Consider the following 56892-nt stretch of genomic DNA (forward strand, 5'->3'; position numbering starts at 1 on the left):
AAAAGTGCAGTATTTGTAGAAAATGATAAAAAGGCTTATGATTGTGTAGAGAAGAATCTTGCGAAAGCACGACTTACTGATTCTTCTACTGTTTTGAAAATTGATTTTACGTCTGCTTTAAATAGGCTGGATAACCATGAAGCTTTCGATATAGTTTTTATGGATCCACCATATAACAAGCTTATCGAAAAAAAGGTTTTAGAGCAGCTCACAAATAAGCACTATATTACAGCTGATACTTTGATTATTGTTGAGGCCAGCCTTGATACTGAATTTGATTATGTATCAGAGCTAGGTTTTTCAATCGTCAAAGAAAAGCTATACAAGACTAATAAACATATATTTTTAAAGAAGGCGTAAAATGAAACGAGCAATTTATCCCGGAAGCTTTGATCCAATCACTTTTGGGCATCTAGATATTATTACCAGAGCCAGCAAGCTTTGTGATGAGTTGATTGTCGGTGTCTTAAATAACAAGCAAAAAAATCCGTTGTTTTCCATCGATGAACGTGTTAGTATGATAAAGGAATTGACTGACAATTTAGATAATGTTCATGTTGAATGTTTTGAAGGATTGTTGGTTGATTTTGCAAAAAAGAAAAATGCACAGGTTATTATCAGAGGTCTTAGAGCTGTTACTGATTTTGAAAATGAAATTCAGTTGGCGCAATCTAATAAAGTTCAATATCCAGACCTCGAAACCTTGTTTATGACTACATCTTTACAGTATTCATATTTGAGTTCTACAGTTGCAAAGGAATTTGCATCTTATGGAGGAGATATCAGCCTTTTTGTTCCACCACAGGTTATACCTCTCATAGAAGCCAAAATTAAAAATAAGGAGAAGTAAACACCATGGCAAGCGCAAGTAAAATTGAAGATATCATTGATGAGATTGAAGCTTATATTGATGATTGCAAACCATCAGCTTTTTCAACAAACAAAATAATTGTTAACAAGGATGAGCTTGAATCTTTACTTCAGGAGCTTCGTACAAAGACTCCAGATGAAATTAGAAAGTATCAGAGAATGATTGCTAATCGTGAGCAGATTCTTGCTGATGCAAAGGCTAAGGCAGACGAAATCATTAGCCGTGCTCAAGTTCAGACTAATGAGCTTGTTTCAGAGCATCAGATTATGCAGCAAGCATATGCTCAGGCAAATGAGGTTATTTTAATTGCTCAGAAAAATGCTCAGGAAAAGATTGATAGAGCTACTGAGGATGCTAATAATATTCGTATGGGAGCTATCGCATATACGGATGAGCTTCTTGCTAATATCCAGACAATCCTTAGCAACTCTATTGAGACAACCAGAGCTCGTGATGAGGCATTTTTAAATACAATGCAGGTATATCTTGATACTGTTGATGCTAACAGAGCATCATTAGTACCAGATTCTTTAAATGATGGTGACGATGATCCAGCATCAAGCCTTGAGGCTACTGGTGATAGTGCTATGCCTGAAATTAAGGAAGAGCCAAAGCGTGAAGCTGCTTCTGCATCATCAAATCAAGATGATGATGTTCCAGCACTTGACATTCCAGAACAGTTTTTTAATAAGGATTAATAACCAATTTGTTTAATTGGTTTTTGTAGATTTAAAGTATGCAAAGATTTTTACCAGTAAGTAAAAAAGATATGGAAGATCGAGGCATTACACAGCTTGACTTTGTTTATGTTTGTGGTGATGCATATGTAGATCATCCTTCATTTGGGGCGGCAATTATTTGCCGCCTTCTTGAATTAAATGGATATTCTGTCGGAATTATCCCACAGCCAGATTGGAAGAATGATGATTCCATAAATGCACTGGGAGAGCCACGACTAGGCTTTCTTGTTAGTGCTGGTAATATGGATTCTATGGTAAATCATTATAGTGTTTCAAAACATAGACGTGATTACGATAATTATTCTCCGGGCGGTAAAATCGGTCTTAGACCAGATTACGCCACAATCGTTTATTGTAATTTGATAAGGCACACATATAAAAAGAAGCCTATTATTATTGGAGGAATCGAGGCCTCTCTTAGACGTCTCGCTCATTATGACTATTGGTCAAATAAAGTTAGACGTTCAATACTTTTAGATTCTGGTGCTGACATTATCTCATATGGTATGGGTGAGCGTTCAATTATCGAAATTGCCGATTGCCTTGCATCTGGAATGGATGTAAAAGACATCACATACATCGATGGAACTGTATTTAAGACAAGAGACGCTTCTTTTACTGAGGATGGCCTTATTTTACCTTCCTATGAGGAAATAAAAGCAGATAAGGCTACTTATGCGAAAAGCTTTTACACTCAATACGTAAATACGGATGCGTTCACAGCAAAGAAGCTGGTTGAAACCTATGATGGAGCTATGTTCGTTATTCAGAATCCGCCTCAGAAGCCTCTTACAAGGCAGGAGATGGATGATGTTTATGCGATCGAATACATGCGCACCTATCATCCTATGTACGAGAAGGATGGAGGTATTCCAGCTATCAAAGAAGTTAAGTTTTCTTTGATTAGTAACAGAGGTTGTTTTGGAGGTTGTAATTTCTGTGCCCTTACTTTTCATCAGGGCCGAATTATTCAGTCTAGAAGCCATGAGTCTATCATAGATGAAGCAAAGCTTATCACTGAAGATCCTGATTTTAAGGGATATATACATGATGTTGGTGGCCCTACTGCCAACTTTAGAAATCCTTCATGTAAGAAGCAGCTTACAAAGGGAGTGTGCACTAATAGACAGTGCCTAGTGCCAGAAAAATGTCCAAATCTAGAAGTTGATCATAAGGATTATGTAGCCCTTCTGACAAAGCTTAGAAAGCTTCCTAAGGTAAAGAAAGTTTTCGTGCGCTCCGGAGTTCGTTTTGATTATGTAATGTACGATAAGGATGATACATTCCTTAGGGATTTATGCAAGTATCATATCAGTGGCCAATTAAAAGTTGCCCCTGAGCACATTTCTAATAATGTACTGGGGTACCTTGGAAAGCCGGATATATCTGTATATAATTCCTTCTGCGACAAATATGCAAAGATTAATAAAGAGCTTGGATTAAAACAGTATTTGGTACCATATTTAATGAGTTCACATCCAGGTTCGACTCTTGATGATGCTATTGCACTTGCAGAGTATTTACGTGATCATCATTTATCGCCAGAGCAGGTACAGGATTTTTACCCTACACCAAGCACAATCTCAACTACAATGTATTACACAGAGATTGACCCAAGGGATATGAAACCTGTCTACATTTGTAAGAATCCTCACGAAAAGGCTATGCAGCGTGCTCTTATTCAGTATAAGCGACCAGAAAACTATGATCTTGTAAAAGAGGCTTTGCTGAAGGCTGGCCGTGAAGATTTAATTGGATTCGGTGAAGAATGCTTGATTCCACCAAGAAAGATAAAAGGCAAAGATTTCAAAAAGACTGATGGTTTTAAGGGAAATACTAATCATAAAAATTCAAGCCATGAGAACTCTAAGAAATCTGAGCATGTAAATAAAAATAAATCAGCTAGAAATAAGAATTCTGGCAAGCAAAGTAGACCAAATGAAAGAACTAAGAATAGAAAAAAGCGATAGCAATCAGCGTTTTGATAAGTATTTAAAGCGTGTTCTTCCCAATGCAAGTACAAGCTTTATTTACAAGATGCTTCGCAAAAAGAATATTACACTTAATGATAAAAAAGCTGATGGTTCAGAAAAGCTTAATACAGGTGATGATGTAAAGATATGGTTTTCTGATGAGACATTTGAAAAAATGGCAGGTACATCAGATAAGGATCTGCTTTATTATTCAATCAAAGAAATTGATAACGACATAGATATTGTCTTTGAAGATGATGATATGATAATTATCAATAAGCCTGCTGGTGTTAAATCCCAAAAGGATGCACCATCTGATGTTTCTATCAATGAGATGGCAATATCTTATTTGATTGCATCTGACCAGCTTTCAGAGGAAAGCTTTAAGCATTTTCATCCGAGCGTATGCAATAGGCTTGATAGAAATACATCTGGCATTGTGCTGTTTGCAAAGAATCTTCATGCAGCACAACAGCTTGGCGCAGCTCTTAAAGAAAGAAGCTGCAAAAAGCTATATCGAGCGGTGGTACTAGGCAGGATTGATGATAATCAGCAGATAGAAGGCTTTCTATCTAAGGATGAAGCTACAAATAAAGTTTCTATCAGTGAGAAAGAAACAAAGGATTCTAAGCCTATAAAGACAGCTTATAGACCTATTTCACATGTTGGAGATGATTTCACATTACTTGAGATTCATCTTATTACTGGCCGCACTCATCAGATTAGAGCCCATTTGGCGTCCATAGGACATCCAATTTTAGGTGATAATAAATACGGAAATACGATAATTAATAAAGAACGCAAAGTTAGAGGACAACTTCTTCATGCATATTCAATTGAGTTTGAAGATGGAAGAAAGTTTGTCTGCGATTTGCCAAGGGAGTTTAATGGCTACTTATAAATCAAGGGGCTTAAGAGGCTCCACCTTTGAAGAATTTATAAATAAAACAAATGAGGTCTACGCTGAGAATGGCTTAGCTCTTATTCAAAAAATCCCTACGCCGATTACGCCTATTGATATGGATACAAAGGGGCATATTACTCTTGCATATTTTGATCAGAAATCTACTGTCGATTACGTAGGTGCTATTCAGGGAATCCCTGTATGTTTCGATGCCAAAGAGTGTAATAAGGATACGTTTCCTTTGCAAAATATTCATCAGCACCAGGTGGATTTTATGGGCAAGTGGGAATCCCAGGATGGACTCGCATTTATTCTTATTTTCTTTAGTGAGAGGGATGTTTATTACTATCTTACATATGAAAAACTAAAGGAATTCTGGGATAGAATGTTAGAGGGCGGAAGGAAGAGCTTTCGAATTGAAGAATTAGATGAAAAATACTTCTTTGTCACTAAGCCTAATTTGCTTGTTCCGTATCTAGATATGATTAATGTAGATTTGAGCTCTAGAAATTAGTGTAGAATTGTTACAATTCAGTGCAAGACAGATTGTCACTTGTTGTGTTGTTATATTATAAAAAATAATTGATATAGCAAAAGGCGGAGACGAAATGGAATTAAAAATAGCAATATGCGACGATGATAAAGCTGATAGAGATAGAATTGCTAACCTTGTAGATGATTATTTGAAAGATAATAATATTTCAGCAGATGTTAAAGTGTTTAATCATCCCGATTCTTTGATAGAAGAATGTGAGGAATTTAGACCTCATATATATGTGCTTGATATTGTTATGCCTATGGTAACTGGCATAGAAGCAGCAAGGGAGCTTAGATGGAATCAGCCTGAGGCTCAGATTATTTTTGCTACATCAGAAAGCTCATTTGCACTGGAGTCCTTTGATGTTAACCCTATAAATTATATTCTTAAGCCAGTGCAAAAGGATAAGTTATATAGCACTTTGGATATGGCTATATCTCGTGTCGATTTAGAGAATGATAAGAGCATTGTTATAAAGGTAAAGGGCGGGTATCAGACACTTCGTATAGACGATATACTTTTCATAGAATATCGTAATCATGTTGTGTCGTATCATCTGCATTCAGGAGAAGTTGTTTCAACACCTACTCTAAGAATTGGGTTTTCTGAATACCTGGAAGAAAATCATAAAGGTCAGTTGTTTGTCAGATGCCATGAATCTATTGCTGTAAATATTTCATCCATTGACAAGCTTACAAAGACAGATATCACCCTCAGAAACAAAGAAGTAATTCCTGTATCGAAAAGTAGATATTCTCAGGTAATGGAAGCTTACATGGATTATAGATTTTAAATTAAGTGTAAAACAGAGTTGAATCAGTGCGATTCAGCTCTGTTTTTTTATATGCTTTAAAATACAAACAAATATTAATAAATGAGGAAACGTTATGACAAGAGAAAATCAAGTGTACGACATTCCAAAAAGAGACGGTAGTGTTTGGCCGAATGACATTTGCCCAGCATATACACCAAGAGAGGACTCTATTGACTGTATAAAAGGATGCTGGTACTGCAAATATGCAGATTTTCATCTTCAGGAAGAAACTGCTTTAGAGGTGGGGATTTGTAATTGGCCAAAGAAGATAAAAATAAATTAAGTTAGGAGAGGGAATATGATTCTATTAATAGATACTACAAAAGATAGTCAAGGAAATGTTTTGGCGAAGCGAGCCAGGCTGAACGTGGAGTTGCTTTTCTTGAAAGCCTTCCAAAGTACCTGGGTGTTAGATGTGGTGGTATATTAACTGGTGGAAATAATTTCAACGTAAGATTTTTTGAAGAGGAAGAAAAAAGAGTAACTGAATTATATCAAGAAATAGTCGAATTTTATGTAAAGGATAATGGATTTAGTAGAGAAGTTGCAAAGAAATTTGCAGGGCCTGATTATTATCCGCTTCCTTTAAGAATTTTACTTGGTATCATGTTTAAAACTACTTTTGTAAAAAAGATGGAAGGAGTTGCTTCAAGCTTAGGCTGCACTAAGCCGCTTAACTATAGACCCTGGAGTTAATACTATTTGAATGAATTATAGATAGTGTTATCATAGTTATGAAAATATGACGGGAGATAATCAATGAAACAGATTCTTTTAGGGGCTATTTTTCTCAGTATATTAGCCATGTTTTTTGAAGGCTATATTGTATTTAAAAATCTAAAAAATAAGCTACATGCATATCTGTTTTTGAACTGTGTTGTGATGATAGTTAATAATATAGGCTATCTGCTGCAACTGGTATCTAAAACAGAGGATGCATATATTGCAGCGCTTAAGTTTTCATATGCGGGAAGAGTTTGGATTCTGTTCTCACTGTTTATGTTTTCTGCGGAGCTTTGTCATGTGGCTTTACCCAAATTTCTTATAAATGGCTTTATCATATTTGATATTGCCGTTTATTTTGTTGTGTTCACATTTCAACAACACAGTCTGTACTATTCAATGACTTATTTTGATAAGAGAAAACTGTTTCCAGTACTGTTGCATAGAAATGGAATTATTCACAACATCTTTATGATGTATCAGGTTGTGATAATAGTAATAGTCTTTTACTGGCTAATAAAATCATTTATAAACTGCACAGGTAAGACAGCAAGAAAACGAATATTGATTATTATTGCAGGCTTTCTGATTGAAACAATCCTATATCTTATTCAGATATTACACTTGCTCTTTATTACATATTTCTTTGATATTTCAGTTTTGGGAAACGTAGTCCTTACTATATTCATATTCATCGCAATCTTTAGATACAATCTGTTGGGTATCATAGATTTAGCAAAAGAATATATCATAGATAGGCTTTCTGAAGGAGTGATAGCAGTAGATTCAGAGGGGAACCTTCAGTACTATAACGAGCATGTTAAAGAATTATTTCCTGATATCAATGTAAGCCCTGATGAAGTAATTAATAAGCTGCAGCAAGTTATATCCACCGGAGGGTCTCTAACTTTTGGGGATAGATTTTATACTCCAGAGAGGAAGGAGCTTTTTGTTGATGATGAGATTATTGGAGAGCTTTATGCGCTAATTGATACTACTGTTCTTAAGCAAAATGAATATAAGCTGAAATCAGAAGCAGCCATACTGGAAATGGCAGCAAGTAAAATGCGAGAGCGTTTACTTACGACAGAGGAATTAATTAAACAAGATAGAGCAATGCGTCATGATAGAAGACATTTTGAGGCTCTGTTATTATCCCTACTTCAAGAGGGAAATATAGATAAAGCGAAACAATGCCTTGAGGAACGTATGGCAATTGAGCCAAGGTCCGCAAAGCGTTACTGCGATAATGCTACTGTAAATGCGGCTCTAACTCACTATGTAAACATTGCTGAGAATAATGGTATTAAAACTATCGTATATACGAATATTCCTTTTGAGCTTTCAATTGATGAAATGAAGCTTGCTATTGTTATTAGTAATTTATTAGAGAATGCTATTCATGCTTGCGAAGCTCTTCCTGAAGGTAAGCGATTTATTGAAGTAACTGCCAAGTATAAAAGCCAGCTTTTGATTGAAGTTGTAAATTCTTGTGAAGGAATGGTTTCGCTTGATGACAAGGGGCATCCTTATAGCTTAGAAGCTAACCATGGAGTTGGCACAAAAAGTGTGCTTGCTTTCATAGAAGAAGTAGATGGTGACATTAGATATATCGCTGAAGATGAGGTGTTTAAAGTTAGATTAATTCTATGATATGATTGGAGATATGTATTAGATGTTAAAGCTTGGTGAAGAATGGAAATGTAGAGAATTAGAGTTCCAGACAGATTATTGAGTTTAATATTTTTGTATAAAAGAGGTTAGTTTTTATGAAATTTAGTGATAGTTGCGCCGCTTGCATGTACAATCGTCAATGCGCTAAAACAGACAATGCAGATTATCTTAAAAAGATAAAAGATATATTGGATAATAGGCCAGCTGATATTACAAGCTCAGAGCTAGTTATGCAATTCAACGAACTACATGAAAAGTATATAGGGCCATTGGATGATTTGTCTGCTGAAAAAAAGGAATATAATGATTTAGTTCTTTCTATGGAAGACGATATCAGAAAAGACATAGAAGCAAGTGTAGATCCTCTTGCAACATCGATTATCATGGCTAGAATTGGAAATTATATTGATTTTGCAGCTCTTGATTCAGTTGATAAAGAAACATTTATTGGTTTATTTGATAATACGAAAATGAGTGAGGCTGAAATGGAAGTTTATGATTCTTTTTGTAGACAGTGCTCTAAAGCCAAGAGTTTTCTGCTTTTAACTGACAACTGCGGGGAAATAGTTTTAGATAAACTTATGTTGGAACAATTAAAAAAGAGATTCCCTAATTTGGAAATCACTGTTATGGTTAGAGGTGCTGATATATATAATGATGCTACCTTAGAAGATGCAAGATATGTGGGACTTGATACTCTAGGTACTATAATTACCAACGGCAGAAGAATGGCAGGCACAGTCTACAAAATGCTTCCTGATAAGGCAAAATCTGTAATTGATAATTCAGATATAATATTTGCGAAAGGCCAGGCTAATTATGAATCTTTTGCTGGCGAAGGACATCATGCATTCTATACATTCTTATGTAAATGCGACTTGTTTATAAATCGATTTAATGTACCAAAACTGACAGGGATATTTGTAGAGGAATGATTATTAAAAATATGAAACGACTTTTAAATTCCAATCATCTTAAACTAATCGCAATAATCGCAATGACCATAGATCATGGGGCTGATTTGCTGTATCCAGGATTCCCTTTAGAGGCTGGGGCATTTGTATTGCATTTTATTGGACGTATTACAGCACCAATCATGTGGTTCTTTATCTGCGAGGGATATCATTACACGAAAGATGCAAAGAAATATATGATGCGTCTTGGCATATTTGCCTTGATTTCTCACTTTGCATATTGTTTTTGCTTTGGAATCAGTTTAAATCCTTTTACTGGAAGCATATTTAATAGAACAAGCGTAATGTATCCGCTGTTTATTGCAGTGGTTGTTCTTTATTTAGAGGATAATTGGAAGGCTGATATTTGGCTGCTTAAGCGATGTGTTATTACCATCCTCATATTAAGTACGTTCCCTGCTGATTGGAGCTGTATAGCAGTGCTTGCTATTTTATGGATGTACGATAAAAGAGGTAATTTAGAAAAGCAAATGATAGGAATGCTTGGGTGGGTTGCTGTTTATGGCATCGTCTCCTTTTTATTTGTCAGCAAAGTATACGCAGTTGAATTAGTTGGGGTATTAACTGTATATCCGATTTTGAAGCTATATAATGGAACACGCGGTAATGCAAGATTCATGAAATGGGTTTTCTATATTTATTATCCTTTACATTTATTTATTATTGGACTAATTCGTATATACGTATATGGAAATATTAATATTTGTATTTAGCATAAGTGTAAAACAGGCATAAAACAGTGTGGTCTATGCCTGTTTTTTTATTGATGTTATTATATTTATAGATAAAATAATGGATAACAGGTAACGGAGGAGTTTAATTATGGATAACAAATTTATTGCGTATTGTGGTTTGGATTGTGAGAGTTGTGAGGCTCGGTTAGCGACAATTAATGATGACAATGAACTTAGAAAAAAGGTTGCAAAAGAATGGTCAGAAATGAACAAGGCTGATATTAGGCCAGAAATGATTAATTGTGTAGGCTGTAGAATGGAAGGAATCAAGTTTGCATATTGTGAATCTATGTGTCCTGTAAGACAGTGCGCAATGGCAAAAGAAATGGATACATGTGGTACTTGTAAAGAAATTAACTCTTGCCCTAAAGTAGGCGCTATTATAAATAATAGTCTAGAGGCAAAAGAACGTCTGCTAGGAAAATAGGAACATCTGATAAGTATGAAACTATTATGGAGGGAGGAGAGCACTGGTTCCATACGGATGAGCAAATGCGATTTTGAATAATTGGATGCAAATGTGCAGAGGAAAGTAAATGGAGAAACGTGTTAAAAGATATATCATATCAACATATTTAGTATTTTGGTTTATGGTTCTTGGAATTTGTGGGACAGCTAGCATGGTTTTTCACTGTCCTCCTGTTGTGATGAGAGTGCTTTCAAATGTTTGTGCCTGGGCGCCTACTATAGTTCTGTTAGCTGGGTTTAGATATTTTTGTCCGAATCAATCTATAGGTGGTTTTTATAAGAGGGCCTTTAGCGGCAAGATATCTCTTTTAAAGCTAATAATGGCTGGCGGTATTACATTAACGGCAACTCTTATTACAGTATTTTTATTATCTATCGTACAGGGGAAGTCCTTTCAGTCATACTGGGAGCTGGGAGCATATCCATTGTGGGCATCGTTTTTATTTTCGATAACTACTGGTCCGACTGGAGAAGAATCTGGATGGAGAGGATACTTGAGGCCATATCTTAACTCAAAATATAGCTTCTTTTATGCAAGCATGCTCCAGGGAATTATCTGGGCTTTCTGGCATACAGTTTTGTGGTTTGTAGATTCAGATTTTCAAGGTCTAGATATGCTTCCATACATTGTCTCAAATATAATTGTAATGAGTGGTCTTTGCTTTATTATGAATTATTTTATGGAAGGCAATGATAATCTTATTTATGGAATCGTGGTTCATTTTTGCTTTAACTTTTTGTATTGCTTTTTGAATGTAGGGATTCTATTTTATGCAATACTTTCTTTAGTCTATATTTTGCTTATTGGAATAATATATTTTTTAGTAAAGAGGCGATAGCGATATGCTATACGATCGCATGGGATACATTCGCAAGGTTTATTCTTAGTATTTTGCAATCATTTTATTAATTTAAGCTAGATACATGCAATAATAGGAGCTTTATTAAAGAGAATTGCATGTAAATATTGAAATTATAGTTGGTTACATGCAAAATGAAGTTGGTATCTAAAGTGATTTGCAAGTATTTAAAGAAAAGTGTTTCAGATACATGCAAATGGATTTTATACAACCTTAATTACAGCATGTATATAATTGATATTGCTTAGATACATGCAATTTAGATTAATGGAAGCAAAAGTAGTTTAGGAGATAAGACCTATGAAACTAAGAAATGTATTAATTGTAGTAAAAGACATACAAAAATCTAAGAAGTATTATCATGATTTATTCGGTCTTGATATGATTTTAGATAATGATGGTAATATGATTTTGACAGAGGGGTTAGTACTTCAGGAAGAAAAGTACTGGAAGGAATTTCTTGGAAAGGACACTGTTTGGAAGGGAAACTGTAGTGAGCTTTACTTTGAGGAATCAAATATTGAGGAATTCTTAGAAAAGCTTTTAAAACTATATCCAGATACTGAATTCGTAAATACGTTAATGACTCATTCCTGGGGACAGAAAGTGATTCGCTTCTATGATCTCGATGGAAATCTTATAGAGGTAGGAACGCCAGCGTAAAGGATTCTTTAATAAGGCAAGGCCGCAAAATTTGATGGTCTTGCCTTATTTGCATTATAATAAAGGTACATTGTTGACTTAGAGTGTATTATAATGTATAATCACTTTAGTTCTTTATCAGACTAAAGTGCGAGGTGGGAAAATGAAAAATCTAACTTTACACACTCCAGAGGGAGTAAGAGACATCTATAACAGTGAATATGAGCAGCGTTTAGATGTTCTTTACAATTTAAGAAAGTGTTTTAAGGGCTCAGGTTACATGCCTATTTCCACACCTACTTTTGAATATTTCGATACTTTTTCAAAAGAGGTGGGTTCTTGCAAATCAAATGAAATGTTCAAGTTTTTTGACAGAGATGGAAATACTTTAGTCTTGAGACCTGACATTACACCTTCAGTTGCTAGAGCTGCAGCAATGTACTTTTCAGACACAGATGAAGCAGTAAAGCTTTCTTATGAGGGCAATGTATTTATTAATTATCATAGCCTTCAGGGACGCCTTAAAGAAAGCACCCAGGCAGGTTGTGAGTTTATAGGTGACAGCTCAGCTACAGCTGATGCAGAGATTCTTACAATCGTTGTTAATGCATTAAAAAATGTTGGACTAAAAGAATTTGAAATCGGTGTAGGTCATATAGATGTTGTAAGAGGATTGATTGATGCTGCAAATCTATCAGAGGCCAAAGAGGAGAATCTGATTAATCTTATATCAAATAAAAATTTCTTCGGTGCAAAGGAGCTTCTTGAACAGGAAGAAGTAAGTAAGGGCCTGATTGATTTATTTGATATTACAGGCAAAATTATGAACTCACCTAAAGAGTGGGCGCCATATATGGAAAAAGCTAAAAAATACAAAAAAGTATATGATGCTTTGGAATACCTTACTAAGCTATACGAATTACTTAATAAAAACGGAGTTATGGAATATATATCATTTGAGCTTGGTATGATTTCAGAGTACAAGTATTATACAGGAATCATCTTTACAGGATATTCTTATGGTGTTGGCGAACCGCTTGTAAAGGGAGGCAGATATGATTCGCTACTTTCACACTTTGGAAAGGATTCACCAGCTATTGGATTTGCTATAACAGTTGACCAGTTAATGTTAGCACTTAGGAGAAGGTAATGAGTGAAGATAGATATTTAACATTTGCCCTTGGAAAAGGGCGATTAGCTAAAAAAACACTTGAGCTTTTCGAGAGTATTGGAATCACTTGCGAAGAAATGAAGGATCCTGATACCAGAAAGCTGATTTTTACAAACGAGGAATTAAAGCTTAGATTCTTCCTTGCCAAGGGGCCAGATGTTCCAACATACGTTGAATATGGTGCTGCGGATATAGGTGTTGTTGGAGAGGATACAATTCTTGAGGAAAACAGAAACATCTATGAGGTTTTAGATCTTGGCTTTGGAAAATGCCGTATGTGTGTGTGCGGACCTGCTGAAGCAGCAGAGCTTTTGAAACATCATGAGCTCATCAGGGTTGCCAGCAAGTACCCTCGAATAGCCAAGAATTATTTCTATAACCAAAAGAATCAGACAGTTGAAATCATTAAGCTTAATGGCTCTATTGAGCTTGCGCCTATTGTAGGTTTATCTGAGGTTATAGTTGATATTGTTGAGACCGGTTCTACACTTAGAGAAAACGGCCTTGTTGTTTTAGAGGAAGTATGTCCTTTATCTGCAAGAATGGTTGTTAATCAGGTTTCAATGAAGATGGAAAATGAAAGAATTACAGACCTTATTGAAAGGTTGAAGGGAGCTCTTGAAAATGAAAAAGCTTAAGCTTACAAAAGATACAATTGATAATATTTTAGAGTCACTTCTTAAGCGAAGCCCAAGCCAATATACTGAGTATGAAAGTACCGTAAACGATATCGTAAATACGGTAAGAGAAAAAGGCGACGAGGCAGTATTCGCATATACGAAGAAATTCGATGGAGCAGATATAAATGCTTCTAATATAGTCGTTACTAAAGAAGAGATAGAAGAGGCTTACACTAAGGTGCCTTCTGAGTTGATAGAGGTCATTAGAAAGGCACTCGTTAATATCGAACGCTATCATGCAAAGCAAAAGCAAAATAGCTGGTTTACATCTGAAGAAGGAATTATTCTTGGACAGAAGGTGACACCTCTTGCTAAGGTTGGCGTGTATGTTCCAGGTGGCAAGGCAGTGTATCCTTCCTCTGTACTTATGAATGTAATGCCGGCAAAGGTTGCCGGGGTTCCAGAAATCTACATGACAACCCCATGCGACAAAGAGGGTAAAGTTAACCCTGGCACACTTGTAGCTGCAAATGAGGCAGGCGTTGATGTTATTTATAAATGCGGTGGTGCACAGGCCATAGCAGCTCTTGCTTTTGGTACAGAAAGTATTGCTAAGGTTGATAAGATCGTAGGCCCAGGAAATATTTTTGTAGCCCTTGCAAAGAAGGCTGTATTTGGATATGTTTCTATTGATTCTATTGCAGGACCATCTGAGATACTTGTTCTTGCAGATGAGACAGCAAATCCAACATATGTTGCTGCAGATTTATTATCACAGGCAGAACATGATGAGCTTGCATCTGCAATTCTTGTCACTACATCAGCAAAGCTTGCAGATGAAGTTGAAAGTGAGATTGAAAGATTCGTAAAGATTCTTTCAAGAAAGGATATTATTCAAAAGTCCCTTGATAATTTTGGATATTTGCTTATCGCAGATGACAAAAAGGACGCTATCGATTGCGTAAACGCTATAGCATCTGAGCATCTTGAAGTGGTTACAGCAAATCCATTTGAGGACATGACATATATCAAAAACGCTGGTGCAATTTTCTTGGGGCAGTATTCTTCCGAGCCTCTTGGAGATTATTTTGCTGGTCCAAATCATGTCCTTCCTACAAACGGTACAGCTAGATTTTTCTCAGCTCTTTCAGTGGATGATTTCATCAAAAAATCTAGCATTATTTCTTACTCGAAAGAAGCGCTAAAAGCTGTTTATCCAGACATTGTAAAATTTGCAAATAACGAGCAACTTACAGCTCATGCAAATTCAATTAAAGTGAGATTTGAAGATATATAATCTGCTTTAAATATTACTTTATTTTGGGTATAATAGTTTTGGTTGAAATATTAAAAATTTGGGGTGAATTATGTCTGATGAACGCAGAGCTCGTATAGCTAGAAAAACAAAAGAAACAGATATTACAATTGACTTTTCATTAGATGGGGTAGGTAATTGTAATGTAAATTCTGGTATAGGTTTTTTTGATCACATGTTAGATGCTTTTACGCGTCACGGACTGTTTGATATGACAGCTGAAATCAAGGGGGATTTACAGGTAGATTGTCATCATACCATCGAAGACACAGGCATTGTGCTTGGTAATGCTATTAAAAAGGCATGCGGCAGCAAGCGTGGAATCAAGCGATATGGTAGTTGCATTCTTCCTATGGACGAGACATTGGTTATGGTTGCTATCGATCTTTCAGGTAGGCCATATTTTTCCTTTGAAGCAGATTTTCCAACCGAGAAAATCGGTTACATGGATACAGAAATGGTAAAGGAATTTTTCTATGCAATTTCTTATTCTGCAGCGATGAATTTACATATTAAGGTACTCACTCCTGGTAATTCTCATCATATGGCAGAGGCTATGTTTAAAGCTTTTGCAAAGGCATTAGATGAGGCTACCGTCATAGACCCTCGCATAAAGGATGCCATGACCACGAAGGGTACTATCTAGATATTTAAGGAGCATAATTATGGAACACAAGAATATGGTTGCCACTATCTATATTAAGGATGGTATGGCAGTTAAGAGTCCTACAGAACTTGATAAAAAGAAGGACGTTTTAGAACTTGCATCAGTTTATGATGATAGTGGAATTGATAAAATCATTTGCTATGATTTATCAACTGATGATGATGAGCACGAAAAGAATATTTTAGCCATTCGCGAAATCAATAGAAATGTTCAGGTTAAAACAGCAGGTGGCGGAAATATCAAGCGATTAGAAGATGTTAAAAAGCTTCTTTACGCAGGATGCGTTGAAGTTATTTTAAATGGTTCAAAACCAGAGACAATCGATCTTATCAAAGAGGCATCAGCTCGTTTTGGTGCTAATAAAATGCTTGTCAGTCTTGCGACAGTTGATTTCCTTTTTAAGACAAAGGATTTCTTACAAGATAATGTTCACGAGCTTCTCATTATGAACACAACACTTTTAGAGGGTCTCGAGAACATCACCAACATCCCTTACATTGTTCAAGTGGATGATTATGATTTTGATTATGTTTTAAAGCTTCTCAAATCAGATCAGATTCGTGGTATTTCTGGTACTTTTATCAATGACACCAAATCTGATGTTATGCAGATTAAGAGCGAATTATCTGATGCCGGAATAAAGATGGACAACTTCGAACCAAAGCTTACATGGGCGGATTTAAAGCCTAATTCAGATGGATTAGTTCCTGCTGTTGTTCAGGATTTCCAGACAGGCGAAGTCCTTATGGTTGCCTATATGAATGAGGATTCTCTCAACGCCACAATCCGCACAGGCAAGATGACTTACTTCTCACGCTCAAGACAGTCACTTTGGGTCAAGGGCGAGACAAGTGGACACTATCAGTACGTTAAGTCATTGACGGCTGACTGTGATTTTGATACTATTTTGGCGAAAGTTTCTCAAGTTGGAGTTGCATGTCACACTGGCGCACCTAGCTGCTTCTTCAACGAGATTGTTAAAAAGGAGTATGTTGAGCGTAATCCGCTTAAAGTCTTTGAGGATGTTTATGCTGTCATCATGGACAGAAAGGAACATCCAAAGGAAGGTTCTTACACCAATTATTTGTTTGATAAGGGCCTTGATAAAATTCTCAAGAAGGTTGGCGAAGAGGCTACTGAAATTGTCATCGCGGCCAAGAATCCTGATGCTGAGGAGACCAAATACGAAATCTCTGATTTCTTATATCACTTAATGGTTCTTATGGCTGAAAAGGGAGTTACTTGGGAAGATATCACTTCGGAGTTAGCTCAGAGATAATTTATATGAAAAGACTTGCTTTACCTGACGATATTTTGATGCAGATTGATAAGCCTGCTCGCTATATCGGCAACGAATTTAATAGCGTGAAAAAGAATCCAGCTGACGTAGACATCAGATTTGCTATGTGCTTTCCTGATGTTTACGAAGTTGGTATGTCACACCTTGGAATAGCTATTCTTTACGATATGCTAAACCGTAGGGAAGACACATATTGTGAAAGGGTATATTCGCCTTGGCCAGATTTACATAATCTGATGAAGGAAAGGAATATACCTCTTTTTGCGTTGGAATCTCAAGATCCAATTAAGGGATTTGATTTCATTGGTATGACACTTCAGTACGAGATGTGCTATACAAATATTTTACAGATTCTTGATTTGGCTGGCGTTGCTCTTTTATCTAGAGATAGAGAAAATGATGATCCAATCGTTATCGTAGGTGGCCCTTGTGCTACCAATCCAGAGCCAATAGCAGATTTTATTGATTTAGCTTATGTTGGCGAGGGTGAGACTAGCTACGGTGCACTTCTTGATTTATACAAAGAGTGTAAGGCCGCTGGCTTTAATAGAGCTGAGTTTTTACACAAAGCTAGTCACATTCCAGGAATATACGTACCTAGTCTATATCAGGTTACATATAAAGAATCTGACGGTACCATCGAAAGCTTTAAGCCTATTTATGATGATGTGCCTTCAACTGTTGTAAGACAGGTAGTAAAGGATTTGGATTCATCACCTTATCCTACCAAAATGCTTATACCTTTTGTCCGTGCAATTCAGGATAGAGTTGTTTTGGAAATTCAGCGCGGATGTATCCGTGGATGTAGATTCTGTCAGGCTGGCATGATTTATAGACCAAATAGAGAAAAGTCTGTAGAGGTACTAAAAGCTCAAGCGAAAGAGCTTTTAGCTTCAACAGGTCACGAGGAAATCAGTCTTAGTTCCCTTTCATCAAGTGATTACCATGCACTTGGCGAGCTTATGGATTTCCTTATTGATGATTGTTTATCAGAAGGTGTTAATGTATCATTACCGTCTTTACGAATTGATGCTTTCTCACTTGATGTTATGAGCAAGGTGCAGGATGTTAGAAAATCAAGTGTTACCTTTGCTCCAGAAGCAGGCTCTCAGAGAATGCGTAACGTCATTAATAAAGGTCTTACTGTTGAAGATATCATTGGCGGTGCAACAATGGCATTCAAAGGTGGATGGAATAAAGTTAAGTTCTATTTCATGCTTGGCTTGCCATCTGAGACTGACGAAGATATGAAGGCTATTCCACGCCTTGCAAATGACGTAGCGGCTGCATATTACGAGACTGTTCCAAAGGAGCAGCGTCAGGGTAGATGTCAGATTACCATTTCTACATCATTCTTCGTGCCAAAGCCATTTACACCATTCCAGTGGGCTCCAATGTACGAAGCAGGAGAATATTTGCGCCGAGCCAAGGTTGTTAATGACGAGATGAAAGCTCAGCTCAATCAAAAGTCTCTTAAATACAATTGGCATCATTCAGATGTAACTGTACTTGAAGGTGTTTTTGCTCGTGGTGACAGACGTCTTTGCCCAGCGATTTTAGATGCATATAATAGCGGATGTTTCTTTGATGCCTGGGGTGAGTACTTTGATTTTGATAAGTGGCTTGCTGCATTTGAAAAGAACAATATCTCTATTGATTTTTATGCTTACAGACAGCGTGACTTGGATGAAATTTTCCCATGGGATTTCATTGATTGTCATGTAACAAAAGATTTCTTAAAACGTGAATGGAATAACGCTATGAACGCAAAGGTTACTCCTAACTGTAAAATGGGCTGCAGTGGTTGTGGCTCTGCAAGAATCGGATCGGGGGTATGTCACAATGCGCGTTAGAGTTAGATTTGAAAAAACAGGAATAATGAGATATGTTGGCCATTTGGATTTAATGCGTTTCTTCCAAAAGGCTGTAAAAAGAGCTGGTCTTCCTATCAGATATTCTGAAGGCTTTAATCCACATCAGATTATGTCTTTTGCTGCGCCACTTGGCGTAGGTCTTACATCTTCTGGAGAGTACATGGACATTGATATAAAAGAAGAGGTGGCTTCTGCATCAGGAATTGAAGCATTAAATGTAAATATGGTTGAAGGGCTTGCTATTACAAGCTTCAAATACCTGCCAGATACGGCGGAAAAATGTATGAGTGCTGTTACAGCAGCCAGCTATACAGTGACATATAAGGACTCTAAGGATGATGTCTGCTATATTGAAAATATTAAAGACCTCAAGGAAAAATTCTTTGACGAGGCAGCAAGCATCAATATTGTCAAGAAGACAAAAAAAGGTGAAAGAGAGCTTGATTTAAAGCCTTTGATTTACAGGTTTAACTTGGAGGTAAAGGAAGGCGTTCCTGTTTATGATTTACTTTTATCATCAGGAAGTACCGACAATATCAAACCAGAGCTTGTGATAAAGGCTTTTCATGAATTCTTAGGATTGCCAGAGTTTGATGAGCTTTCACTTGATATCCACAGAACAGATATGTATACAGGAGAACCTGATAACTTTGTTTCTTTGGGAGACATAGGAGATGAGCGTTAAAAAGATATTTTGAATCCGTTATGGTTGTTTTTTGATGTAAAAGTAATTAAAATTTAATTAGAAGTAATTAATAATTCAAAGGAGACAAAATATATGATGTATCCTTATATTACAATGGCTGATGGAACAGAAATTGTTCATTCGCAAATAATACATGAAGACAATATTGAAAAAGTGATTGTTCATTTTGAAAGACCAACTAATGATGGGTTCAATACTGCGAGATGTGAATTGCCTACATATAAGTGGCTAATAAAAGAAGGATATTCCGAAGAAGAAATTGAGTTTTTTGAGCAATTTTTAAAGTCCAATGCTCATCTTTTATATAAATATGCCGCAAATGGAGGTATTCATATTGCCTAGTATTTTTACAGTTAGTGGATATAAAGTTTATTTTTGGTCAAATGAAAATAATGAACCTATCCATGTACATGTTTCTAAGGGACAACCCTCTATTAATGGTACTAAAATATGGTTAACTAGTAAGGGTGGATGTATCCTTGCAAGTAATGGAAGTAATATTCCTAAAAAAGAATTAAATGAATTAATGGAAATTATTTCTGTGCAGTTTTTTATTATATGTGATGCATGGAAAAAGCATTTTGTAACTGATGAAATTAAATTCTTTTGCTGATATGAAAATACAAAAAATAATAATTACAAAAGGTGAATATTTAGATAAGGAGCTTCGGCTCCTTGTTTCTTTTGATGAGAAAGATAACGTTGTAGATATTGTTAATCTGGATGTTTCAAAAGTTGGTGAGATTCATGAAGCTACTGTAGAAAAAGTTCTAAACGATATAGAAGCATGCATTGTAAAGCTGGATTCAGGGGATAAAGGATTTATTGAAAATAGAAAGCTTAAGCCGGATTGTTTTTTAGTAAGACATTCTGAAAAAAAGCTAGTATGTCAGGCTGATAAGTTTTATGTTCAGATATCTCAGGATAGAAAAGGTGTGAAGCCATATTCCTGCAACTTTATTTGCTCTTTAGATGATTGCCCCAATAATTATGGTTTCGTTAATTACTATTTGGAGCATATCGTTAACGGTGAATGTGAAATAATTTCAGATTTGTCTGAGATTTTTAAGAAGAACTTAAATGTTCGATTTTATGAAGATGAAGAGATAACTTTATGGAACCTGTATGGCCTAAATGCAATATTAGATAAAGCGTTATCTAAAGTAGTTCACTTGAAATCAGGAGCCAATATAGTCATCGAACCTACAGAAGCACTTACTGTAATAGATGTTAATACATCTAAAAGCTATGGCAAGTCAAATGCTATGAATACTAATATTGAGGCTTTATCTGAAATCTCAAAGCAAGTGAGACTTCGTTCTATTTCAGGTATAATAATTATTGATTTATTAAAGGTGTCTAAGAAAGAAGAGGCTGAGCTTATGGAATTAGCTAAGCATATATTTTCTTATGATTATTCACAAATAACCATTCATGGTTTTACAAATCTAGGTTTGTTAGAAATCACAAGAAGCAGAGTTTTTGCACCTTTGCTTCAGGGTATAAAGGGAGCTTAATGATGAAAAGTAATATAAAGCAAAGAATCGTAATCATTATTTTTGCGATTATGGTTGGTGTAGGCGTACCTGAGCTGATGACTAATTATTTTGGTGAGGGTGTCAAGGCAGATGATAAGGGGCTAGCCCAAGAGGAGAGCAATTTGGAAGCTGTTAAATTTATCAGAACTGTAGATGGCGATACAATTATTGTTGAGGATGCCTCAGGCAATCAGCAGCGTGTTCGCATGATCGGCATTGATACTCCTGAGTCTGTTGCCAAAGAAGAAGAGCGCAATAACGAGTATGGTGTGATGGCATCAGACTATACTAAGCAATTATTTTCTGAAACAGACACAGTCTACCTGGAGTATGATATTGATGATGATGACCAGTATGATAGAACTTTGGCATATATCTGGCTTCAGGATGTGGAAGATACATTTGACGAGACTAATATAGAAAAATATATGGTAAATGCCATAATAGTAAAAGATGGTTACGGTGTTGCTAAAAGATACGAGCCAACTGTAGCCCATGATGACACGCTTCAAAAGCTTATGAATGAAGCTAGAGATGATAATACAGGGCTATGGCAGTATCAAGGCTTTAAGGATCTTTGGTAAGCACAATTTAAACATAATAGCGTGATATAATGTAGCATGATTTTGGTATCTAATGTTTCATTTTCAGAAAGGAAAAATCCTACAAGGGATAGGCTTAGATTATGGAATTAAACGATATTATACATGTTGTTGAAGAAAAGGCTAAGTTGATAGCTGATGAGGAAATTGTCAAATATAACAAATCTTTTCCAGAAGTAAATCTTACTGATGAAGCAAGAGAAGCAGTCAGAGTAAGGGCATTATCACAGCTTACGTTGCAGCTTAGTAAGTTCCACTTCAGAGAAGGGACAGAGCTTTCGGAGCAGTTCAATACCTGGTTTGCTGAAAATGAAGAAGAGGATTTGCGAAGGACTTGCAAACACTGTCTTGATGATGAAGTAAAAAAGATACGAGACGCAACAGGTAAGAATCTTAGCTCTCTTGATGCTTATCTAAAGAAGCATTTAGGGGATGCTCATACTATAGAATAATTTTAAGAATTTTCTTTTTATTTTGCATTGACGTAGTGAAAAACCTATGTTAATATACTTGAGTATGCCGCTCAGTGTGGTTTTTTAAGTGTGTTTCATTCCGAAACACCACCGAAACTGGCGAGTAATGATAAAAAGGAGGAGCAACCATGTACGCAATTATTGCAACAGGTGGTAAGCAGTACAAAGTTTCTGAAGGCGATATCATTACCATTGAAAAGCTTGGTGTAGAAGCTGGTGAGAAGGTTACTTTTGATCAGGTTCTTGCTGTTAGCGACAAGGATCTCAAGGTTGGCGACCCAACAGTTAAGGGTGCTACAGTAGAGGCTTCTGTTGTTAAAGAAGGCAGAGGTAAGAAGGTAATCGTTTACAAGTACAAGAGAAAAACAGGTTACCACAAGAAGAATGGCCACAGACAGGCTTTCACTCAGGTTAAGATTGAGAAGATTAACGGCTAATTATGGTTTCCGTTATTATTACTAAGCAGGGAACAGAGTACAAGCAGATTTCATTAGATGGTCATGCTGGTGATGTTGAGGCTGGACAAAATATTGTCTGCGCCGCAGTTTCAGTTTTAGCTATCAACACTTTTAATAGCATTGAACGATTTACCAATGATGCTTTTACAGTTGATGCTGCTGAAGATGGAGGTCATTTACTCATGGCTTTTCCAGAACAGCTTTCTGATAAATCTAAGCTTTTATTAGATTCTTTGTTACTCGGTTTAGACGAAATTCAAAAACAATACGGTGATGAATACATTTCATTACAATACAAGGAGGTGTAAGACATGTTACAGATGAACCTTCAGTTCTTCGCTCATAAAAAGGGTGTAGGCTCTACAAAGAACGGTAGAGATTCAGAGTCTAAGAGATTAGGCGCAAAAAGAGCAGACGGTCAGTTCGTTAAGGCTGGCAATATTCTTTACAGACAGCGTGGTACAAAGATTCTTCCAGGCAACAATGTAGGTCTCGGTGGAGACGATACACTTTTTGCTTTAGTTGATGGAGTACTTCGTTTCGAAAGAAAAGGTAGAGACAAGAAGCAGGCTTCTGTCTATCCAGTAGAACAGTAATTGATTGACCCGACTACGCGTATTACGTAAGTCGGGTCGTTTTTTTAGTAACAACGTAGTTAATCATAATAGCTGATTTTAGCTGTTTGAGAGGAGTTCTGTAGCTAACAATCTCTAATTGTTTTCAAGCGAAGTTTTCTATACTGAGCGGAAAACTATTAGGATTGTGAGTGTAACAGAACGGTCTTTTTAATAGCGCGGATAAATCGGCGGATTAGGAGTTTTTATGTCATTTGCTGATAGAGCAAAAATTATTATTAAGTCAGGTAAAGGTGGCGATGGCCACGTTAGTTTCAGACGCGAAAAATATGTTCCAAATGGTGGCCCAAATGGTGGCGACGGCGGAAAAGGCGGAGATGTAATCTTTGAGGTAGATCCAGGTCTTAACACATTGACAGATTACCGTCATAGACGTAAGTTTGCTGCAGAAAACGGTCAGGAAGGTGGAAAGGATAATTGCCATGGTAAGAATGGTGAGGATCTCATCCTTAAAGTACCAGAAGGCACAGTTATAAAGGATGCCGAAAGCGGAAAAGTTATTGCTGATATGTCAGGCGATAATAAACGTCAGGTGGTACTTCCAGGAGGTAAAGGCGGCCTTGGTAATCAGCATTTTGCTACATCTACCATGCAGGCACCTAAGTATGCAAAGCCAGGTGTAGATGCAATCGAACTTGAGGTTCTTTTGGAGCTTAAGGTTATTGCTGATGTAGGTCTTGTTGGATATCCAAATGTAGGAAAATCTACATTCCTTTCACGTGTAACTAATGCGTCTCCTAAAATTGGAAATTATCATTTTACAACACTTAGCCCAAATCTTGGTGTTGTTGATGTTGATGATATAAATGGATTTGTTATAGCAGATATCCCAGGTCTTATTGAAGGCGCTTCAGAGGGAATCGGCTTAGGACACGAGTTTTTAAGACATATCGAGCGTACAAAGGTCATCATTCACATGGTTGATGGCGCTTCAGTAGAAGGTCGTGATCCTATTGCGGATATTAAGACTATTTCTGCAGAGCTTGCTGCATACGATGAGAAGCTTCTTGATAAGCCTCAGGTTATCGCAGCAAACAAGATGGATGTTATTGGACAGGAAGGCAATGAGGTTTTAGATGCCCTTAAAGCAGAGTTTGAGCCAAAGGGAATCAAAGTATTTGCAATTTCTGCAGTAAGTGGACAGGGAATCAAAGAACTTCTTTATGAAGTAGTCCGTTTGCTTGATACTTGCGATGATGCTCCAATTGTCTACGAGCAGGAGTTTGATCCTACAATCAGAGCATTTGATGATGAGCCATACACTGTTGAAATCAACGATGAAGGTGATTTCGTTGTTGAAGGTCCTCGTATCGAAAAGATGCTTGGCTACACTAATCTTGAATCTGAAAAAGGATTTATGTTCTTCCAGAATTTCCTTAAAGTTCAGGGTATTCTTAAAGCTCTTGAAGAAAAGGGAATTCAAGAAGGTGATACTGTTAGAATGTACGGTTTAGTATTTGATTATTACAAGTAAGAGGTAGAAAAATGACTAATAAACAAAGAGCTTATTTATCATCTCTAGCAGCCGATATTACCCCTATTTTACAGATCGGTAAGGCAAGTCTTACACCAGAGCATACACAGGCTGTAGATGAGGCGCTTGAGGCTAGAGAGCTTATTAAAATAAATGTACTTAAGAATTGCTTTGACGATCCTCGCGAGATGGCTCAGATTCTTGCAGAGCGTACTCATTCAGAGGTTGTTAGAGTTATCGGAAAGAAGATTATTCTTTACAGAGCTTCAAAGAAGCCTGTTATTAAATTACCTAATTAATAGGAGCTTGAAATGGCTAGAATTGGTGTTTACGGCGGCACCTTCAATCCCATCCACAATACTCACATTGAGATTGCTAAGGCAGCCCTTGTTCAGTTTGATTTAGATATTGTGTATTTTCTTGTGGCAGGCGCTCCACCACATAAGGACACTGCGGACAAAATCTCTGATATTAATCGACTCGAGATGGTTCGCCTTGCCCTTAAGGGGGAAGATTGCCTTGCTTTAGATGATCGCGAAATTTATCGCGCAGGCAAAAGCTATTCATATATTACTTTTACTGAGTATAATAAGGAGCATCCTGATGATGAAATTTTCTTTATCATGGGTAGCGATAGCCTAATCAATTTCAAAAATTGGGTTAAACCCGATATTATTTCTGAATTCGCGACTGTTTTAGTGGCACCACGTTTGGGTGACGATTTCGAAAGTCTTGAGAAAGCCATTCACGAATGTAAGAATATGTTTGTTGGAGATTTTATGCTCATTGATTATAAAGCAAATGGCTTGTCATCATCAGAAATCAGAAAGTCCTTTTACAAGGATTTAAGCATAAAGGGATACGTAAAACCAAATGTAGCTGAATATATTATAGAGCATAATTTATACAGCGATTATTCCTATACAAATGCCGATATTGTGCGTTTGGATAATGAAATGAAAAAGGAGCTTAAGCCTAGCAGATACGTACACACTCTTGGTGTTGCATCCACAGCTTATGATCTTGCAATCAAATGGAATTATCCTGCTGTTACTGCACAGGTTGCCGGAATGCTTCATGATTGTGCTAAATGTATATCAGATGAAAAGCGAATCAGCGTCTGCGAAAAGAACAATATTACGATTACAGACATTGAGCGAAAATATCCTCATTTGCTTCATGGAAAGGTTGGCGCTCATTATTGTAAAAGCAAATATGATGTTTTTGACGAGCAGATTGCTCATGCGATTGCTGTTCACACCACTGGTTGTCCTAACATGAATCTTTTAGATAAGATTATATTTGTTGCGGATTATATTGAACCTGGCCGTGATAAGCAGCCTCGTTTAGATGTTATTAGATATACAGCATTTAATGATTTAGATTTATGCGTTTATCTGATTTTAGAGGATTCGGTTAATTATTTAAATTCAAATCCTGATATGGTTGATCCAACAACAATAGAAACGTTCGAATATTATAAAAAGTATATGGAAGAGAGGTAGAACATGGAATCTAGAGAGATGGCAAAGTTAGTTTGCAAAGCCCTTGATGATAAAAAGGCTATAGATGTAAAGGCTATAGATATTTCAGAGGTTAGCGTTATGGCTGATTTCTTTATTGTAGCTTCAGCTTCAAACCAGAGCCAGATGAATGCTATGCAGGATGAGGTAGATAGAGTACTTTATGAGCAGGGTATTCATGCAAAATCAATCGAAGGAAATAGAGCAAGCACATGGGTGCTTATGGACTATGAAGATGTTATCGTTCACTTATTCTCAGAGGAAGATAGATTATTCTATGATCTTGAGAGAATCTGGAAAGATGGAATCATTATAGATGCGAAAGATCTTTAAAAAAACGACCCCAATTTTGGGGTCGTTTTTCGTTAGAAGAAACGGAACACACCGAATACTTTACCAAGGATTACACAATTCTCAACAATGATTGGATCCATAGTGTCGTTTTCAGGCTGAAGACGAATGTGACCATCTTCTTTATAGAATGTCTTAACTGTAGCGCTATCATCCACAAGTGCTACAACCATATCACCATTTTTGGCTGTATCCTGCTGCTGAACTATAATAGTGTCACCATCAAGAATACCTGCATTAATCATAGATTCACCCTTTACTCTGAGCATGAATGTCTGCTGATTAGGCATATGCTCGGCAGGGATAGGGAAGTATTCATCAATGTTTTGAACGGCAAGAAGAGGCTGGCCAGCTGCTACTTTACCAACAACAGGAACATTAACAACTTCTCTACGAACTAAATTGAAATTATCATCGACGATTTCGATGGCACGTGGCTTAGAAGGGTCACGCTTTATATAACCATTTTTCTCAAGTGTCTCAAGATGAGAGTGTACTGAGGATGTGGATTTAAGATTACAAGCATCGCAGAGCTCTCTAACTGTAGGAGGGTATCCTTTGTTTAGTATTTCTGTCTTTATAACTTCAAGAATTTCACGCTGCTTTGCAGAAATTTTTCCATAAGCCATAGGGAAAAGCTCCTTTCCATTTATTTTCTATTTATACCTTAGCATACGGAACATATTTTTGCAAACACATTTTCCGAAATTTTGTTCGAAAAATGTGTTGACAAAACGAACGTTCGGATTTATATTAATACCAGAACAAAGGTTCCGAACATCTTTTTGGAGGTGAATAATATGAGAAAGAACACTAAGGCATATCAGATTATTAGAATTAGAAAAATTATGTTAGTTATTATTATAGCGTTCACTGTATTTATGAGTGTTTCTCTTTTTTCAAATAAGGCTGACGCTGAAACAAATAGGGAAGTATATACATATTACACTAGCTATGAGATACAGCCTGGTGACACTCTATGGACTATAGCAGATCAGTTTATGGGGCCAGATTTCACCGACAAAGAAGATTTTATTGATAATATTAAATCCATAAATCATCTTGGAACAGATGATATTACAGCTGGAAAACATCTTGTTATTGAATACACTTCCTTTGAAGAATTATAAACCAATCATAATTAGAATTGCTTGCAATTAAATCAAATGTAATATAATATTTATATCAAGAAATATTACGAGGTGGTTTATTATGAGCAAGGATTTTGATATTCAAAGCTATATGACTAAGGGTGTGGAGCGCGTAGTAAAGGATTCCCTTAGAGCTACTTTTAAAAATCCTAAAGAAAGTATATTTATGGGCAAATTTGCCTTAGCAACAAAGAAGGCATCTGATATTAGAAAGAAATACGAGGCTGAAGATTTACATGTACCTCCATTTTTAATCGCTTCCATTACTAGTAATTGTAATCTTCATTGTGCGGGATGTTATTCCAGGGAAAATGAGGCTACAAAGGACTGTGAGCCAGTTAATCAGCTTACAGATGCACAGTGGCTTGATATATTTAACGAGGCAGAAGCACTTGGGATTAGCTTTATTTTACTTGCAGGGGGAGAACCTCTTCTTAGAAAAGATGTAATTAAAGCTGCAGCGAAAAAGCCTAACATTCTGTTTCCTATTTTTACAAATGGTGTTTTCATCAGTGATGAATATTTTGAGCTATTTGATAATAATAGAAATCTAGTTCCGATTATGAGTATTGAAGGTCATAAGGAAGCTACAGATAACAGACGTGGCGCTGGTATTTATGATAAGCTTATCAGCAATATGGAAAAGTTTAAGGCTAATAATCAAATATTTGGAAATTCAGTTACAGTCACGACAGAAAATATTGACGATGTTCTTTCTGATGATTTCATTTCTATGCTTCAAGGGTATGGATGTAAAGCTGTTATTTTTGTTGAGTACGTTCCAGTTTCTGATGAGAGCAAAGAGCTTGCCCTTACAGAAGAAATGGAAGAAAAGCTAAGACAAAGAATCGCAGTACTTAGAGATTCATATGAGGATATAGTATTTATATCATTTCCAGGTGACGAAAAGTCCTCTGGAGGATGTGTAGCTGCAGGTAGAGGCTTTTTCCATATTAACTCACATGGAGCAGCAGAGCCATGTCCATTTTCTCCTTTCTCAGATACAAATGTATTAGAGCTAGGATTAAAAGGAGCCATTAGTTCTAAGCTGTTTAATAGCTTGCAATCAGGCGATATTCTAATGGATGACCATGTTGGTGGATGTGTGCTTTATGAAAAACGTGACCAAGTTCAGGCATTGCTTGGATAAGAATTATTCCTTCAATCGATAATATGTTTATTGATTTGAGAGACACAGCGGAATATGTTAATATATTTCTTGGCTAAAATATTATTTTGCACAACATATTGTGTCAGGAGAATAGATGTTACGTTTTATTATTGCGATATTGTCTAACTTAAAGCGTGGGCCAAAGATTGTTTCTACAATGCGTAAAATGATTAAGCATAAGGAAAAATATCCTGAAAAGACACGCTATGCATACGCTTTAAGGCTAATCAGATATCTAAAGAAAAGTGCCAGGATTTCAACAGAAATATATGGCACTGAAAACTTGCCTGAGGAAGGCGGATACGTAATGTATCCAAATCATCAAGGAAAATATGATGCTTTAGGCATTATGTATGCCCATAGAGAACCATGCACATTTGTAATGGATAAGGCCAAATCATACGGATTTTTAGTTCGAGAAATGGTAGATTTGCTTGGAGCAAAGCGTTTGGCACTAGATGATGTTCGTCAGAACATTCGCATTATGGATCAGATAACAAAAGAAGTGCTTGAGGGAACCCGCTTTATTCTGTTTTCTGAGGGTGGTTATGCCACCAATGGCAACATTGTTCAGCGTTTCAAGCCTGGAAGCTTTAAATGCGCTATGAGGGCCAAGGTGCCTATCATTCCGGTTACACTTATTGATTCATATCTAGCTTTCAACAGTTTTAAACCGGGACCAGTCACTACAAAAGTTATATTTGGCAGGCCAATCACCTACGATATGTACAAAGATATGAAGACCCATGAGGTGGCAGATATCGTTAGAAGTACCATTATTTCAACTATGGAAGAATTTGGTGTCTATGTTAACAATCCGGAGAACAATCCTAAAATCCATGAAGAAAACTAAAATATGCTATGAGCTTTGATTTAATTCAAAGCTCTTTTTTAATTTATAGGAAAGATTCTGTGATTCCTATAAAGTGTTGGTTATAAATATAATTGTAACCAGAATTTCTAAAATGGACATAATTTCATAAAATTTATAGTTTATAATGACTTAAAGAATTGTGGGGAATGGTTCAATTTAGGGGGTTAAATATGATTTTAAAGGAGTATGATGGTGATTTATTTCACGTCAATGATCGAGAAACGTATTATGCCCAGGGGATATCAGCCGACTTTGCGATGAAAAAAGGCATTTCTGTCAAATTTAACATGACATACAATACAAAAAATAGACTTGTTTCAAAATACGGAAATTACTTAAATAAATGGGATAACACCAGGGATGGTTCACAGGGATTTTGCATTCTTGAAGATAAGGTCCTTAATCTTGTTATTAAAAGAAATTATATGGATTCACCGACACTGGTATCTGTTAGCATGGCCTTTTTTGAAATGAGAAGTGCTATAGTTACAAATAAAATTAGGGTCGTATCAATGCCGCAAATAGGATGTGGCCTTGATGGGCTTATGTGGGAAGATGTAAAAAAGCAATTAATAATCGCATTAGAAGACACTGATGTCACAATAAAAGTATATAGAACTTAACCAGAGGAGCATGATTTATGGAAATGAATGTTAGAAGAGCGAAACTAATGGGAAGTATATTATCTATTAGCTTTTTCTTTATACATGTACTTATGTATAATATTTTTCTACAGTGTGGCGTTACTCCTATGGTTAGATTTAATGTATTCAGTATTCTTTTCTATCCTTTCATGACAGTGTGTATATTAAAAGGCTGGTATAGATTGTATGGTTTTGGAACTTATTTAGAAGTTGTTGCCCATATGACACTATCAATTATTTTTACTGGATGGGATAATGGATTTCAGGTAACACTGTTTGCTTTGAGCGTACTTGCGTTTTATGCAGAATACGTATGCAGTACACTTAAGACAAAATATTTTAGAGTTCTTTCAATCTGTATAGTTGGTATGGTCGCTTATATTGGTTCATACATTTACGTGTTTTTCCATGGGCATCCATATAATATGCCTGTAAAAGCAAATTATTGTTTAACAATTATTTGGGGCATAGTTACATTTATAATTGTTATAGCGGTTATGCAAGTATTCATATACATAGTTAAAGAATCAGAAGAAAAGCTTGAGCACCAGATGTCCCATGACAAGCTTACAACCTTACCTAATCGTTACTATTTTTCAAATTATATTGAGGATATTAACAATAATCGAGGGTTGAATGGTTATTGGATCGCAATCGCTGATATTGATGATTTTAAGCAGATTAATGATACTTATGGACATAATTGTGGAGATTATGTTTTAGCCACTGTAAGTGATATCTTTAGAAACCATGACGAGGTGTTATGCTGTAGATGGGGCGGAGAGGAATTTATTTTCGTTAGCTCTGGAAGAGGCGGACAAGTGGAAGGTTATGAATTCATTGATGATCTGCGTAAAATAATTGAGAATTATGAATTTCGGTTTAATGGATTTAGCTTTTATGTAACTGTTACTATTGGAATGGCAGTTTATGACAATGACATGACTATTGATTCATGGATTAGTACCGCTGATGGCAAGCTATATGAAGGCAAGCATAATGGTAAGAACAAGATTGTTTTATAGTTTAAAAAACATTAAAGACCCACCGATAATGGTGGGTCTTAATTATATAGTAATGAACATTTTGAATTAGCAATATTAGATATCTACTTTTGTTGTTCCGCCGAGGAATGTAGGAAGTGATTTTCCATCGCGCTTCCACTGAGAGTATTCGGCAGTAGCAGCAAACATAACGTCACCAGCTGAATTAAGAGCTGTCTCTACAGAATCCTGTACAACTCCAATGATAAATCCTACTGCAACAACCTGCATTGCAACATCTGAGTTAACACCAAATAATGAGCAAGCCATTGGAATAAGAAGTAATGAACCACCTGCAACACCTGAAGCTCCACAAGCTGCAAGAGTAGCAATGAAAGCAAGGATTAATGCTGTTGCAAACGATACCTGAATTCCGACTGTATTAGCTGCTGCAAGTGACATAACAGCGATTGTAATAGCTGCACCATCCATGTTGATTGTTGCGCCAAGAGGAATTGAAACGGCATACATTTCTCTATCCATACCGAGAGCTTCACAAAGCTCCATGTTTACAGGAATATTAGCAGCAGAGCTTCGTGTAAAGAATGCTGTTACGCCTGATTCCTTAAGGCATCTAAATACTAGTGGATATGGGTTTGTGCGAAGAACAATTGCTGCAAGCAATGGATCAACAACAAGAGCAACTGTGAGCATGCATCCAACTAAAAGAGCGAGGAGTTTACCATAATCTGTGAAGATTGCAAGTCCATTAGTTGATACGTTTGCGTAAACAAGACCCATGATACCGAATGGTGCAAGGTTAATAATCCATTTAACTGCTAAAGATACGAGTTCTGAAATATCTTCCATTACTTTCTTGGTTGTATCGCTAGCTGTTCTCTTTGCTGCAAGACCAAAAATTACTGCCCAGAATAGAATACCGATATAGCGACCATCAACGATAGCGCCAACTGGGTTGCCGACCATAGTAGAAAGAAGATTAGAAAGGACTTCACCAACACCTGTTGGAATTGTTTCTGCTTCAGCGGCTTCAGTAAGTACGATTGTTTGTGGGAACATAAAGCTACCAACTACAGCTACAAAAGAAGCAAGTAAAGTACTTACCATGTAGAGCAGGATAACGAGACCGAAACGGCGGTCGAGTTTATCATTGCCCTGAGCAAGTGATGAAATAACGAGTACAAATACAAGTACAGGAGCTACGGCCTTTAATGCGCCTACAAAAATAGTTCCTAATAAAGAGATACAATTTAAATTATCAAACAGAAGTCCAAGGACAACACCAATTAATAAACCGCATAATATTCTGATGATAAGACTTATGCTGCTGTACATTTTTATGATTTTCATATTATTTCTCCTAAGTTTTATTATAAGATGAAGGTATATAGATTAAGCAGTTTTATTAGCTTCTTTTTCTAGGCTTTTTTTTTGCTTTAATTCGTGCTCGTGAAGCTCCTGAATGTCATCAAGTGCAGAAAGCATTGGCTTTACATCTTTGTGCTGAAGATTTCTTTGAATGTAATTGTGTGTAATCTTCATTACCGTACCACTAAGACTTAAAACACCAATAAGGTTTGGAATGGCCATCATACCATTTAAAGTATCTGAAATATCCCAAGCGAGAGATAAGTCCATTGTTGCACCAACTACAATAAATAATACGAATACAATCTGATAGAACTTAATATTCTTTCTTCCAAAGAGATATTCGAATCCTTTGCTACCATATTGGCTCCAGCCTAATGTTGTAGAGAAGGCGAAGAGTAAGATCGCAACAGCGATAAACATTGAACCAAAGCGTCCAAATACTGTTGAAAATGCTTCAGCTACAAGAGCAGTTGAAACCTGGTCTGAGATTACAACACCTGTTTCAAGATCAACAAGTCCACTTGAAAGCACAGCGAAGGCTGTAATTGTACAAACAACAATTGTATCCGCGAATACTTCGAAGATACCCCACATACCCTGAACAACTGGCTCTCTAACATTAGAAGATGAGTGAACCATTACTGAAGAACCAAGACCTGCTTCGTTTGAGAAAACGCCGCGCTTCATTCCCCATTGAACTGCCATTGCAACACCGCTACCAACAATACCACCGCCAACAGCACGCATACCAAAAGCGCCTTTAATAATAGAAGTGAATACTGCACCAAACTGATTGATGTGAACAGCGCATACAATGATTGCACAAATCATATAAATAACGGCCATGAAAGGTACAAGCTTTTCAGTAACTGCTGCAATTCGCTTAAGTCCACCTACAATTACTAATGCTCCAAGAATCATAAGGAAAATACCAGTTACTAATGAAGGGATACCAAAGGCTGACTTAATATTTACAGCGATAGAATTTACCTGGCCCATATTACCGATACCAAATGATGCACCAATACAAAATACACTAAATAATGTGGCGAGTATCGCACCGATTTGCTTACAACCCTTTTTAGAACCTAGGCCATCGTGAAGATAATACATGGCACCGCCACACCATTCATTTCTTTCATTACGTCTGCGGTAGTATATACCAAGAACATTTTCGGCAAAGTTTGTCATCATACCGAAGAAAGCAACAATCCACATCCAAAAGATAGCACCAGGACCACCAGAAGCTATGGCTGCTGCAACACCGGCGATATTTCCTGTTCCAATTGTAGCTGCAAGTGCTGTGCAAAGACTTTGGAACTGGGAAATCTGTGTATCTTCCTTATGTGTATGTGCTGTAACATGTGAGTCTTTGAAGATACCGCCAATTGTATTAGAAAGCCAATGCTTAAAATGACTAATCTGGAAAAACTTGGTGAGGCATGTCATGAGAATACCTGTTCCAACCAGCAAGATAAGCATTGGAAGTCCCCATACAAATCCGTTAATTGCGTTATTGATTACTTCAACTTTTGATAGAAAGCTTTCCATATTTCCTCCTCTTACTTTCGGGCACCTGAATTACCCAAAAAATATATGAAGAATATACCATACTACTTTACTAATGTAAAGTGTTAAATTGTGTTATAATATCTTAATAAATAATGAGGTTTATATGTAATTTTGCTATAATATCAACGAAGAGAAATCTTTAGGTAATATTTCATCGCTATAAATGATTTAAAGCCATAACTTCATATTTATAAATGGGAGATACTTGTAAATGTTAAAAACTGTTGTTATATATGGGCAGAACCACAAAAGCTCGACTTATCATATTGCCCATAGCTTAGCTGAGAAAATAGGCGGCGATATAACAGAATATTTTTTGCCAAGAGACTTTGGTGAGTTTTGCCTTGGATGTAATACATGTTTTTTCAAAACTGCTGATCACTGTCCACATTATGCGAAGTTGCAGCCTATTATTAAATCATTAGACGAGTCTGACGTAATAATTCTTGCAAGTCCAGTTTATGTATATCATGTAACTGGTCCAATGAAAGCATTTTTAGATCATTTTGGTAATAGATGGATGGTCCATTGTCCAGAAGAATCCATGTTTAAAAAGCAGGGAGTTTGTATCTGTACAGCTGCCGGTGGAGGTATGAAATCTACATTAAAAGATATGGTAGATAGCCTTTCTTTCTGGGGTGTTGCAAGAATTCGTAAATACGGTAAGGCTGTTATGGCTGTAAATTGGGAGGGTGTCAGTGATAAAAAGAAAGCTCTCATTGATAAAGATATGACATTTCTTGCCAATAAGATAATTAAAAACAGCAAAAATGTTAGGGCTTCATTAAAGACTAAGCTATTATTTTACTGTATGAGATTTGTTCAAAGAATCAGTAAAAATCCAAAGGATACTAAATACTGGAATGATAAAGGATGGCTTAAAGATAAAAGGCCTTGGAAATAATAAAAGCGCACTATTCAAATGAGTAGTGCGCTTTATTTCTTTTGGGCAACTAGAGTTTTAGTGCAAGCTTGGCCTGAACAAATTCTCGAAAAGCAGCTGCTGCTGGTGTTTCTTCTTTTTCAGTATTTTGGTAAAGATTAATAATTCGCTTAATATCTGGATTATCAAGTTTTATCATTTTAGCTTGAGAAAAACCAGCCAGGCCAGGAGCGTTCTGAGGGATTAGTGCTACGCACTCACTTCGTGAAATCATTTCTAAAACAATACTGTAGTGTGTGGTTTCCAATCTGCAATTAGGTATGAACCCATATTGCTTACAAAGTTCAAGAATTCTTGCTCTATGAGAATGTTCAGCCGTAGGTAAAATGAAAGGAAGATCTGCGGCCTCTTTAAGAGAAATAATATCTTTTGAGGCGATTTTCATATCTTTATTTACAACCAAAGCATACGGCTCATCCATTATTTTCACAAGATGCTTAAAGGAATTATTGGTGTTATGACTATTAGTATCATCAAAGTTATTTGAAGAACTTGCAGGCGTTCTTGCAAAGCCATCAGAAAAATTTATATGTGTATCACCAGAGGTGGCTCTAATTGCAAAATCACAATCATCCCAATCAACATAATTATCGTATGCGTAGGATGTCTTTTCACAGAGAAGAATGTTGGGATATAGAAGTGAAAACTCTGAAATCAATCTAGCTACGTGCATATTTTCAACGCAGGTGACAATTGAAAGAGAGCCTGCAGTTTTAGAATTTGTTTTTGATGCAAGTCGAATTAAATCTACCTGAGACAGAAACTGCTCACAGGTATTATAGAATTCTTTACCACTTTGACTTAGGATGATGTTTCTTCCAGCTCTTTCAAAAAGAACCATATCTAGTTCCTTTTCCATAGTTTTGATTATTCTACTAAGAGCAGGTTGCGATACATGCAATTCTTCTGCGGCTTTAGTCATGTTTCCGATTTCTGCGATTTTTCTAAAATATTCTAATTGAGTGGTATTCATTTTAACTCCATTTTGTCTAAAAAGTAAGTTATATAATTATCAATATTGCACTAAAATGCTATGGAAAATAAATAAATCATAACATTACTGTTATGATTATATACCAAAATGTCTATTAGACATAGAGGAGATTTGCAAATATACTTTAAGTATAAATTAGTTAAATAATTAACAAGATAGAAAGGGAATGGTTATGGATAAGAATTTTCCGACAAACCGCAGTATCTGGATTAAATCAGAGCCTGAAATTGACGTAACACAATTTGCAAAGACCGAACTAGATATTCAATACGCCAATGAATCTGTTAATCAGATTTTAGATATATGGTATCCAGATAAGGGAGAGGGCCCATATCCTGTTGTGATAGTATTTCATGGTGGGGCTTTCGCTGCTGGTCATAAGCGTACTCATTATATTAAGAGCATGTGTAAGCCGATTTCACAGGGCTATGCTATTGCAACAATTGAGTATCGTCTTTATTCTGAGGCCAAGTGGCCAGCGCAGCTATATGATGGAAAGGCTGCAATCAGATTTTTAAGAGCTAATGCAGAAAAATACAATCTTGATCCAAACAAATTTGTTGTTTGGGGAAACTCTGCAGGAGGAAATGTTACTCAGCTTTTAGCAGTGACAGGGGATAATCCAGAGATGGATGATTTATCAATAGGAGTTGAAGCTTCTAGCAAGGTGCAGGCAGCAATTGCCTGGTACACAACTAGTGAGCTTATGAGTTGTGAACAGTTTGGTTTTGATATAGCAGAAAAGCGTAATGCAACAGGTGCTGGTAAAGGAATGATGCCAGGTGATGGTAAAGGGGCAAACTCTATGTTTGGAGAGCTTTTAGGTTTTAATCCATTATGGTATCCTGAAAAAACATTAAAGGCTAGTCCGATTGCGTACGTTACTAAGGATTGTCCTCCAATGCTTCTACAGCATGGATTAAATGATATGGTTATAGATCCAAGACAATCGATTTACATGAAAGAGAAGATTGATGCTCTATGTGGAGAGGGTCGTGCTGAATTAGATCTTTTTGAAGGGGAGCCACATGGAAGTCAGGTAATTAAAGCGGACGAAAACATTAACCGTTGTATTGATTGGTTGGATAAGATTTTCTGGGATGGAAAGAACCCATATAGATGTCCGTTAAAAGACATTAAAGTTCTACCATTAGAACAATAGTAATCATGTATAAAGGAAAGGGAGTTTAAAATGGCTACAACAATTTCTGTATTAGGCCTTCTATTGGCGGCAATTTTGTTTATTGTGGTTGTATGGAAGGGGTTAGATGTATTTACATCTACAATTATTGTATCGTTTATAATTATTGCTACTAGCTGGATGAACTGGTGGGATTCGCTTACAAATTATGCTGGTGGATACACAGCATTCATTGGAAGTCAGATTTTCGTGCTTGTTATTGGTGCTGTATTTGGTGAGCTTATGGCTGCTTCAGGAACAGCAGAGGCAATCGCCAATGTCATTACTGAAAAGCTTGGTGTAAAAAATGTTATTCTTTCAATTACAGTTATAACAACAGTATTTGTATATGTTGGTATTTCTGGATTCGTAGTACTTTTTGTTATTGCACCTATAGCAACAGTTATGATGAAGCGTGCTGGTTATCCTTATAGAATGATTCCTGGAATCATCTTCATCGGAGCTACATGCTCAGCTATGTTGCCTTATGCAATTAATGTTACAAACACAATTCCTGCATCAATTATTGCAGAGCAGCTTCCTGGCGAAAGCGTTTCACTTGGTAGTGCGCCAGTTCTTGGTATTGTTGCATTTGTTGTTTCAACAGCAGTTGGTTATGGATATATGGTATATGCAGCAAAGAAGGCTGCCGTTGCTGAGGGAACAGTAGTTGATACTACAACACCGGTAAAGATTGTTCCTACTCGTGATGATCTACCTTCAGTAGGCGTTGCACTTATTCCATTTATCGTTGTAATTGGACTTGTACTTGCGTTCTCAAATGTTAAGGCTATTAAGATGGAAAATGCCAACGCAGTCGTAGTTCTTGCTATGTTTGTGGGAAGTGTATTACTTGTTGTTCTTTGCCACAAGCAGATAGGTGACAAGCTTAAAGATACTATTGGAAAGGGAGTACAAAACGGTGTTGGCGCAACTGTTATGGCTGCTGCAATTATCGGTTTTTCAACTGTACTTCAGTCAAGTATTGGTTTTGAAGCTATTAAGAATTGGGTTTTAAACTTCAATATGAATCCATACATTACAGAGTTCCTTGGATTAAATATCCTGGCTGGAATCATGGGTAGTGGAACAGCCGCTGTTCAGACATTCTTCCAGTTCTTTACAACAACTCTTGTTCAAAAGGGGGCAAGCCCAGCTGCGTTACATCGTATTGCTCCAGCAGCTGTTACAGGTATGAATACTCTTCCAAATGCAGGCGGTATGGTCGCTCAGCTTAACTGGATGAAGATTTCTCTTAAGGATGGTTACTGGTATGTATTTGTTACATCTGTAATTGCTCCTATGGTTGGTGCTTTTGTTGCATGTCTTGTAGCAATGGTAATGTATTAATAATATATTGTAAGAGCTATAAAATAAGCGCTTATCTCATTATTGGGATGGGCGCTTTTGTGATTATATGATAAAGTAATTGTATTGTGACTTTAAGGGAAAACAAAAGAATTAAAAGGAGAATGTTATGCAGGAGTTAGTATTACACAGAGTATATAAGCATTTTAAAGGAGATTATTATTTAGTGGAGGATGTAGCAAAAGACTCCGAAACCCAAGAAGATATGGTGGTTTATCGTAAGCTTTATGATGACGGGTCACTTTGGGTTAGACCTAAAGAAATGTTTTTATCTGAGGTTGATCATGAAAAATATCCTGAAGTTAAGCAGAAATACCGCTTTGAACTTCAGGATATTGCAAGCAAGAAACATTAAATAGTAAAAAGGGACGCCAATTGGCGTCCCTTAAATTATGTTTAACAAATTTGCTATAGATATAATCTATTGCCAGATATAAATTATTGGAATTATACAGAGCCAAAATGTAGTGATAGGATATGACCAAGTTCTTCAAGAATAATAAATACATGGAGGCAACTTAGTTGATTGAACTAGAAAACATTGTAAAAACATTTTCCGATGGCGGAGAAAATAGCGTAGAAGCATTAAAGAATGTTTCAGTAAGTATTAACGATGGAGATATATACGGAATTATAGGTTTTTCTGGGGCAGGAAAATCAACATTGGTTAGATGTATAAATCTTTTGGAAAAACCTTCATCCGGCACTGTTAAGATTGATGGAATTGATATTACTGAGCTTAAGCCAAAGGAGCTTAGAGAAGAAAGAAAAAAGATTGGAATGATATTTCAGCACTTCAATCTTATGCCATCCAGAACAGTAATAGAAAATATTATCTTACCGTTAAAGCATAGTGGTTTATCAAAAGAAGAAATCTATGGGAGAGCAAGATATTTGTTGGGGCTTGTTGAGCTATCTGATAAAGAAAATGCTTATCCAGCTGAGTTATCTGGAGGACAAAAACAGCGAGTTGCAATTGCAAGAGCACTAGCAAATAATCCAAAGATTCTTCTTTCAGACGAGGCAACAAGTGCTCTTGATCCACAGACTACAGATTCTATTTTAAAGCTTCTAAAGAAATTGAATTCTAAACTAAATATTACGATTGTTGTTATCACTCATGAGATGGATGTAATTAAACAAATCTGTAATAAAGTTGCAGTAATGGATCAGGGTGAAGTTGTAGAGACAGGTGATGTGTTTGATATATTTGCTAATCCTCAGGAAAAGCTAACTAAGGACTTTATTAAGACTACATCCAATCTTTATAAGCTGGAGGATATTTTAAGCGACAATCCAGACGGCATTTCAATTCAAGCTGATGATGTGGTGGCACGACTTACATATCTTAAGAAGGATGTTTCAGAGCCAATCATTTCTACTGTTACAAAGAAGTTTGATTTGAATTTAAATATTTTACTTGCAGATGTGGAAATTGTTTCAGGAGCTCCAATCGGTGGTACTGTTGTAATCTTTAGTGGAGACCCAAAAAATATCGAGGGTGCTATTAAGTACTTGAAAGATAAGAGCGTACGAGTTGACATAATTAATTTTGATAAGGAGACCGACAAAAATGAATAATAGTTTTGCAGAGCTTGCTCCAAATCTTTCAGATAAATGGGCTGATTTTATTCAGGCGATAATCGACACATTCATTATGGAGCTTTGGGCAGGAGCCATAGTATTTATCATTGGATTTATATTTGGAATCATTCTTACTGTAACACGTAGTGGAGGGATTCTAGAAAACAAATATATTTATAAAGTATTGGATATAATTACAAATCTATTTAGATCAATACCTTTTATTATTTTGCTGACAGCACTTATGCCACTTTCAAGATTACTGATGGGAACGGCAATTTACATTAGAGGTGCTATTGTTCCACTTGTATTTGGGGCAGTTCCATTTTTCACAAGACAGGTACAATCAGCGTTGGCACAGACTTCAGATGGCCTTATAGAAGCTGCTACAGCAATGGGACTATCTCCATTTGACATTATCATAAGAGTCTATTTAAGAGAAAGTATAGGACCACTTGCAAGAGCTACAACCATTACGGCAATAAGCCTTCTTGGACTTACAGCCATGGCTGGTGTAGTTGGAGCAGGAGGACTTGGAGATTTTGCAATCAGATATGGTCATGATAGAAACATGACAGATATAACTTGGGCAACGGTTATTGTTTTGGTAATAGTTGTGAGCGTATTTCAGTTTGCTGGTGACAAGGTAGCAAAGAAAAATTCTCATGATTAAATAAATAAGATATAGAAGGAGACATTATGAAAAAGAAATTTTTATCTATTTTACTAACACTTACTACAGTGGCAACACTGGCAGGCTGCGGAGCAAATACAGGCTCTGAAAATCAAACTGATGGAACAAAGGAAGCTGCAACAGAACAAGCAGCTGATGGAGAAACAGTCGATATTAAGATTGGCGTTGTAGGCTCTATTTACGAAGATCTTTGGGCAAATGCTGTAGATACACTTGCAGATGAAGGAATTAACCTTGAAATTGTACAGTTTTCAGATTATGTAACACCAAATAATGCTCTTGCAAATGGCGAGATTGATTTAAATGCATTCCAGCATCAGATTTATCTTCAGTCAGAAATTGATCAGTATGGATATGATTTAACAAATATCGGAAATACGTTTATCATCCCTCTTAATTTATATTCTGAAAAGATTAAGTCGGTAGATGAACTTAAGGATGGTGATACAATTGCTGTACCAAATGATCCTACAAATGAAGGTAGAGCTTTAAAGGTACTTGAGGCAGCTGGAGTAATCACCCTTAAAGATAATGATAATTTCAATCCAACTCTAGATGATATTGAAAAGTACAATGTGAAAGTGACAATCGAGGAGCTTGCAGCAAATACAATTCCTTCAACTCTTCCAGATGTTACAGCAGCAATCATTAATGGTAACTATGCTTTAGACTTTGGTCTTGATGTTGAAAGTGCAATTTACAAGGATACAGTACTTGATGAAGAAAAGTATTGGAATCTTATTGCCGCAAGAACCGAAGATCTTTCAGATCCTGAATTAGTAGCTGCTTATGAGAAGGTTGTAGAGGCATTCCAGACAGATGCAACAGAGAGTGTATTCAATGATACATTTGGCGGATACTTCATCAAAGTAGGTTGGGACCAGGATAGATTAAGCGAGTATAAATAATGAGACCATTATCAGAAAGAACAGCAAATTTTACAGACTCAGTCATTAGAAGAATGACAAGAGTGTCAAATAAATATTCCGCAATAAATCTTTCTCAAGGATTTCCGGATTTTGATCCACCAAAAGGAAATCCTTGATAGATTAAAAGAGGTTGCAAGCGAGGATTTTCATCAATATTCAATTACTTGGGGTGCGCAAAATACAAGAGAAGCATTGGCAGCAAAGGCAACAAGATTTATGGGAATAAATGTTGACCCAAATAGTGAAGTGGTAATTACATGTGGTGGTACTGAAGCCATGATGGCAGCGGTGATGAGTGTTTGCAATCCTGGAGATAAGGTGGTTATTTTTTCGCCATTTTACGAAAACTATGGAGCTGACTCTATTCTATCTGGTGCCGAGCCTATATATGTTCCTTTGAAGCCTCCAACATTTTCCTTTGATGCCGACGAGCTTGAGGCTGCATTTAAGAAGGGGGCAAAAGCTTTGATACTTTGCAATCCTTCTAATCCATCGGGAAAAGTCTTTACCTTAGAAGAAATGCAAACTATTGCAGACATCGCCATCAGATATGATGCATATATCATTACAGATGAAGTGTATGAACATATAGTTTATAGCCCAAATAAGATGGTGTACATGGCGGCTCTTCCAGGAATGAGGGAGAGAACTATAGTGACAGGATCTTTATCAAAGACATATTCCATTACAGGCTGGAGACTTGGTTATACTATAGCGCCTACAGAAATCACTGAACGTATTCGTAAAGTACATGATTTTCTAACTGTTGGAGCAGCTGCACCTTTACAAGAGGCAATTGTAACGGGGCTTAAATTTTCTGATGAATATTACAAAGATTTACTTGAAAAATATACTCATAAAAGAGATCTGTTTTGCGATGGTCTTGCTGATATCGGATTAAAGTTTAAAAAGCCAGAAGGCGCCTACTATGTAATGGTAGATATTTCGGATTGGAAGTATGATGATGATTTGAAATTCTGCTACGATTTGGCTGAAAAAGTTGGAGTTGGAGCGGTTCCTGGCTCAAGCTTTTTCCATGAAAACATTAATAATTACGTCAGATTTCATTTTGCAAAAAAAGATGAAACATTAAATGGCGCATTAGAACGACTTGCAGATATAAAGAAAAAGATGGAAGTGGCTAAATGATAGATATTCTTAATAAAGCTAGAGATAATAGAGACTATATAATTGAATTACGACGAGATTTTCATAGTCATCCAGAATTATCTTTGCAGGAATTTAGAACAACCGAAAGAATCGAAATTGAGCTTGAAAAATTAGGTATTAAACATAAGAGGGTATCTGAAACTGGGGTTGTAGGCATTTTGGAAGGCGATTTAAAATCGGAAAATGAAGTTGCACTTAGAGCTGATATAGATGCGTTGCCGATATTAGAAATCAAGGGGAGAGAGTACGGTTCAAAAAATCCAGGTGTCATGCACGCCTGTGGACATGATTCACATACTGCTATGTTACTAGGAGCGGCAAAAATATTATCTGAACATAAATCATCTCTAAAAGGAAAGGTTCGCTTTTTGTTTCAACCGGCAGAGGAAATCGGAACTGGTGGAAAAATATTTGTAAATAAAAAATGCGATACGCTTGGAAAAGCAAATAGAATTCTTGGTATCCATTGTGCTCCGGATTTACGAAGTGGCACTATTGGTATCAAAAAAGGCATCAATAATGCTAGTGTAGATCATTTCACCATAAAGATAACTGGCAAAGAGGCTCATGTGTGTAAGCCTGAAGAAGGTGTGGATGCTTTATATATTGCAAGTCAAATTGTGGTTACCTTGCAAGGAATAGTATCTCGAATGACATCACCAATTGAACCGGTGATAATCGGCGTTGGAAAGCTTGAGGCAGGCACGGCTTACAATATTGTAGCTGGTTCGGCAGTACTTGAAGGCACTACAAGAAATGTGTCAGACGAAAATAGAAAGAAAGTTAATAATCTTATTAATGATGCTGCGAAGTCTATAGCAAAGCTTTATGGCGGTGATGCCATAGTTGAATGGGAAGATTTTGCATCTGTCTTAGTGAATCCTGAAACTGGTTGTGATGAAGCTATTAAGGCTGTTAGGGGAGTTTTCGGGAATGACTTAAAGATCAAAACTGATAGAGACATTTATCTTTCAGGCGATGATTTTTGCGAATATCAAAAAGAAATCGAGGGTGTTTACGTTTATCTTGGAACAGGTAATCCTGATGTGCCAGGCAGTGAGAATCCTTATCATACCTTTGATTTTGATATTGATGAAAATGCTCTAGAAATCGGCGCTGCAATTTATGCTGGTTATGCAGACTGGGTGCTTAATAATCTTGACTAAAGGGGACATAATATGAGTGATTTTAAAGTTGGAATAATTGGTTTAGGGCATGTTGGAGCCCATGTTTTATATACGTTGGCTTTACAGGGGCTTGCCGATGATTTTGTGCTTGTAGATCTTGAAGAGAAAAAAGGAAAGCTGACTGCTGAAAGGCAGGATATTCTTGATTCCACAGAATTCTTACCTCACAGAGTAAATATTAGAATAGGCGAAATAGAGGATTTGGGGGACAGGGATGTTATCGTAAATGCGGTAGGTGATATAGCTGCTCTAAAAGGCTCTAATACAAGGCTTATGGAGCTTGAATTTAACACTAAGGCTATTGCAAGCTATGGCACCCGCTTAAAGAACTCTGGATTTAATGGCATACTTATTAATATTTCAAATCCATGTGATGTTATTACTAAAAAGCTTAGTGATATTCTTAGCTTAGAAAAGGGAAGAGTTTTTGGGACTGGAACAGGACTTGATACTGCAAGATTAAAGCTTCGTCTTCAAGAAAAATCTGGCGTAAGTGCCGAATCTATCACTGCATATATGATAGGTGAGCATGGCAGCAATCAGATTGCCCCTGCGTCAGCTATAAGCTTCAATGGGCTTTCATTATTCGATTTCGAAAAGGCCAAAGGAATTAAGTTTGACTTACCTGAAATAGAAAAGGATGCCAAAGAAGGCGGCTGGATTACATATAACGGAAAATTCTGTACAGAATATGCAATAGCTCTTACTGCCGCTCGTTTAGTAAGATTCGTAAGGTATGATGAGAAAGCAATTGTTCCTGTAAGTGCGCCCCTTGAAGGGGAATATGACGAAAACGAACTGTTTGTAGGTGTTCCAGCAATTGTAGGAAGAAATGGAATTGAAAAAGTCATCGAGATTCCACTTTCAGAATCAGATAAAAAACGTTTTCATGATTGCTGCGAAAGCATAAGAGCTAATCTATAAAAGAGAAAAAATGCTTTTGACTCAAAACATATTTTGAATGCTGGAATGTCCTACGATATTGAGACTGCCTAGGTTTAAGAGAATGCTGTATTTATCAACATTCTTCATACTAAGTGAAATAATACCTAAAAATTGCTATAAATATTTGTGCAGTATTCGGCCGGAAGATTACTTCAAAACGTTTGACTTCTAATAGCATAAAGGTGTATTTTAAGTATAGAAAATATGGAACGGGTTCCATAGCATAAAATAGAACGCAGGACCGGGCTGCGTTTTTTATTGAGGGGATATGGAACGGGTTCCATATATATGATTTGAAATTAGGAGGAGAGAGAAAAATGAAAAGAAAAATGCTTTGCACAACACTTGCTATTATGATGGCATCATCGCTTATTGCTTGTGGTTCTTCAAAGTCTTCAGATGACGCAGGAACAGAAGCTGCTGCAAACACACAGGGAGATATGGAGAATGCAGTAATTACAATTTGGTCTCCAAGTGATAAGGAGTCTATTGAAAATTGGTGGGCTGAGAAAATAGATGAATGGAACGCTGAGCATCCAGATATGCTTGCAGCTAGAGAGGCAATTGATCGTTCTGATTCATATGCTTATGACAATAAGATTGCAACTGCAGTTACATCAAATGACCTTCCTTCAATTTTCTTTGTTGATGGACCACAGGTTTCATATTATGCAGCTAATGACATCATCGTTCCTATTACAGATTATTTTAGTGATGAGATTGACGATTTTGATCCTGCAACTCAGGCTCAGTGCACATATAATGGAGAATTATATGCAATCTCTGCAACACAGTCTGGTGTAGCTTTCTACTACAATAAGGATTTATTAAAGGAATGTGGTGTTGATACAGATGACTTGGATTCAAGAACACTTGATAATCCTATCACATGGTCAGAAATGGCAGACATCGCTAAGAAATGTACAACAGATAGCTATGTAGGAACACACATTATCATGGATCACGGCGAAGGTATTCCTTATGCACTTGAGCCAATGTATCTTTCAGCTGGAAAGGATTACATTTCAGAAGATGGTACAACAGCTGATGGCTATGTAAATAGTGACGAAGCAGTTAAGACAACAGCATATCTTGCAGATTTAATTGCAAACGGATATGCAAATGTAGATCCAATTACAGATGAGTTTTTAAATGGTGCATGTGCTACTGAATTAGGTGGTTCATGGGATGTTGCAACTCTTGAGGCAAACGCTGATTTTGATTGGGGTGTAACATATTATCCTGTTGCTGATGATACTAAAAAGGCAGTTTCTCCTTGCGGTGACTGGTCAGCTGCAGTATCAAAGGATTGTGAGAACGTTGAGGCTACAGGTGAGTTCCTTAAGTGGTTAATGAATACAGAAAATGTCGCTTCATATGCAGATGCTATCGCAAAGCCTGCAACACGTGCATCATCATATGATGAAGAGTGCATGGCAGCATACGCTGAAGGACCAAGAGCATTATTCGTAGAGCAGCTTCAGAACACAGCAGCTCCACGTCCAAGAACTCCATCTTATGCAACATTCTCAACAGATTATGCAGAGGCAATGACAAATATATTCTCTGACGCAGCTTCAACAAAGAGCGTTGATGAATCATACATCAAAGAGCAGCTTGATTCGGTAGCTGAAAGTTTTGCTGAGGATTACAATACTTACTACGCAAAGTAGTTCGTAATGGTAAAAACAATTATAAAAGTCGCATCTATTATGGTGCGACTTTTATAAAATAAACTCACGTGAAAACGACTAGAGAATTACATAAAAATGGGAGCAATATCTATGGCAAAAATTGAAAAACTGTCTGGAAGAAAAAGAGATGAACGTATTGCTGGATATGTTTTCGCGCTGCCTGCAGTAGGTTTACTGCTTGCTTTTCTTGCAGTACCAATAATATATACGATTTACTATTCAGTATTTCAATATCAGGTAATGAGACCAAACGATATTTTATTCGTTGGACTTGAGAATTATAAGAAATTATTTTCAGATTCAGACTTCTGGATTTCATTAAAAAACACATTTTACTTCACAATTGTAGTTGTGCCTGTACAGTGCACATTGGCATTGGTACTTGCAATGCTTGTATCAAAAAAATATAGGGGAGTTTCATTTTTTAGAACGATGTATTTCAGTCCACAGTTAACATCTATGGTTGTTATATCTGTTCTTTGGACTGTTTTATATAATTCAAATCCTAATACAGGATTAATCAATGCTCTTTTAGCAAATTTAGGAATGGAGCCAATCAACTTCCTGACTAATGAAAAAACAGCCATGAATTCAATCATTTTCATGTCTGCATGGCAGGGAGCTGGTTATCAGATGATGATTTTTTTGGCAGGCTTACAAGGCATTCCTAAAGATCAATATGAAGCTGCTTCGGTAGATGGTGCGACACCATGGCAACAGTTTTTGTTTGTTACACTTCCTAATCTAAAGGGAACAATTAAGTATGTCATTATGATTACCATGATTCAGGCCATGAAGTTGTTTACACAGCCTTATGTAATGACACAGGGTGGTCCTAGAAATTCAACAAAAACTATGGTGTATTACATCTATACACAGGGTTTCCAAAAAGGAAATTTTGGATATGCCTGCGCAGTTGCTGCTGTATTTTTCGTAATAGTTGTGGCTATGTCCCTATTCCTACAGAAAGTAACAGCAGACAAATGAAAGGAGTAGCTTATGAAATCTTTAAAAGCGCAAAATGCTCTTCAAAAAATATTCTTTTATGCTGGTAATACAATTATTGGAATTATTTTTGTGTCTCCACTAATCTGGATGATAGCTGCATCGCTGAAGCCGGAAGCAAAGATATTTGCAAATATGAATTCAATAAAGACTTTCATTCCTGAAGAGGCTAGTTTGGACAACTTTATTGAAGTTTTTAGAAGAGTAGATTTAGCTAATGTTTTTAAAAACACACTTACATATATTTTATTAATACTGGTTCTAGATTTATTAATTAATTCAATCTGCGGATATGCACTTGCTAAATTCCGTTTTAGAGGAAGAAAACTAATACTTAGTTTTGTTGTAGCGCTTATGGTTATGCCTATGGAGGCTATATTGCTTCCAATGTATATAGAAATGAGCCAATTAGACTGGGTAAATTCACTACCTGCACTAGTGGTTCCTTCAATTGCAAAATGCTTCTCAATCTATATGTTTTATAACTTTTTCAAAGACATACCAGATGATTTATTAGAGGCGGCATCAATTGATGGCAGCTCTCCAATAAGAACATTTTTTAGCATTGTAATGCCTATTTCAAAGACAGTTTATGCTACAGTATTTATCCTTGATTTTGTAGCACATTGGAATGATTTCATGTGGCCATTCTTAGTAATGACAGGAAAAGATAAGCGTACAATTCAGCTTGCAGTTCAATCGTTCTTTGGAACACAGCCTGTTCATTATAGCGCTATTATGGCTTCCTTAGTTTTATCTGCAATTCCAATGATTGTTATGTTTGTATTCATGCAGAAATACTATGTTGAAGGTATTGCTTCTTCAGGTATAAAAGGTTAAAAAACACAGTTTAATAATCAATTATTTGCTTGATTAATCATCCAAAAACCTATATCGTAAACTATATCCACGAGAAAGGATAAGAACGTATGGCGACAATTAGGGATGTAGCACAAAGGGCAGGCGTTGGAGTAGCGACAGTGTCTAGAGTGCTTAGTGAAAATGGATATGTAAAAGAGGAAACAAGGCAAAAGGTACTTGAGGCAATTCAGGAATTAAACTATACCCCAAATGAGATTGCAAGAAATTTGTACTATAAAAGAACGGGGATTGTTGCTGTAATTATCCCTCAAATTTCCCATCCATTTTTCGCAGAATTTGTAGATAAAGTGGTTGTAGAACTATTTTCGTATAATTATAAAGCTATGATTTGCAATACATGGTCAGATGGCAGCTATGAACTTCAGTATTTTGATATGCTGAAACGCAACATGGTGGACGGCATCATATGTGGAACTCATTCTATTACCAATGAAGAGTACTTCAATATTGATAGGCCGATTGTGGCTTTAGATCACACATTTGGTAAAGCTATACCGTGCGTTTCAGTTAATCATAAAGAAGGTGGCCGTCTAGCCGCTATGGAGCTTATTGAGGCTGGTTGCAAAAACGTGTTGCAGTTTAGAGGCTCTTCGAAAACCGGTTCTCCAGCTTTGCTTAGACATGATGTATTTGAACAAATAATAAAGGAACATGGCATTGGCTACCATGAAATATTAACAGACATAAACGATGTGTCTGAAGCATCTGCTGATAAAGCTACTTATGAATTTATAAATAATTATTCAGATGTAGATGGTATATTTGGCACAGACATTATAGTTATGTCGGCCATGAAAAGGGCTCACGAAAAAGGAATAGATATTCCGGGTCAATTAAAAGTGGTAGGTTATGATGGAACAGAGATGAGCAGGCTTGCCTCCCCAGGACTTACTACCATTTGCCAACCGATTGGTGATTTGGCCAAAGAATCAGTCAAAATTATGATGGACCTTATTAACGGTAAAGACGTAGATACTAACGAGGTGCATTTATCAGTTAGTTTACATAGAGATAAATCTACGGCGCATTAATATTGTTTATATGACTTTTTCTTCATCCTTCATATTCTTATATAGAAGAGGTTTTGAATTCATTTTAGAATTCGGACCTCTTCATTTTTTATTGCTATGAATTAGCACTAGTTTTAAAATGAAAACATGATATGGAATTAGGGGATATTGAGTAAAGGAGGAGGCGGTATGAAGCATAGTATCGATACTTATAGGCTATACGCAGATGAAAGTGTTATTACATTTTCTGTCAGAATTAAGGTCACCATGAAAGATGAGGTGGATATTAATATTCTAAGACATGCGGTTAATGTTGCAATTAAGAGATACCCATATTTTGCTGTGAAGGTTGTGCTTGGCGAAGATGGTGGTTATGATTTTGAGCCTAATAATCTAGATGTAGTTGTCATGCCAACACCTAAAAAGCTTCCGCCTCTTGGAAGTGAAGAAGTGAATCTGCATCTATTGTATGTGGATTGTGATGGGAAAAATATTAATTTTAATATTAGTCATTCTATGTGCGGTGGAAGAGGTATTCTACCTTGGGTAATGACAAATGTATATCAGTATGTAGTAGAAAAATATGGAGTTACTCCAAATGTGCCTGGAATTAGAAAGCCAGATAGTCCTTTGCTGCCAGGGGAAGCTGATGAGCCTAGCTTAGAGACAATCCCTGATGAGGAGCCTATTTATGAATATAAGAGTAAAAATCCGGTTGTAATGCTGATTGATTATCTCAATGGTTTATATAATCCTTTAAAAAGAAATCCTAATTATTATTTCTTTACATTTAATCAAAAGGACATTATGAATTTTGCAAAAGATAATGATTCAAGCGTGGCAGCATTTTTCTTAGTTGCCTTAGCAAAGGCTCTTCATACATTACTTCCAGAAAAATATGAGGTGATTGGCGGTGAAATAGCTCATAATCCATCGGCGGATATCGGAATGCCTAACACACATTGTGATCTTTTGTCGCATATTCACATTGATTATAAAAGGGATTATTTTAACTATGATATTGATAAACTTGGTACACTTACCAGAAGCCAGATAATTCTTCAGGCTGATCCTTCAGTTAGCGCTTACGAGCTAAAAAAGCGTCTAATGCTAATAGAAGAAGTCGATAAAATTGATGGTCTCAAAAATAAGCGCTCGTTCTATCAGAAAAATGATCCAAGTAGGGGCAAGGATGCTAAGCATGGAACGTTTATTGTAAATTATACAGGTAAGATGGATTGGGGTGATGTGGCAGACTATGTAGAAAGCTATGGAGCATTAGTAGATGGTCATCTGCTTCTGGAAGTTACATCTATGGCGGATAAAATATTTGTTACATTCATGCAACTCATCAAAGAAAGCAAGTATGTAAATGCATTTTGTAAAGTAATGGATGACCTGGGAATTGAATATAAGATAGAAGGGCCATACAAAAACAATAGGCCAAAGCATCAGGTGCCACAAAAATAGCTTGAGGCTTTTTATTAGCTGAAATAGTATTAACAAAATTGGGAGAAATGTATGAAAAAGCTTTTTAAAGGTATTTTATAAGATTTGTGTTTTTACGGTAATAGTATTTGAATTGTTTTAATTGTACCGTAGTATTATTTGATGGTTGAGAGACATTTACGGTAAATGTGTTGATGTTTACGCTGTAATACCGTAGAAATCATATAGAAAATGGAATGTGTAGATTTAATTGAGTTAAATTGAAGAAATATCTTACGGAATAGAATCATTAATTAGGCATAGAATTCCGTAAAATGAGCTATATTAAGATTTTTAACTACGGTATGAAACGCATAAAAGATGAATTTGTTCCGTAAAAGAAGAAATTTAATGACAAATACAGGGGGCACAAATGTGACTATCATACAACCATAAAAACTGATAGAATTACAGTAGACGGCCATTACTAGAAAATGGGCTATTTTTAAAACCAGTTTATGGATTGGGAAAGGCTAAGGGCTTCTTCAAACACAGCAATAACTGTGGCTATGAGACATCAGAAGACTTTGATTTTTGCCCTAAGTGTGGAAGGAGGTTTTGAAATGGATGTTAAGGATATTATTACTAAGGTAGCAGGTAACAAGGATCTTTTAGACAAGCTTAAGTCGGCAGATGTTAATCAGGCAAAAGACCTTTTAAATAAGGCCGGTGTAAAAGTTGACGAGGCTGATGTCAAGAAGGTTAAAGATGCATTAGCCGACGGAAAAATTGATATGAAAGAGATTAAAGATATTGCCGGAGGCCTATTTAAGTAAGCTAGTATTTAGAAAAGGAGCGTAATGTCATGCCATTTATTGATTCAAAAATTACAGTACCAGTTACTTCAGAATTGAAGGAAGAAATCAAATCAGAATTAGGAAAGCTCATAACTACTTTAGGTAAAAGTGAAACTTATCTAATGGTCGGAATTGAAGATGCTTATGACCTATGGCTTGGTGGTAAGAAGCTTGATAAAGGCGCTTATGTTTCTGTAAGTCTATATGGAAATGCACCAGCAGAATCATACGATAAACTCACAGGCCAAATCTGTAGTTTGTTTGAGGAAAAGCTTGGAATTCCAGGTAATGCCGTATATGTAACCTATCACCCTGTAAATGACTGGGGCTGGAATGGAAGTAACTTTTAATGAATAGAGAAGAGTGGTTTGCTCAGCTGTTTACAAGGCTGGGCAATTCTAAATTTAGAACAAGTTTTAAATTAAAGCAAAAAGATATAGACTATATACATGAGAAGGGGCTAGATACTATAAGAGATCACGCTGCAGATTTCATTGCTAAAAGAGAAGCTCCTGCTGTTATCCCTAATGATGGCAAGCAAACTCCTACAAAGGGCCATCCTGTATTCGTTGCTCAACATGCAACAGCTACCTGTTGTAGAGAGTGCATTAGAAAATGGCACAAAATGCAGCCTGGCAAGGAACTAAGCCAAATTCAGCAAGATTATTTAGTTGATGTAATCATGACATGGATTGAGAAAGAGTTAGAAGCCAATGGGGAGACGAAAGAAGAAAAGAAATCTTAAATCAGAAGTTTGGAAGAAGTCTAATGGCCTGTGTGCCAAATGTGGTAAAGCAGTGCCTATTGATAAACAAACAATAGACCATTTCATTCCTAAATATCATGGTGGAACTGATGACTTTAGAAATCTTATTCCACTTTGCAAAGCCTGTAACAGAGCAAAAGGCTCTAGACTTATGTCCGTAGAAGATTGCTGTAAATATCTAGGCAAAGAATACATAGATGAACTTATAAAATATTCAAGATAATGGGAGGTTATATGGAAACCTGGTTTTACGTAGTAGAAAGTATTGATGGCGATTATGCCAATTTAAAGAGAACTGATATTGACACAGATGAGCTCAAATTAGTAGCTCGTGCCTTGCTACCTGCAGATATAGAAGAGGGTAGTAATTTGAAATATGAACTGATGCAATATTTTCTAATCTAGGGGAGGATAGCAAATGAGCAGATTAAAAACACTTCGTGAATACGTAGATAAAGAACTAAATCTTTTGGAAGAAGAGAAGCGCACCAGTGCTACAGCACATCTTTATGGTGTATCTCTTGCAGCCACAATTCTAGCAAAGAAACGTGGGCTTAATGAAGAACTTGCAGCAATGGCAGCAATGCTTCACGATATGCATGCATATAAGAGTGGCTCATATGATGATCACGCACATTTAGGCGCTGATTTAGCTAGAAAGATTCTTGATGAATTAGCTATAACTTCTGCAGAAGAAACAGATACCATTTGCTCTGCAATATATCATCATGATGACAAACTAGTAATTGATTCCCCTATGGATGAACTTCTTAAGGATGCCGATGTAATAGACCATTGTTTTAAAGATTCATCTAAGCCTATCAAAGAAAAAGAGCAAAAGCGATATGAAAACCTTTGTAAAGAGTTCGGTTTGTAGAAATGATATTTGGGAGGTCTAACATGTGGTTTGTATTTGCTTTATTATCAGCTATATTCGCTGCCTTAACTTCAATCTTAGCTAAGATTGGTATTGAAGGAGTAAACTCAAACTTAGCTACAGCTATTCGTACTGTCGTGGTGGTTGCTATGGCCTGGATAATGGTGTTTATCACAAATACCCAAAGTGGCGTAGTTGCTATAAGCAAAAAGAGCTGGATTTTCCTAATATTATCCGGTCTGGCTACTGGTGCATCGTGGTTATGCTACTACAAGGCTTTGCAGATTGGTGATGCATCTAAAGTTGTTCCGATTGATAAGCTAAGTGTTGTTATCACTCTAGTTTTAGCTTTTGTATTTTTACATGAAGACTTTACTATAAAATCACTTGCAGGATGTGCACTAATTGGTGCTGGAACCTTATTGTTGGTACTTTAAGAATACTAATTTGGGGACTCTTAATTATCGTGCGGAAGGCGGGGTGAGGTGGAAATAGAAAAAGGTCCAGTGGACCTTTTTCCCACCGAACCGACCGACGAAGCCCTTCAGGGCGAGGAGACCTTGAACCGACATATATGTCGGGAACACCTGTAAAATCAAGGAGGAAAAGCATGCCGGCATTACCCGTTGTCCCTTTGGTTGTCTTTTTTATAAATCCCTTAATTACAGGCATTTTACACATATTAATACGAGGACATTCTAAATTGATTTAATGATTGTTTTAGGTAATACAAGATGATATTATTAACATAAGGAGTAATATATTTATATGACAGGTATAAACGCAAAAGTTGCGGAGCAGAATGATGCTAAGGTTAAGAAGCTTGTCGATGATATGACACTTTTCGACGATGATTTAATGACTTTAGTATTCAACCATAATATTCCAGCAACAGAACTTCTTTTGAGAATTATTCTTGGAAGAAATATACAAGTAACTGATATTGAAGTTCAAGAGGAATTAAGGAGTCCTATAGTAGGCGGTAGAGATATAACTCTTGATGTTCATGCGATTGACGTAAATGGCGATGAAATAGATATCGAGGTACAAGGCAGCTCTGAAGGTGCTCATGTACGCAGACCAAGATTTCATAGTGCCGTAATCGACTCAAGAATGCTTAAAGAAGGAGATGCCTTTAAGATCCTAAAAGATTCTTATGTAATCTTCATTTACAAACATGATAAATTTGGTAAGGGATTACCGATATATAGAGCAGATAGAGTTGTTCTTGAAACAGGAGAGCCATTAAATGACGGCTCACACATTATATATGTAAATGGTAAATATAAAGGAAATGATGAAATCGGTATGCTGATGCATGATTTCAATTCAAAGACTTCCGACGGCATGTATTACAAGGAATTAGCCGAAGGTCTACATCATTTCAAGGAAACTGAGGAAGGACGTGATATTATGTGTGAATCAGTAAAAAAATACGCAGAAGAATACAAGACTGAAGACAAAATTGAAACTGTTAAAAATCTTATGACAAATATGAAATGGACTCTTGAACAGACTCTCACTAATATGGGCGTTTCAGACAGAGAGCGTTCAATAATCACTCAGCAACTTCAAAAATAGGCTATAACAAAAGTAGCAGCAGGACACATTAGTGTCACTGCTGCTACTTTTATATTCTCTAAATAAAGGTCTCCAGCGTATCATTTGCAGGACTAAGCATTGCTAATAAATCTTCGCACCAGCCTGCTTGTTTTTGTGCATCTGGATGGTTAATGGTTTTCATCCATGAATAAACATGCTTAATTATGGCAGTTGCATCCATCTGAGCACTAGTGAATAATCTATTACCATATTCAGCTATATTATTATTTTCATGCAATTCATCCTGATATTTTAGTGATTTATAGGCTGCGTAATTATTTATGGCACCAGGAATCTTATTTCCAATATGTCCCTGATATGTTAGATATGCAAATATCTCCATTTCAGTAGCATTTATTGTAGATTACATCAAGACCCCAAAAGCACTATTATGATTTAGAATGAGTCTTAATTCCAATGTATTCATCCCTAATAATGTGTCTCTTACAAAGAGAGCAGAATAACCAATGCGGAAGGCGGGGTGAGGTGGAAATAGAAAAAGGTCCAGTGGACCTTTTTCCCACCGAACCGACCGACGAAGCCCTTCAGGGCGAGGAGACCTTGAACCTCGGGTTCAAGGGACTCTTCGGCCTGTTAATTAAGAACAAGGATGCATTATACATTTTTCTATATAAAAAAAGAACTAGGAATGCATTCTAGTTCTTAATTAAAATGCGGAAGGCGGGACTTGAACCCGCACGACTGCAATAGCCACAAGATCCTTAGTCTTGCTCGTCTGCCAGTTCCGACACTTCCGCAGGTGCGATATGTTTCGCAACGAAATATATACTATCATTCAATTCGGCATACGTCAACAGAAAATCAAAAAATAAAAATATTCGTAATATTCAATTTATAGACCTTAAAGGTCACCTTTGATATAATAAAAATAGTATATTTGTCAGATAATTCCCTAAGTAAGTCCCTGGGATGGATTGATTTTTGGGAGGTGAAGGCGTGAGGAAAACGCTTGTCATTGTTATCGACCTGATGATAATGGGATTGATATTATTCTTCATAGTTCAGTATGCCAATAATAAGATGCGCGAGAGCAATGATAGCGTTATTGAGGCATTTGAAAAAATGACTGTCAGTGCTGAGCAGATTGTCACTAATTATTTGGAAGATGAGCAGCATTTATGTGATATCTGGTCAAATTACATCAATCGCTCTGCTGAGGCTGGAAATCCAATGACAGCTGAAGAAGCAATTTCTTTTATCAGAAAGGCAAAGATTTCGCCAATTATCTATGGTCATTTGATTTTTCCAGAGGATCCGAACATAAGCGGTATTTCTACGCACTCTAGCTTGTCAGATCCAGATGATTATTCCGTTTCATATCGAAATATTAACCTATTTGATAATATC

The 56892-nt window shown here is 36.5% G+C and carries 68 protein-coding genes, 1 tRNA gene and 1 pseudogene (2 of these 70 cut by a window edge); 64 read left to right on the top strand and 6 right to left on the bottom strand.

Going from position 1 to position 56892, the window contains the following annotated elements:
- The 33 genes from rsmD to rsfS all read left to right on the top strand — a co-directional run.
- Window positions 1-360 carry the 3' portion of a 16S rRNA (guanine(966)-N(2))-methyltransferase RsmD gene (gene rsmD, locus T498_RS0113400; protein WP_028236370.1) on the top strand. It extends 192 nt beyond the left edge of the window, so only the last 360 of its 552 coding nucleotides appear in the window; the start codon falls outside the window, past its left edge; its stop codon occupies window positions 358-360.
- Between the two features lies 1 nt (window position 361).
- Window positions 362-850, top strand: coding sequence for a pantetheine-phosphate adenylyltransferase (coaD, locus tag T498_RS0113405; protein WP_028236371.1), 489 nt, complete (start codon window positions 362-364; stop codon window positions 848-850).
- 5 nt (window positions 851-855) lie between these two features.
- On the top strand, window positions 856-1569 hold the full coding sequence (locus T498_RS15875) for an ATPase (protein ID WP_036978593.1): 714 nt from the start codon (window positions 856-858) through the stop codon (window positions 1567-1569).
- A 38-nt stretch (window positions 1570-1607) separates the two neighbouring features.
- Window positions 1608-3581 carry a YgiQ family radical SAM protein gene (locus T498_RS15880; RefSeq protein ID WP_036978596.1) on the top strand — a complete coding sequence of 658 codons (1974 nt, stop codon included), beginning with the start codon at window positions 1608-1610 and terminating at the stop codon, window positions 3579-3581.
- Window positions 3550-4485 (top strand): RluA family pseudouridine synthase, encoded by a 936-nt coding sequence (locus T498_RS0113420; protein WP_028236372.1) that lies wholly within the window; start codon window positions 3550-3552, stop codon window positions 4483-4485. The genes T498_RS15880 and T498_RS0113420 overlap by 32 nt, the downstream gene beginning before the upstream one ends.
- Complete coding sequence (locus tag T498_RS0113425; RefSeq protein WP_028236373.1) at window positions 4472-5002, top strand: Holliday junction resolvase RecU; 531 nt, start codon at window positions 4472-4474, stop codon at window positions 5000-5002. The genes T498_RS0113420 and T498_RS0113425 overlap by 14 nt, the downstream gene beginning before the upstream one ends.
- 94 nt (window positions 5003-5096) lie before the next feature.
- Window positions 5097-5819 (top strand): LytR/AlgR family response regulator transcription factor, encoded by a 723-nt coding sequence (locus tag T498_RS0113430; RefSeq protein ID WP_036978598.1) that lies wholly within the window; start codon window positions 5097-5099, stop codon window positions 5817-5819.
- Window positions 5820-5913: 94 nt separating this feature from the next.
- A complete protein-coding gene (locus T498_RS0113435; RefSeq protein ID WP_028236375.1) occupies window positions 5914-6123 on the top strand; it encodes a hypothetical protein in 210 nt (69 codons plus the stop codon).
- Between the two features lie 476 nt (window positions 6124-6599).
- Window positions 6600-8216, top strand: a complete 1617-nt coding sequence (locus T498_RS16395) for a histidine kinase N-terminal 7TM domain-containing protein (protein ID WP_051524825.1) — start codon at window positions 6600-6602, stop codon at window positions 8214-8216.
- Between the two features lie 116 nt (window positions 8217-8332).
- Window positions 8333-9172, top strand: coding sequence for a damage-control phosphatase ARMT1 family protein (locus T498_RS0113450; RefSeq protein WP_028236376.1), 840 nt, complete (start codon window positions 8333-8335; stop codon window positions 9170-9172).
- Window positions 9173-9183: 11 nt separating this feature from the next.
- Entirely contained in the window at window positions 9184-9924 is a 741-nt protein-coding gene (locus T498_RS0113455; protein ID WP_242839238.1) for a TraX family protein, read from the top strand.
- Between the two features lie 109 nt (window positions 9925-10033).
- Window positions 10034-10372 carry a DUF3795 domain-containing protein gene (locus T498_RS0113460; RefSeq protein ID WP_028236378.1) on the top strand — a complete coding sequence of 113 codons (339 nt, stop codon included), beginning with the start codon at window positions 10034-10036 and terminating at the stop codon, window positions 10370-10372.
- 109 nt (window positions 10373-10481) lie between these two features.
- On the top strand, window positions 10482-11252 hold the full coding sequence (locus T498_RS0113465; RefSeq protein ID WP_028236379.1) for a CPBP family intramembrane glutamic endopeptidase: 771 nt from the start codon (window positions 10482-10484) through the stop codon (window positions 11250-11252).
- 321 nt (window positions 11253-11573) lie between these two features.
- Window positions 11574-11936, top strand: a complete 363-nt coding sequence (locus T498_RS0113470; RefSeq protein ID WP_028236380.1) for a VOC family protein — start codon at window positions 11574-11576, stop codon at window positions 11934-11936.
- Window positions 11937-12078: 142 nt separating this feature from the next.
- Window positions 12079-13065, top strand: a complete 987-nt coding sequence (gene hisZ / locus T498_RS15890) for an ATP phosphoribosyltransferase regulatory subunit (RefSeq protein WP_036978655.1) — start codon at window positions 12079-12081, stop codon at window positions 13063-13065.
- Window positions 13065-13724, top strand: coding sequence for an ATP phosphoribosyltransferase (gene hisG, locus T498_RS0113480; protein ID WP_028236381.1), 660 nt, complete (start codon window positions 13065-13067; stop codon window positions 13722-13724). The genes hisZ and hisG overlap by 1 nt, the downstream gene beginning before the upstream one ends.
- Window positions 13711-15003, top strand: a complete 1293-nt coding sequence (hisD, locus tag T498_RS0113485; protein WP_028236382.1) for a histidinol dehydrogenase — start codon at window positions 13711-13713, stop codon at window positions 15001-15003. Before hisG ends, hisD begins: the two co-directional genes overlap by 14 nt.
- Before the next feature lie 70 nt (window positions 15004-15073).
- Complete coding sequence (gene hisB, locus T498_RS0113490) at window positions 15074-15667, top strand: imidazoleglycerol-phosphate dehydratase HisB (RefSeq protein WP_028236383.1); 594 nt, start codon at window positions 15074-15076, stop codon at window positions 15665-15667.
- 19 nt (window positions 15668-15686) lie between these two features.
- On the top strand, window positions 15687-16967 hold the full coding sequence (hisIE, locus tag T498_RS0113495; RefSeq protein ID WP_051524827.1) for a bifunctional phosphoribosyl-AMP cyclohydrolase/phosphoribosyl-ATP diphosphatase HisIE: 1281 nt from the start codon (window positions 15687-15689) through the stop codon (window positions 16965-16967).
- Window positions 16968-16972: 5 nt separating this feature from the next.
- Window positions 16973-18841 carry a TIGR03960 family B12-binding radical SAM protein gene (locus tag T498_RS0113500; RefSeq protein WP_028236385.1) on the top strand — a complete coding sequence of 623 codons (1869 nt, stop codon included), beginning with the start codon at window positions 16973-16975 and terminating at the stop codon, window positions 18839-18841.
- The gene (locus T498_RS0113505; RefSeq protein WP_028236386.1) at window positions 18831-19547 is read left to right on the top strand and encodes a TIGR03936 family radical SAM-associated protein; all 717 of its coding nucleotides are present in this window, start codon (window positions 18831-18833) and stop codon (window positions 19545-19547) included. The genes T498_RS0113500 and T498_RS0113505 overlap by 11 nt, the downstream gene beginning before the upstream one ends.
- Before the next feature lie 93 nt (window positions 19548-19640).
- A complete protein-coding gene (locus tag T498_RS0113510) occupies window positions 19641-19910 on the top strand; it encodes a hypothetical protein (RefSeq protein ID WP_028236387.1) in 270 nt (89 codons plus the stop codon).
- Window positions 19903-20181, top strand: a complete 279-nt coding sequence (locus tag T498_RS0113515) for a DUF4160 domain-containing protein (RefSeq protein WP_028236388.1) — start codon at window positions 19903-19905, stop codon at window positions 20179-20181. Before T498_RS0113510 ends, T498_RS0113515 begins: the two co-directional genes overlap by 8 nt.
- Window positions 20159-21085: a ribonuclease E/G gene (locus T498_RS16400; protein ID WP_028236389.1), complete on the top strand. Its 927-nt coding sequence runs from the start codon at window positions 20159-20161 to the stop codon at window positions 21083-21085. The genes T498_RS0113515 and T498_RS16400 overlap by 23 nt, the downstream gene beginning before the upstream one ends.
- A 2-nt stretch (window positions 21086-21087) precedes the next feature.
- Window positions 21088-21690 carry a thermonuclease family protein gene (locus tag T498_RS15900; RefSeq protein WP_051524829.1) on the top strand — a complete coding sequence of 201 codons (603 nt, stop codon included), beginning with the start codon at window positions 21088-21090 and terminating at the stop codon, window positions 21688-21690.
- A 101-nt stretch (window positions 21691-21791) separates the two neighbouring features.
- A complete protein-coding gene (locus T498_RS0113530; protein ID WP_028236390.1) occupies window positions 21792-22160 on the top strand; it encodes a hypothetical protein in 369 nt (122 codons plus the stop codon).
- 149 nt (window positions 22161-22309) lie between these two features.
- Window positions 22310-22618, top strand: a complete 309-nt coding sequence (rplU, locus tag T498_RS0113535; protein ID WP_028236391.1) for a 50S ribosomal protein L21 — start codon at window positions 22310-22312, stop codon at window positions 22616-22618.
- Between the two features lie 2 nt (window positions 22619-22620).
- On the top strand, window positions 22621-22947 hold the full coding sequence (locus T498_RS0113540) for a ribosomal-processing cysteine protease Prp (RefSeq protein WP_028236392.1): 327 nt from the start codon (window positions 22621-22623) through the stop codon (window positions 22945-22947).
- A gap of 3 nt (window positions 22948-22950) precedes the next feature.
- Entirely contained in the window at window positions 22951-23235 is a 285-nt protein-coding gene (gene rpmA / locus T498_RS0113545; RefSeq protein ID WP_015549701.1) for a 50S ribosomal protein L27, read from the top strand.
- A gap of 226 nt (window positions 23236-23461) precedes the next feature.
- On the top strand, window positions 23462-24748 hold the full coding sequence (gene obgE / locus T498_RS0113550; protein ID WP_036978601.1) for a GTPase ObgE: 1287 nt from the start codon (window positions 23462-23464) through the stop codon (window positions 24746-24748).
- A gap of 11 nt (window positions 24749-24759) precedes the next feature.
- Window positions 24760-25047: a YhbY family RNA-binding protein gene (locus tag T498_RS0113555; RefSeq protein WP_028236394.1), complete on the top strand. Its 288-nt coding sequence runs from the start codon at window positions 24760-24762 to the stop codon at window positions 25045-25047.
- 12 nt (window positions 25048-25059) lie between these two features.
- The gene (gene nadD, locus T498_RS16630) at window positions 25060-26253 is read left to right on the top strand and encodes a nicotinate (nicotinamide) nucleotide adenylyltransferase (RefSeq protein ID WP_081779774.1); all 1194 of its coding nucleotides are present in this window, start codon (window positions 25060-25062) and stop codon (window positions 26251-26253) included.
- 3 nt (window positions 26254-26256) lie between these two features.
- Window positions 26257-26604 (top strand): ribosome silencing factor, encoded by a 348-nt coding sequence (gene rsfS, locus T498_RS0113565; RefSeq protein WP_028236396.1) that lies wholly within the window; start codon window positions 26257-26259, stop codon window positions 26602-26604.
- Window positions 26605-26636: 32 nt separating this feature from the next.
- Here rsfS and lexA read toward each other — a convergent pair whose 3' ends face one another.
- Window positions 26637-27251, bottom strand: coding sequence for a transcriptional repressor LexA (gene lexA / locus T498_RS0113570; protein WP_028236397.1), 615 nt, complete (start codon window positions 27249-27251; stop codon window positions 26637-26639).
- 171 nt (window positions 27252-27422) lie between these two features.
- Between lexA and T498_RS0113575 the strand changes: the two genes are divergently transcribed.
- The 5 genes from T498_RS0113575 to T498_RS16410 all read left to right on the top strand — a co-directional run bounded on the left by T498_RS0113575 (window position 27423) and on the right by T498_RS16410 (window position 31487).
- On the top strand, window positions 27423-27752 hold the full coding sequence (locus tag T498_RS0113575) for a LysM peptidoglycan-binding domain-containing protein (RefSeq protein WP_051524831.1): 330 nt from the start codon (window positions 27423-27425) through the stop codon (window positions 27750-27752).
- An 82-nt stretch (window positions 27753-27834) separates the two neighbouring features.
- Entirely contained in the window at window positions 27835-28923 is a 1089-nt protein-coding gene (locus T498_RS0113580; protein ID WP_028236399.1) for a radical SAM/SPASM domain-containing protein, read from the top strand.
- A gap of 115 nt (window positions 28924-29038) precedes the next feature.
- Complete coding sequence (locus T498_RS15905) at window positions 29039-29797, top strand: lysophospholipid acyltransferase family protein (protein WP_051524832.1); 759 nt, start codon at window positions 29039-29041, stop codon at window positions 29795-29797.
- 191 nt (window positions 29798-29988) lie between these two features.
- Complete coding sequence (locus tag T498_RS16405) at window positions 29989-30441, top strand: hypothetical protein (RefSeq protein ID WP_051524833.1); 453 nt, start codon at window positions 29989-29991, stop codon at window positions 30439-30441.
- Between the two features lie 17 nt (window positions 30442-30458).
- Window positions 30459-31487: a GGDEF domain-containing protein gene (locus T498_RS16410; RefSeq protein ID WP_051524836.1), complete on the top strand. Its 1029-nt coding sequence runs from the start codon at window positions 30459-30461 to the stop codon at window positions 31485-31487.
- A 75-nt stretch (window positions 31488-31562) separates the two neighbouring features.
- On the opposite strand, the gene sstT is transcribed toward T498_RS16410, so the two are convergent.
- Both sstT and T498_RS0113605 read right to left on the bottom strand, forming a co-directional pair.
- Window positions 31563-32816, bottom strand: a complete 1254-nt coding sequence (gene sstT / locus T498_RS0113600) for a serine/threonine transporter SstT (RefSeq protein ID WP_028236400.1) — start codon at window positions 32814-32816, stop codon at window positions 31563-31565.
- 42 nt (window positions 32817-32858) lie between these two features.
- Window positions 32859-34388, bottom strand: coding sequence for an alanine/glycine:cation symporter family protein (locus tag T498_RS0113605; RefSeq protein WP_028236401.1), 1530 nt, complete (start codon window positions 34386-34388; stop codon window positions 32859-32861).
- Between the two features lie 232 nt (window positions 34389-34620).
- Here T498_RS0113605 and T498_RS0113610 point away from each other — a divergent pair, with 232 nt between their 5' ends.
- Window positions 34621-35313 (top strand): flavodoxin family protein, encoded by a 693-nt coding sequence (locus tag T498_RS0113610; protein WP_028236402.1) that lies wholly within the window; start codon window positions 34621-34623, stop codon window positions 35311-35313.
- A gap of 49 nt (window positions 35314-35362) precedes the next feature.
- Here T498_RS0113610 and T498_RS0113615 read toward each other — a convergent pair whose 3' ends face one another.
- Window positions 35363-36325, bottom strand: a complete 963-nt coding sequence (locus T498_RS0113615; protein ID WP_028236403.1) for a LysR family transcriptional regulator — start codon at window positions 36323-36325, stop codon at window positions 35363-35365.
- A gap of 193 nt (window positions 36326-36518) precedes the next feature.
- On the opposite strand from T498_RS0113615, the gene T498_RS15920 reads away from it, so the two are divergent.
- From T498_RS15920 to T498_RS15935, 23 genes and pseudogenes are all read left to right on the top strand, one after another.
- On the top strand, window positions 36519-37508 hold the full coding sequence (locus T498_RS15920; RefSeq protein WP_036978603.1) for an alpha/beta hydrolase: 990 nt from the start codon (window positions 36519-36521) through the stop codon (window positions 37506-37508).
- A gap of 30 nt (window positions 37509-37538) precedes the next feature.
- Entirely contained in the window at window positions 37539-38876 is a 1338-nt protein-coding gene (locus T498_RS0113625) for a GntP family permease (RefSeq protein ID WP_028236404.1), read from the top strand.
- 127 nt (window positions 38877-39003) lie between these two features.
- Window positions 39004-39249 carry a DUF1653 domain-containing protein gene (locus tag T498_RS0113630; protein ID WP_028236405.1) on the top strand — a complete coding sequence of 82 codons (246 nt, stop codon included), beginning with the start codon at window positions 39004-39006 and terminating at the stop codon, window positions 39247-39249.
- Window positions 39250-39416: 167 nt separating this feature from the next.
- Window positions 39417-40475 carry a methionine ABC transporter ATP-binding protein gene (locus tag T498_RS0113635; protein WP_028236406.1) on the top strand — a complete coding sequence of 353 codons (1059 nt, stop codon included), beginning with the start codon at window positions 39417-39419 and terminating at the stop codon, window positions 40473-40475.
- Window positions 40468-41151 (top strand): methionine ABC transporter permease, encoded by a 684-nt coding sequence (locus tag T498_RS0113640; protein WP_028236407.1) that lies wholly within the window; start codon window positions 40468-40470, stop codon window positions 41149-41151. The genes T498_RS0113635 and T498_RS0113640 overlap by 8 nt, the downstream gene beginning before the upstream one ends.
- Window positions 41152-41177: 26 nt before the next feature.
- Window positions 41178-42080, top strand: coding sequence for a MetQ/NlpA family ABC transporter substrate-binding protein (locus T498_RS0113645; RefSeq protein WP_036978607.1), 903 nt, complete (start codon window positions 41178-41180; stop codon window positions 42078-42080).
- Window positions 42080-43250 (top strand): annotated as a pseudogene (locus T498_RS15925) (pyridoxal phosphate-dependent aminotransferase). Before T498_RS0113645 ends, T498_RS15925 begins: the two are co-directional and overlap by 1 nt.
- Window positions 43247-44437, top strand: coding sequence for a M20 metallopeptidase family protein (locus T498_RS0113655; protein ID WP_036978610.1), 1191 nt, complete (start codon window positions 43247-43249; stop codon window positions 44435-44437). The pseudogene T498_RS15925 and the gene T498_RS0113655 overlap by 4 nt, the downstream one beginning before the upstream one ends.
- Window positions 44438-44449: 12 nt before the next feature.
- Window positions 44450-45382 (top strand): lactate/malate family dehydrogenase, encoded by a 933-nt coding sequence (locus T498_RS0113660; RefSeq protein WP_028236410.1) that lies wholly within the window; start codon window positions 44450-44452, stop codon window positions 45380-45382.
- 338 nt (window positions 45383-45720) lie between these two features.
- Entirely contained in the window at window positions 45721-47076 is a 1356-nt protein-coding gene (locus T498_RS0113665) for a sugar ABC transporter substrate-binding protein (protein ID WP_028236411.1), read from the top strand.
- 111 nt (window positions 47077-47187) lie between these two features.
- Window positions 47188-48084 (top strand): carbohydrate ABC transporter permease, encoded by an 897-nt coding sequence (locus T498_RS0113670; protein WP_081779775.1) that lies wholly within the window; start codon window positions 47188-47190, stop codon window positions 48082-48084.
- Between the two features lie 12 nt (window positions 48085-48096).
- The gene (locus T498_RS0113675) at window positions 48097-48942 is read left to right on the top strand and encodes a carbohydrate ABC transporter permease (protein ID WP_028236413.1); all 846 of its coding nucleotides are present in this window, start codon (window positions 48097-48099) and stop codon (window positions 48940-48942) included.
- 89 nt (window positions 48943-49031) lie between these two features.
- Window positions 49032-50015, top strand: a complete 984-nt coding sequence (locus T498_RS0113680; protein ID WP_028236414.1) for a LacI family DNA-binding transcriptional regulator — start codon at window positions 49032-49034, stop codon at window positions 50013-50015.
- 168 nt (window positions 50016-50183) lie between these two features.
- A complete protein-coding gene (locus tag T498_RS0113685) occupies window positions 50184-51464 on the top strand; it encodes a hypothetical protein (protein ID WP_028236415.1) in 1281 nt (426 codons plus the stop codon).
- 481 nt (window positions 51465-51945) lie between these two features.
- Complete coding sequence (locus T498_RS17315; protein WP_442960126.1) at window positions 51946-52044, top strand: zinc-ribbon domain-containing protein; 99 nt, start codon at window positions 51946-51948, stop codon at window positions 52042-52044.
- Window position 52045: 1 nt separating this feature from the next.
- Entirely contained in the window at window positions 52046-52258 is a 213-nt protein-coding gene (locus tag T498_RS0113690; protein ID WP_028236416.1) for a hypothetical protein, read from the top strand.
- A 29-nt stretch (window positions 52259-52287) separates the two neighbouring features.
- On the top strand, window positions 52288-52629 hold the full coding sequence (locus tag T498_RS0113695; protein WP_028236417.1) for a phenylpyruvate tautomerase MIF-related protein: 342 nt from the start codon (window positions 52288-52290) through the stop codon (window positions 52627-52629).
- Entirely contained in the window at window positions 52629-53024 is a 396-nt protein-coding gene (locus tag T498_RS0113700) for a DUF4186 domain-containing protein (protein WP_028236418.1), read from the top strand. The genes T498_RS0113695 and T498_RS0113700 overlap by 1 nt, the downstream gene beginning before the upstream one ends.
- The gene (locus tag T498_RS15930) at window positions 52993-53268 is read left to right on the top strand and encodes an HNH endonuclease (RefSeq protein WP_051524842.1); all 276 of its coding nucleotides are present in this window, start codon (window positions 52993-52995) and stop codon (window positions 53266-53268) included. Before T498_RS0113700 ends, T498_RS15930 begins: the two co-directional genes overlap by 32 nt.
- Before the next feature lie 11 nt (window positions 53269-53279).
- A complete protein-coding gene (locus T498_RS0113710; protein WP_028236419.1) occupies window positions 53280-53450 on the top strand; it encodes a hypothetical protein in 171 nt (56 codons plus the stop codon).
- 13 nt (window positions 53451-53463) lie between these two features.
- The gene (locus T498_RS0113715) at window positions 53464-53922 is read left to right on the top strand and encodes an HD domain-containing protein (protein WP_028236420.1); all 459 of its coding nucleotides are present in this window, start codon (window positions 53464-53466) and stop codon (window positions 53920-53922) included.
- Between the two features lie 23 nt (window positions 53923-53945).
- Complete coding sequence (locus T498_RS0113720; protein WP_028236421.1) at window positions 53946-54359, top strand: EamA family transporter; 414 nt, start codon at window positions 53946-53948, stop codon at window positions 54357-54359.
- 331 nt (window positions 54360-54690) lie between these two features.
- Window positions 54691-55503, top strand: a complete 813-nt coding sequence (locus tag T498_RS15935; protein WP_036978615.1) for a PD-(D/E)XK nuclease family transposase — start codon at window positions 54691-54693, stop codon at window positions 55501-55503.
- A 58-nt stretch (window positions 55504-55561) separates the two neighbouring features.
- Here the strand turns inward: T498_RS15935 and T498_RS0113730 are convergent, their stop codons facing one another.
- Window positions 55562-55867 carry a hypothetical protein gene (locus T498_RS0113730; RefSeq protein ID WP_028236422.1) on the bottom strand — a complete coding sequence of 102 codons (306 nt, stop codon included), beginning with the start codon at window positions 55865-55867 and terminating at the stop codon, window positions 55562-55564.
- Window positions 55868-56010: 143 nt separating this feature from the next.
- On the opposite strand from T498_RS0113730, the gene T498_RS17035 reads away from it, so the two are divergent.
- Window positions 56011-56184 carry a hypothetical protein gene (locus T498_RS17035; RefSeq protein ID WP_155951081.1) on the top strand — a complete coding sequence of 58 codons (174 nt, stop codon included), beginning with the start codon at window positions 56011-56013 and terminating at the stop codon, window positions 56182-56184.
- 13 nt (window positions 56185-56197) lie between these two features.
- Here T498_RS17035 and T498_RS0113740 read toward each other — a convergent pair.
- Window positions 56198-56282: transfer RNA gene (locus T498_RS0113740), tRNA-Leu, on the bottom strand.
- Window positions 56283-56481: 199 nt separating this feature from the next.
- Here T498_RS0113740 and T498_RS15940 point away from each other — a divergent pair.
- Window positions 56482-56892: the start of an ATP-binding protein gene (locus T498_RS15940; protein WP_051524843.1), read on the top strand. 2406 nt of this gene lie beyond the right edge of the window; only the first 411 of its 2817 coding nucleotides appear in the window; it begins with the start codon at window positions 56482-56484; its stop codon lies off the right edge, out of view.

Source organism: Pseudobutyrivibrio sp. MD2005, assembly GCF_000621865.1.
GTDB lineage: Bacteria > Bacillota > Clostridia > Lachnospirales > Lachnospiraceae > Pseudobutyrivibrio.

Bases quoted from the DNA above. Each gene is read 5' to 3' on its own strand.
- coaD (WP_028236371.1), top strand. From the start codon at position 362: ATGAAACGAGCAATTTATCCCGGAAGCTTTGATCCAATCACTTTTGGG.
- T498_RS15875 (WP_036978593.1), top strand. From the start codon at position 856: ATGGCAAGCGCAAGTAAAATTGAAGATATCATTGATGAGATTGAAGCT.
- T498_RS15880 (WP_036978596.1), top strand. From the start codon at position 1,608: ATGCAAAGATTTTTACCAGTAAGTAAAAAAGATATGGAAGATCGAGGC.
- T498_RS0113420 (WP_028236372.1), top strand. From the start codon at position 3,550: ATGAAAGAACTAAGAATAGAAAAAAGCGATAGCAATCAGCGTTTTGAT.
- T498_RS0113425 (WP_028236373.1), top strand. From the start codon at position 4,472: ATGGCTACTTATAAATCAAGGGGCTTAAGAGGCTCCACCTTTGAAGAA.
- T498_RS0113430 (WP_036978598.1), top strand. From the start codon at position 5,097: ATGGAATTAAAAATAGCAATATGCGACGATGATAAAGCTGATAGAGAT.
- T498_RS0113435 (WP_028236375.1), top strand. From the start codon at position 5,914: ATGACAAGAGAAAATCAAGTGTACGACATTCCAAAAAGAGACGGTAGT.
- T498_RS16395 (WP_051524825.1), top strand. From the start codon at position 6,600: ATGAAACAGATTCTTTTAGGGGCTATTTTTCTCAGTATATTAGCCATG.
- T498_RS0113450 (WP_028236376.1), top strand. From the start codon at position 8,333: ATGAAATTTAGTGATAGTTGCGCCGCTTGCATGTACAATCGTCAATGC.
- T498_RS0113455 (WP_242839238.1), top strand. From the start codon at position 9,184: ATGAAACGACTTTTAAATTCCAATCATCTTAAACTAATCGCAATAATC.
- T498_RS0113460 (WP_028236378.1), top strand. From the start codon at position 10,034: ATGGATAACAAATTTATTGCGTATTGTGGTTTGGATTGTGAGAGTTGT.
- T498_RS0113465 (WP_028236379.1), top strand. From the start codon at position 10,482: ATGGAGAAACGTGTTAAAAGATATATCATATCAACATATTTAGTATTT.
- T498_RS0113470 (WP_028236380.1), top strand. From the start codon at position 11,574: ATGAAACTAAGAAATGTATTAATTGTAGTAAAAGACATACAAAAATCT.
- hisZ (WP_036978655.1), top strand. From the start codon at position 12,079: ATGAAAAATCTAACTTTACACACTCCAGAGGGAGTAAGAGACATCTAT.
- hisG (WP_028236381.1), top strand. From the start codon at position 13,065: ATGAGTGAAGATAGATATTTAACATTTGCCCTTGGAAAAGGGCGATTA.
- hisD (WP_028236382.1), top strand. From the start codon at position 13,711: ATGAAAAAGCTTAAGCTTACAAAAGATACAATTGATAATATTTTAGAG.
- hisB (WP_028236383.1), top strand. From the start codon at position 15,074: ATGTCTGATGAACGCAGAGCTCGTATAGCTAGAAAAACAAAAGAAACA.
- hisIE (WP_051524827.1), top strand. From the start codon at position 15,687: ATGGAACACAAGAATATGGTTGCCACTATCTATATTAAGGATGGTATG.
- T498_RS0113500 (WP_028236385.1), top strand. From the start codon at position 16,973: ATGAAAAGACTTGCTTTACCTGACGATATTTTGATGCAGATTGATAAG.
- T498_RS0113505 (WP_028236386.1), top strand. From the start codon at position 18,831: ATGCGCGTTAGAGTTAGATTTGAAAAAACAGGAATAATGAGATATGTT.
- T498_RS0113510 (WP_028236387.1), top strand. From the start codon at position 19,641: ATGATGTATCCTTATATTACAATGGCTGATGGAACAGAAATTGTTCAT.
- T498_RS16400 (WP_028236389.1), top strand. From the start codon at position 20,159: ATGAAATTAAATTCTTTTGCTGATATGAAAATACAAAAAATAATAATT.
- T498_RS15900 (WP_051524829.1), top strand. From the start codon at position 21,088: ATGAAAAGTAATATAAAGCAAAGAATCGTAATCATTATTTTTGCGATT.
- T498_RS0113530 (WP_028236390.1), top strand. From the start codon at position 21,792: ATGGAATTAAACGATATTATACATGTTGTTGAAGAAAAGGCTAAGTTG.
- rplU (WP_028236391.1), top strand. From the start codon at position 22,310: ATGTACGCAATTATTGCAACAGGTGGTAAGCAGTACAAAGTTTCTGAA.
- T498_RS0113540 (WP_028236392.1), top strand. From the start codon at position 22,621: ATGGTTTCCGTTATTATTACTAAGCAGGGAACAGAGTACAAGCAGATT.
- rpmA (WP_015549701.1), top strand. From the start codon at position 22,951: ATGTTACAGATGAACCTTCAGTTCTTCGCTCATAAAAAGGGTGTAGGC.
- obgE (WP_036978601.1), top strand. From the start codon at position 23,462: ATGTCATTTGCTGATAGAGCAAAAATTATTATTAAGTCAGGTAAAGGT.
- T498_RS0113555 (WP_028236394.1), top strand. From the start codon at position 24,760: ATGACTAATAAACAAAGAGCTTATTTATCATCTCTAGCAGCCGATATT.
- nadD (WP_081779774.1), top strand. From the start codon at position 25,060: ATGGCTAGAATTGGTGTTTACGGCGGCACCTTCAATCCCATCCACAAT.
- rsfS (WP_028236396.1), top strand. From the start codon at position 26,257: ATGGAATCTAGAGAGATGGCAAAGTTAGTTTGCAAAGCCCTTGATGAT.
- lexA (WP_028236397.1), bottom strand. From the start codon at position 27,251: ATGGCTTATGGAAAAATTTCTGCAAAGCAGCGTGAAATTCTTGAAGTT.
- T498_RS0113575 (WP_051524831.1), top strand. From the start codon at position 27,423: ATGAGAAAGAACACTAAGGCATATCAGATTATTAGAATTAGAAAAATT.
- T498_RS0113580 (WP_028236399.1), top strand. From the start codon at position 27,835: ATGAGCAAGGATTTTGATATTCAAAGCTATATGACTAAGGGTGTGGAG.
- T498_RS15905 (WP_051524832.1), top strand. From the start codon at position 29,039: ATGTTACGTTTTATTATTGCGATATTGTCTAACTTAAAGCGTGGGCCA.
- T498_RS16405 (WP_051524833.1), top strand. From the start codon at position 29,989: ATGATTTTAAAGGAGTATGATGGTGATTTATTTCACGTCAATGATCGA.
- T498_RS16410 (WP_051524836.1), top strand. From the start codon at position 30,459: ATGGAAATGAATGTTAGAAGAGCGAAACTAATGGGAAGTATATTATCT.
- sstT (WP_028236400.1), bottom strand. From the start codon at position 32,816: ATGAAAATCATAAAAATGTACAGCAGCATAAGTCTTATCATCAGAATA.
- T498_RS0113605 (WP_028236401.1), bottom strand. From the start codon at position 34,388: ATGGAAAGCTTTCTATCAAAAGTTGAAGTAATCAATAACGCAATTAAC.
- T498_RS0113610 (WP_028236402.1), top strand. From the start codon at position 34,621: ATGTTAAAAACTGTTGTTATATATGGGCAGAACCACAAAAGCTCGACT.
- T498_RS0113615 (WP_028236403.1), bottom strand. From the start codon at position 36,325: ATGAATACCACTCAATTAGAATATTTTAGAAAAATCGCAGAAATCGGA.
- T498_RS15920 (WP_036978603.1), top strand. From the start codon at position 36,519: ATGGATAAGAATTTTCCGACAAACCGCAGTATCTGGATTAAATCAGAG.
- T498_RS0113625 (WP_028236404.1), top strand. From the start codon at position 37,539: ATGGCTACAACAATTTCTGTATTAGGCCTTCTATTGGCGGCAATTTTG.
- T498_RS0113630 (WP_028236405.1), top strand. From the start codon at position 39,004: ATGCAGGAGTTAGTATTACACAGAGTATATAAGCATTTTAAAGGAGAT.
- T498_RS0113640 (WP_028236407.1), top strand. From the start codon at position 40,468: ATGAATAATAGTTTTGCAGAGCTTGCTCCAAATCTTTCAGATAAATGG.
- T498_RS0113645 (WP_036978607.1), top strand. From the start codon at position 41,178: ATGAAAAAGAAATTTTTATCTATTTTACTAACACTTACTACAGTGGCA.
- T498_RS0113655 (WP_036978610.1), top strand. From the start codon at position 43,247: ATGATAGATATTCTTAATAAAGCTAGAGATAATAGAGACTATATAATT.
- T498_RS0113660 (WP_028236410.1), top strand. From the start codon at position 44,450: ATGAGTGATTTTAAAGTTGGAATAATTGGTTTAGGGCATGTTGGAGCC.
- T498_RS0113665 (WP_028236411.1), top strand. From the start codon at position 45,721: ATGAAAAGAAAAATGCTTTGCACAACACTTGCTATTATGATGGCATCA.
- T498_RS0113670 (WP_081779775.1), top strand. From the start codon at position 47,188: ATGGCAAAAATTGAAAAACTGTCTGGAAGAAAAAGAGATGAACGTATT.
- T498_RS0113675 (WP_028236413.1), top strand. From the start codon at position 48,097: ATGAAATCTTTAAAAGCGCAAAATGCTCTTCAAAAAATATTCTTTTAT.
- T498_RS0113680 (WP_028236414.1), top strand. From the start codon at position 49,032: ATGGCGACAATTAGGGATGTAGCACAAAGGGCAGGCGTTGGAGTAGCG.
- T498_RS0113685 (WP_028236415.1), top strand. From the start codon at position 50,184: ATGAAGCATAGTATCGATACTTATAGGCTATACGCAGATGAAAGTGTT.
- T498_RS0113690 (WP_028236416.1), top strand. From the start codon at position 52,046: ATGGATGTTAAGGATATTATTACTAAGGTAGCAGGTAACAAGGATCTT.
- T498_RS0113695 (WP_028236417.1), top strand. From the start codon at position 52,288: ATGCCATTTATTGATTCAAAAATTACAGTACCAGTTACTTCAGAATTG.
- T498_RS0113700 (WP_028236418.1), top strand. From the start codon at position 52,629: ATGAATAGAGAAGAGTGGTTTGCTCAGCTGTTTACAAGGCTGGGCAAT.
- T498_RS15930 (WP_051524842.1), top strand. From the start codon at position 52,993: ATGGGGAGACGAAAGAAGAAAAGAAATCTTAAATCAGAAGTTTGGAAG.
- T498_RS0113710 (WP_028236419.1), top strand. From the start codon at position 53,280: ATGGAAACCTGGTTTTACGTAGTAGAAAGTATTGATGGCGATTATGCC.
- T498_RS0113715 (WP_028236420.1), top strand. From the start codon at position 53,464: ATGAGCAGATTAAAAACACTTCGTGAATACGTAGATAAAGAACTAAAT.
- T498_RS0113720 (WP_028236421.1), top strand. From the start codon at position 53,946: ATGTGGTTTGTATTTGCTTTATTATCAGCTATATTCGCTGCCTTAACT.
- T498_RS15935 (WP_036978615.1), top strand. From the start codon at position 54,691: ATGACAGGTATAAACGCAAAAGTTGCGGAGCAGAATGATGCTAAGGTT.
- T498_RS0113730 (WP_028236422.1), bottom strand. From the start codon at position 55,867: ATGGAGATATTTGCATATCTAACATATCAGGGACATATTGGAAATAAG.